The following is a 57671-nucleotide window of genomic DNA, read 5'->3' on the forward strand; positions in this document are numbered from 1 at the left end:
CGAGGAACGAGCGGCGGATGGTAGACGCGGCACCACCACCCACCCCGCCCACCCAACGCAACCACCCGTCGTCGGGCCCAAGGCCCACGGTTCTACCTCGCGCAACCAAGGTTCTACCTCACGTGACCACGGTTCTACCTCGCGGAGCTAGGGCTCTACCTCGGCGAACCACGGCTCTCCCTCGGCGTGAGGTCAGGAGTGCGGGACCGTCGCCGTGATGAGGGTGCCGTCGTCGCGGCGGTTGCCGGAGAGGGCACGCAGGCTCGGGCGCCCGGGCTTCACCGGGCCCTGGCCGTCGAGCGCGACGCGCGTGACCTCGCCCGGGACGACCTTGACGCGCTCGCCGCGCACGGTGACCTGCGCGCCGTCACCGGTCTCGGCGTCGAGCTCGATCGCGTCGGGGAGCACGGTGACGCGCAGGCGCGACCCGTGCCACTGGACGCGGAACGTGAGCGACTCCCAGTCCTGGGGAAGGCGCGGGTCGAAGCTCAGCTCGCCGTCGGAGTCGCGCATGCCGCCGAACCCGCACGCGAGCGCGGACCACGTGCCGCCCGCGGAGGCGACGTGCACGCCGTCGGCCGCGTTGGCGTGGAGGTTGGCGAGGTCGACGAACAGCGACGACACGAAGTACTCGATCGCGAGCTCGTGGTAGCCGACCTCCGCCGCGACGATCGACTGCACGACGCCGGACAACGTCGAGTCGCCCGTGGTCAACGGGTCGTAGTACTCGAAGTCGGCGAGCTTCTCCTCCGCGGTGAAGTGCTGGCCCTGGAGGAACAGCGCGAGCACCACGTCGGCCTGCTTGAGCACCTGGTAGCGGTAGATGACGAGCGGGTGGTAGTGCAGCAGGAGCGGCCGCTTGTTCGCGGGCGTGTGCGCGAGGTCCCAGATCTCGCGCTCGAGGAAGTGCGAGTCCTGCGGGTGGATCCCGATGCTCTCGGCGTACGGGATCGACATGTGGTCGGCCGCACGGACCCACTCCGCGGCCTCGTACGCGCCGAGCCCGAGCCGGTCCACGAGCAGCGCGTAGTCCTCGGGGTGCTCGGCCTTCATGCGCTCGACGACGATCGCCGCCGCGCGGAGGTTGAACCGCGCCATGACGTTGGTGAAGAGGTTGTCGTTGACGACGGTCGTGTACTCGTCGGGGCCGGTCACGCCGTGGATGTGGAAGTTGTCGTCGCCGTTCGCGCGCCAGAACCCGAGGTCCTCCCACATGCGTGCGGTCTCGACCAGGATGTCCACGCCTTCGCGGCGCAGGAAGTCCACGTCGCCCGTCGCGCGCACGTACTGCACGAGCGCGTAGCTGACGTCGGCGTCGATGTGGTACTGCGCGGTGCCCGCCGCGTAGTAGGCGGACGCCTCCTCGCCGTTGATCGTGCGCCAGGGGAAGAGCGCGCCCTTCTGCGAGAGCTCCGCCGCGCGCCGCTTGGCGGCGTCGAGCATCTGGTAGCGGAAGCGCAGCGCGTTGCGGGCGTACCGGGGGCTCGTGTAGGTGAGGAAGGGGAGGACGTAGATCTCCGTGTCCCAGAAGTAGTGCCCGCTGTACCCGGAGCCGGTGAGCCCCTTGGCGGGGACGCCGTTGCCCTCGGCGCGCGCGGTCGCCTGGGCGAGCTGGAACAGGTTCCAGCGCACGGCCTGCTGGACGCCGGGCTGGCCGGGGACCTCGACGTCGGAGCGCGCCCAGAAGTCGTCGAGCCACTCGCGCTGGAGCGCGACCTGGCCCTCGACGCCGGTCTCGCGCGCGCGGTCGAGCGTGCGGCGGCAGCGGTCGACGAGCTCGCGCGACGGCACGCCGCGCGAGGTGTGGTACGCGACGAGCTTGGTGAGCCGGATGGGCCGGCCGGGCTCGGCGTGGACCCGGAACACGTGCTTGGCGAGGTCCTCGTCCACCTGCGTCCGGACGTCCCACTCGTTCTCGGTCTCGAGCAGGTCGTCCGCCGCGACGGCGAGCGTCATGCCCGAGTTCGTGGCGCGGTAGGAGAGCACGAGCCGCTCGTCGTCGCCCCACTGGGACTGCGGCTGGAGCACCCGACCGGAGAACTGGTCGGTCTTGCGCGGGTCGAACCCCTCGCCGAGCGACGCGGAGCGCACGTGGTACTCGTCCTGGCCGTCCTGGCGGTTGAGGATCTGCGACGAGATCGCCACGGGTGCCGCGGCGTCGAGCAGCGTGACCTCGAACGTCATGATCGCCAGGTGGCGCTCGACGAACGACACCATGCGCTCGGAGCGGATCTGCACGCGCTTGCCCGACGGCGTGCGCCACAGCAGCTCGCGGCGCAGGACTCCGTCGCGCAGGTCGAGCGACCGCTCGTAGTCGACGAGGTCCGCGACGGGCAGCAGGAGCGGCTCGTCGTCGACGTACAGCCGGATGACCTTCGCGTCGGGGACGTTGACGATGGTCTGCCCGACGCGCGCGAACCCGTACGCCTCCTCGGCGTGCCGGATCGACCAGGTCTCGTGGAACCCGTTGACGAACGTGCCGTGCGAGTGGGACTCGCGCCCCTCCTCGACGTTGCCGCGCATGCCGAGGTAGCCGTTCGCGACGGCGAAGAGCGTCTCGGTCACGCCGAGGTCCTCGGCGGAGAACTGCGACTCGACGAGCCGCCACGGCTCGGCCGGGAAGCGCAGCCGGTCCACGGTGCTCTGCTCGTCGGCGGTCTTGCGGATCACGCGCTCTCCTCGTCGGGTCGTGCGGTCGTGGTCGACGCCGCGGCGGCGCGCGGGCGGTCGAGGAGCGTCGCGTCCAGCTCGCCCAGGTCGGTGACGACGACGTCCGCCCCGTGGGCGCGCAGCGCGTCGGCTCCCACGCCCCGGTCGACGCCGAGCACGAGCCCGAAGTCCCCGGCGGCGCCGGCCTGGACGCCCGAGAGCGCGTCCTCCACGACGATCGCCTCCGCGGCCGGGACGCCGAGAAGCTCGGCCGCTCGCAGGTAGGTGTCGGGGGCCGGCTTGCCGGCGATGTGCTCGCGCGCCGCGACGTTCCCGTCGACGACGACCTCGAACCGGTCCGCGAGCCCGGCCGCGGCAAGGACCGCGGGCGTGTTGCGCGACGACGACACGACCGCGACCGCGGCCCCCGCCGCCGTCACGGCGTCGAGGAAGCGCACCGAGCCCGGGTAGGGCGCGATGCCCTCCTCGGCGAACATGCGGTTGACGATCTCGTCCTTGCGGTTCCCGAGCGCCGCGACGGTGTCCTCGCCGGGGGCGTCGGACGCGTCCCCGCGGGGCAGCTCGACGCCGCGCGACGCGAGGAACGTCGCGACGCCGTCGTACCGGGGCTTGCCGTCGATCGACGCGAAGTAGTCCGCGGCGGCGTACGGGGCGAGCCCGTGGGCCGCGCAGTAGGGCGCGAACAGGCGTTCCCAGGCGCGCATGTGGATCTCGGCGGTGGGCGTGAGGACGCCGTCGAGGTCGAACAGCACGGCTCGCAGCAAGGGCATGGGGGTCCTTCGCGGTGAGGGGACGGGTCGGCGCCGGGCCACGTCCGTGCCGTCCGGAGAGCCGGGGCGCGGCCGTCCGCACGTCGCCGTCGTGACCGCCGCGCGAGGTCAAGCGTACGCACGACGACCGGTCTGCGGGAAGCACCACCTAGTCGAGCCGAACACCCAACTATCTAACGTTGAGCTTCAGGACCCGGTCTCGAACCTGCCTTGCGGTGCATTCGGACTCAGGCGAATCAAGAAGCATGTCAACGACTGTCAACCCTGCCGACCCCACACATGTCTCCGCACCGATTCTTAACTCATCGATTGACGCCGAATGAACCCGAATTCCTGTAGCCAGTTCCAAGAACATGACCCCGAGAGCATAGAGATCGACCGCTGGTTCCCATCGAACCCCTGCGGGAGCCTGGTACCCATTAGTTCCAGAAACCGTGAGAACTGGAGCGCCGGCACGCGAAGCAATGTTGAAGTCAACCAGCACAGGTCCACGATTTGGCACGATTATCACGTTCTCTGGCTTGATGTCGCGGTGCACATAGCCATGCCTGGCCCGATCCCAACGGACCAGTTCTTCGCTGGTCAGTTCATCTCGAGCCTCAAGGACGCGCACCTCAGAAACGCGCGGATGCATTGAGTCTAGCGCATCGAGCATCAGCGCAAGCCAAGAACGCCAGTCTGCGAAACTAGGGCGAGAAGAAGGTGAGCAGTATCGAGAGGCGTCTACCCCGCCAAGGTACTCTGTCACGAGTGCGGGATGGCCATTTTCGGTACGTATTGCATCCAAGAACCGCACGATATTAGTGTGCTCAATCTCGCGCAAAACGTCCACTTCGCGCTGAAGCATTTCCAAGTTCGCACCACGAAACACCTTAATCGCCACTTCGGAGCCGGCCGACGTCGCGCGATAAACGTCGCCGCTCCCTCCCGATGCAATACACTCCGCGACCGACCATTTCCCTAGGCCGTCGCCTGGACCGTACATCACCTGCCCCCGACTCCGCTCAACCTCGCTCTTCTGGGCGATCATGCGCGAATGCAGTTGGCGCATGGCAAGGCTCTCTCCGTGCTGCGCAAGCAGACCATACGCTCGAAGACGAGCCACCTCGTTCGTCGAGATTTCTGCATACTCCCGGAATTCAAACACCCGGCCGTGGGCCAGAGAATTGAGGATCAAATGCTCGTCCGGGTGCTGCGCTTCCAAGGCGGCGAGCATTTGGTCGAGAAGGGGTGTGGCGCGCTGCGAGAACTGCGGGAGGACCGACGAGATTTGAGTCCTAGATACGTCCGCTAGTGTCTCTCGGGCCGGAGACGTTCGATGAATAGTCGATCCCAGCGCACGAAGAAGTGCAGGATGCCCGCCGCACTCTTCGATGGCGAGGCCGATTGCGTCTTCATGAAACGAGAGCCCGACCTGGCGACCCAGCACCCTTAGGAGATCGGCAGAATCCGCGTCGCTCAACGGCCCGACATACTCGACCTTGACGTAGTTGAACAACGGGTTGTCCTCGTCCAACACGAATCCATTCTCAACACATTCTGGACTTGTTCCGCCCAAAACTATTCGAAAGCGCCCTGGATGTTGCTGATCTAGGCCTCGTAATATTCTAAACACCCGCGTGAACTGCGTCTCCTTCGGTCGCTCGTATAGGCGCTCTATTTCGTCGATTAGAATGCATACTCTACGCTTGGACTTTGTGGCCAAGAGCCGCATGTCGTGGGCAAAATCCTCCCAGACTGAGCTCGGGTCAGCTAGTTCTGAAAAGGTTGCGTGTCGGCCCAGCATGCGAAATCCACCGAGGGCCCTGATTGCCTTATGAGACGCGTATATCGAGGACCCGAGCGACCAAAGGGTATACTCCGGAGCCAGACTGATTGCTGTGGACCACTGTAGATCCAGCCGCGCAACACTGACCTTTGAAGAATTCTGCAACTTATCCGCGAGTCGGTTAAGTAGGCTGGTCTTTCCGACTTTTCGAAGCCCGAAGAGTCCGATCTGGCTCCATCCGTTCTCGACTTCTCCTGCAAGCATGTCCACGAGCTCTCGCCGACCAAAAAAGTCGGCTGATCGAACAGCCGCACCGGCAACGTCGAACACGTCGCGCGCGTACAGGTGCTTTGCGAGAAGCGCCTGTAGCGGTTGTCGGACCAGATCGTCCAGAGAAATGTGAACCAGGGTGTGCTGCGAACCCGATTCCGCTTCAAGCGCGTTTCGCGACTTTGGATCGTATCGTGTCACGAGAATCGCAAAGTGCCGACTCAGGCGCGCACCGTGCTGTTCAATCGTCTTCGAGATTGCCTCGATGTCCCGCGCCTGGAACTGCCCAAACGTCGAGCACCAAAGGAGAACTTCACGGTCAAGGCCGAAGAGTCGTCGTGCCGTGGCCCCAGGCTTTAGGAATAGGCCAAAAGTATCCCCCGCTCGTAGCGACACGGAAGACTCATACGGGTGCGGGTCTAGAACGTACTCGATCGTAAAGTCGGATTTGCGCACTTGCTCTATCAGGAGCCCGCGCTTGCCCTTGCCAGTCATTGGCTCATCAAGAATTGCGAATCGTCGTAGATCCGCATCGCTCATCGGCATGAGCCCATGTTGCCATGTGCGCCTATCCGCGTCTGCAAGACGGGCACGTATTCACCCCCTGTGCTCAGGAGGAGGCAGCCTCGGCCAGCACCTCGGCGACGCGACCCAGGTTCGCGAGCAGCGCGCGGTGCTCGTCGGGGGTGCCCGCGACGCCGCGGCCCGGCCCGCCCGTGGCGCCGCGGGCGGCACCCAGCAGCGTGACGTCGTCGAGCGCGGCGAGCGGGAGCCCGATGCGGCGCCACGGCACGCTCACCGCGTCGGCGAGCTCGCCCAGCGCGGGCCCGGCGCACTGCGACACCTTCGCGGGCGGGAGCGCGGCCCACAGGCCGACGCCTCGCTCGACGGCACGGGCGACGGTCTCCCAGAGCCGCTCGTCCCACGCGCCGAGCGCGAGGCCGACGGCGTCCGCGCCCGCGAGCACGACGGGCGCCACGCCCACCCACGCGGGTCCCACGTGGACGACCGTCGACGCCGACGCGGCGCGCGCGGCGTCGAGCACGGGCCGCAGCCCGTCCACGAGGTCCGGGCCGGGGACCGCGCGCAGGCGCGAGTAGCCCGAGAACGACGGGAGCACGCCCGTCCCGACCTGGGCGAGCAGCGGCTCGTCGACCTGCACGACGACGTCCGCCCCGGGGACCTGCCGGCGCACCTGCGCGACGTGCTCCCCCACCGCCACGGCGAGCGCCTGCACGACCTCGCGCACCGCTCCCGGGTCGGACAGCACGCGGTCGCCGCGCGCGAGGTAGAGGTCGGCGGCGAGCGTCCACGGCCCGGTGACGGTCACGGCGAGCGGCCCCGAGTACCCCGTTCCCGCGATCGCGAGCGCCTCGAGGTCCTCGCGCAGGTACGCGTCGGCCCGGCGCAGGTCCGCACCCCCGTGGTCGGCGAGCTTCCACCCGTGGGGCCCCAGCTCGACGGGGAGGCCGGGCAGCAGCGCGGCGGTCCGCCCGGTCGCGTCCGCGCCGGGGCCCCGCCCCGGGAGCTGGACGAGGAAAGGGACCCCGCGCACGCCCGTGGGGACCTCGGCGAGATCACCGAGCACCGTGAGCTGCGCCTCCAGCACGTCCGCGCCCTCGCCGCCGGGCCACGGGCCGAGCCCGCTCACCGCGGTCACGCCGCACCTCCGCGCGAGCCCTCGACCCGGGCGCCGCCCGACCTCTCGTCACGAACCACGTGCCAACCACCTCTCTCCAGGAGCACACTGGGAAACCGAGCCGTGCCACGACCCCGCCGGGGTCCGGGGGCCGCGCGGCCGCCGAGCACGAGGGTGTGCGGAAGGGCTCCGACATGGGCACGCACGAGAACAAGGCCACGGCGGTCGCCGTGCACACGCGGGCGATCCCCGGCAACCACGGCGACGCGCTCGCGACGCTGCTGGCGCCCGGGTTCCGCAACCACGACACGTCGCCCGGCTGCGAGGGCGGCGCCGACGCCCTCCTCGCGACGATGCACTGGTACGACGAGGCCTTCGAGGACCAGCGCGTCGAGGTCCTGCACGCGGTCGCCGAGGGTGACCTCGTCGCGCTGCACGTCGAGCTCAGCGCGCGGCACACCGGGTTCTTCCGCGGCGTCGCCCCGACGGGCCGCCGCTTCCGGGTGCGCGAGATGCACGTGCTGCGGTTCGCCGAGGGCCAGGAGGCCGAGCACTGGTGCGTGCGCGACGAGTCCGCGCTCGTGCGCGCGCTGGCTCACCCCGCGCCCGTCGGCGTCGGCTGAGCGACCGGTCGCGCCGCGGCGCGGTAGGCCCGGTCCACCGTCGACTGACCGAGCACGCGCGGGCCGGCGTAGACGACGAGCGACTGCCCGGCGGCGACGCCCCGCAGCGGCGTCCCCGTGAGCTCGACCTCCATCGCGTCGCCGACGGCCCGGACCCGGGCCGCGACCGGGGCGCCGTGCGCGCGGACCTGCACCTCGACGTCGGCCTGCTCCCCCGCCGCCGGGCGCGCGTCGTCGAACCAGACCGCCGCGCCGGCCTCGATGCGGTCGACGCTCAGCAGCTCGGCCGGCCCGACGACCACGCGGTTGCTCGCAGGCTGCACGTCGAGCACGTACCGCGGACGACCGTCCGGCGCGGGGCGGTCGATGCCCAGGCCCTTGCGCTGACCGACCGTGTACGCGTACGCACCGTCGTGCTCGCCGAGCACCGTCCCCTCGGCGTCGACGATCTCGCCCGGCCGCGCGCCCAGGCGGTCGCGCAGGAACCCCTGGGTGTCGCCGTCGGCGACGAAGCAGATGTCGTACGAGTCGGGCTTCGCGGACACCGACAGCCCGCGTCGCGCCGCCTCGGCGCGCACCTCGTCCTTGGACGCGAAGTCCCCGAGGGGGAACATCGCGCGCGCGAGGCGCTCGGGACCCATGACCGCGAGGACGTACGACTGGTCCTTCGCGGTGTTCGGGGAGCGGTGCAGCTCGCGCACCGTGCGCACGCCGCCCGGGGCGGACACGTCGCCCTCCTCGCGCGTCACGACGCGCGCGTAGTGGCCGGTCGCGACGGCGTCGAAGCCGAGCGCCGTCGCCTTGTCGAGCAGCGCCTCGAACTTGATGTGCTCGTTGCAGCGCACGCACGGGTTGGGCGTGCGACCCGCCTCGTACTCCGCGAGGAAGTCCGCGACGACCGTGTCCTCGAACCGCTCCGAGAGGTCCCACACGTAGTACGGGATGCCGAGCACGTCGGCCGCGCGCCGCGCGTCCCCCGCGTCCTCGATCGAGCAGCACCCGCGCGAGCCGGTGCGGAACTGGTCGCGGTTGCGCGACAGCGCCATGTGGACGCCCACGACCTCGTGCCCCGCCTCGACCGCGAGCGCCGCGGCGACGGCGGAGTCGACGCCGCCCGACATGGCGGCGAGCACCCTCACGCGGCACCTCCCGCACGGCTGGGGACCGCGGTGCGGGTCGGGCCGGACGCGAGCCCCGCGGCCCGCGCGCGCTCGACGGCGGGGGGCAGGGCGTCGAGGAGGCGCGCCACGTCGTCGGGCGTGGACGTGACGCCGAGCGTGAACCGCAGGGCACCTCGCGCGTCGTGCTCGGGCACGCCCATGGCGAGCAGCACGTGCGACGGCTGCGGCACGCCGGCCTGGCACGCGGAGCCCGTCGAGGCCTGCACGCCGGCGGAGTCGAGCAGGTAGAGGAGCGAGTCACCCTCGGCACCGCGGAACGTGAAGTGCGCGTTGCCGGGCAGGCGGGCGGCGGCACGGTCGCCGGACCCCGGCTCGGGACCGCTGAGCACCGCGTCGGGGACGCGGTCGCGGACGCCCGCGACGAGCGCGTCCCGCAGGCCCCTCAGGTGGGCCGCGCGCTCCTCGCGGTGCGCGACGGCCTCGGCGACCGCGACGCCGAACGCGCGGATCGCGGGCGCGTCGAGCGTGCCGGAGCGCACGCCGCGCTCCTGGCCGCCGCCGTGCAGCACGGGGGTGAGCGGGGCGTCGCGGCGCGCGACGAGCGCGCCGACGCCGACGGGGCCGCCGAGCTTGTGCCCGGACACCGTCATCGCGTCGAGGCCGCTGGCCGCGAAGTCGACGGGGACCTGCCCGACCGCCTGGACCGCGTCGGAGTGCACCGGGATGCCGTGCGGGCGCGCGAGCTGCACGACCTCCTGCACGGGCTGGAGCGTGCCCACCTCGTTGTTCGCCCACATGACCGAGATCAGCGCGATCTCGTCCGCGTGCTCGGCGATCTCCGCGCGCAGCGCCGCGACGTCCACACGGCCGTCGCCGTCGACGGGAAGCAGGACGATCTCCGCGCCCGCGTGCTCCGCCATCCAGAACGCGGGGTCGAGCACCGCGTGGTGCTCGACCGCGGAGACGACGATGCGCCGCCGGCGGGGGTCGGTCGTGCGCCGCCCCCAGAACAGGCCCTTGATCGCGAGGTTGTCCGCCTCGGTGCCCCCTGCGGTGAACACGACCTCGCTCGGGCGTGCGCCGAGCGCCGCGGCGATCGACTCGCGCGCCTCCTCGACCGTGCGGCGGGCGGCGCGGCCCGCGGCGTGCAGCGACGACGGGTTGCCGGTGCGCGACAGCTCGTCGACGAACGCCTCGCGCGCCGCCGCGGACAGCGGCGTGGTCGCGGCGTGGTCGAGGTACGCGGCCGCCGCGGGGACAGGGCCGGATGGGTGGGTCACGGTCACCCAGTCTACGAACCGTCACGGCGTTCGCGGTCCGAGGGGTGGGCGGCGCTGGACATCCCGGCGAGAAGCGCTAGGTTGTGGGAGGTCTGCGCCCGGCCGTCGCCGGGCGCTCGTCCCGGTCGCAGGACCGCCGTCGCGCGCCACACGTCGCCGCGGGACGGAAACGTGCCGAGGACGAGACCGTCCAGCCACCGACAGGGGAAGTGGCATCTCGATGCCCGACGACGCCGCACCGCCCGCCGTCGAGGCCGCCGGGGACGTCCCGGTGGCCTCGGGCGGCGGCCGCCTGCTCTGGGGAGACCTGCCGCTCGCGCTGCGCGACGAGCTGGAGGCCGTCGCCGGCGGGCGGGTCGTGCAGGAGCGCTCGATCTCCGCCGGGTTCAGCCCCGGCCTGGCGTCCGTCCTCACGCTCGACGACGACACCCGCCTCTTCGTCAAGGCGGCCCGGACCGCGGACGAGCCCGTGGCGGCCAACCTCCACCGTGCCGAGGCGAAGATCGCGACCCGGCTGCCCCGCGAGGTGCCGGCCCCCCGCTTCGCGTGGGGCCACGGGGACGGCGACTGGATCGCGCTCGCCTTCGACGTCGTCGACGGGCACGTGCCCACGACGCCCTGGGACCCCGACGAGCTCGACCGGGTCCTGACCACGCTCGTCCGCGTCGCGGCCGTCCCGGGCGCCCGCGCGATGCGCCTGCCGCCGACCGGGCCCGACTTCGCCGGGATGGCGACCGGGTGGCGCGCGCTCCGTGCGGACCCCGACCCGCGCCTGCCCGCGGTCGCGCCCTGGGCGGCCACGCACCTCGACGCGCTCGCGGAGGCCGAGCGCGGGGCGCTCGTGGCGTGCGAGGGCGAGTCGTTCGTGCACGGCGACCTGCGCGCCGACAACGTCCTGCTCACGCCGGAGAAGGTCTACCTCGTCGACTGGCCGCACGCGTCGCGCGGCGCGGCCTGGCTCGACCTCGCGATGTTCCTGCCCAGCGTCGTCATGCAGGGCGTCGTGGACGTCTGCGAGCCGGTCACGGTGAGCGCCGACGCGGCCCGCCGCGCGCGCGGCGGCGCGTGGGCGGCGTCGACCTTCGCCGCGCACCCCCTCGGGCGCGACGTGCACCCTGCGGACCTGCGCTCGGTCGTCGCCGGGATCGCGGGCTACTTCCTGCACTCCGCCCGCAAGCCCGCCGTCCCGACGATCCCCCGCCTGCGCGCGTTCCAGCGCGCCCAGGGCGTCGCGGCCGTTGCCTGGCTGGAGCACCTCGGCCTCTGAGAGTCCCTTCCGCGGACGAGGAAGGGGCCCGGCGCCGTCGCGGCGCCGGACCCCTCCGCGGGTCAGGAGACGTCAGTCGCGCCAGACCTGGACGACGGACGGGCGCGGCCCCGCGAAGGCACCCGTCGGCACCGGGGCTCCCGGCGTCAGGTAGTCGGGGAAGTACGACGCCTGGGCGTCGAACGACCCGTCCTCGCCCGGGTGCTGGACCGCGACGTAGACCATGCGGTCCGTCGAGTCCACGAGGGGCCCGCACGTCTCGGCGCCGCGCGGCACCGAGAGGAACTGCTCGACACGGCCGCGCTCGCGGCCGTCGAGCGTGACCTTGAACAGCCCGTCGCACTTCTGGATCGTGCTCGGCTGGCCGTCGGTCGAGATCCAGAGGTTGCCCTCGGCGTCGAACGCGAGGTTGTCCGGGCAGGAGATCGGGGAGACCTTCTCCTTCGGGTAGCCCGAGAAGTAGGTGGAGGTGTTCGTGGCGGGGTCGCCCGCGACGAGCAGCAGGTTCCAGCGGAACGTCAGCGACGCGGCGTCGTCGCGGTCCTCGACGATCTCCACGACGTGCCCGTCGCGGTTGGTGTTGCGCGGGTTCGGCTCGGTCGCGGCCTCGACCGCCGCGGGCCCGCGCGACGTGTTGTTGGTGCACGCGACGTAGACGCGACCCGTGACCGGGTTGGGCTCGACGTCCTCGGGGCGGTCCATCTTCGTCGCCCCGACCTGGTCCGCGGCGACGCGCGTGTAGACGAGCACCTCCTGAAGGCTCATGCCCGGGACGGCGCTGCGCCCGTCCACGACGAGCGGGACCCACTCACCGCGGCCGTCGAACGCGCCGTCGGACGGCACCGCGCCCGACCCGTCGATCTCGGACGCGGGCGAGTCGCCGCGGAACCGCGCGACGTACAGCGACCCCTCGGTGAGCAGCGTCTTGTTGTGACGGCGCGCCGCCTCGCTGTTCCCCGGGCGCATCGTGCGCGACGAGACGAACTTGTACACGTAGTCGAAGCGCTCGTCGTCACCCATGTACGCGACCGCGTTCCCGCGGCGCGAGAGGATCACGTTGGCGCCCTCGTGCTTGAAGCGACCGAGCGCGGTGTGCTTCACCGGCGGCTCGTCGGGGGCGTACGGGTCGATCTCGACGATCCAGCCGAAGCGGTTGGGCTCGTTCTCGTACCCGGGGTTGCGGGCGTCGAAGCGCGGGTCGTCGAGCTCCCAGCCGTAGCCCGTCGCGGCGTCGCGCAGCCCGTAGCGCGCGTCGTGGCCCGCGCCCGACGTGCGGAAGTAGCCGTTGTAGTTCTCCTCGCCCGACAGCACGGTGCCCCACGGCGTCGTGCCGCCCGCGCAGTTGTTCAGCGTGCCGAGCACGCGCGTGCCCGACGGGTCCGCGACGGTCCGGACGAGGTCCGAGCCGGCCGCGGGTCCGGTGAGGCGGAACTCGGTCGTCATGTGCACGCGGCGGTTGTACCGGCTGTCGGCGACGTAGTCCCAGGGCGTGCCCGTCCGACGGCGGCGCACCTCGACCACGGACATGCCGTGGGCGGCACGCTCGATCGCGCGGCGGGTCGCGGCGTCGTACGAGGCGTCGAACATGATCGCGGGGTTCGTGTACTCGTGGTTGGCGACGAGGAGGCCGCGCGTGCCGCGGCCCGGACCCTTGCCCCGGCCCTGCGCGCCGGCGAGGGCGTGCTGGCGCTCGAACGGCAGGATGTCGAGGTAGTCGTTGTTGTAGCCGAACTGCCGCGCCTGGGCCTCGGGCGTCTGGCGCGCGACGTCGAACGGCTGGGCACCGCGCAAGATCGGGTCGCCCCAGCGGATCACCGGGCGCCACCGGTAGCCCTCGGGCACGACGAACGCGTCGCGTGCGGCGGGCTGGGGCGAGATCGCGCCGAAGGCCAGGCCCTTCTGCGGGCGGCCTCCGCCGTGACCGCCGCCGTGGGCGGGCAGCGCCTGGGCCGCGGCGGGCGGGGCACCGACGGTCTGCGCGCCGAGCACGACGGCCGCGGCGCCGACCGCGAGCCCGCCCAGCAGCGCGCGGCGCGACATCGCGCCCGCGACCACGTCGCGGAACGTCTCGTTGGCGCTCTCGTTGGGGACCGGGTGCGAGCACGCGTCCGCGCACTTCAGCCGGCAGGTGACGGGGCTCCGCTTGCCGCGGGCGTGCGGCGCGACGGAGAGCAGGGGGCGATGCTCGGGGGCAGGCGTGATCGTCATCGGTCGTCTCCACAGGTCGGGGGGCTTCCCCGTCACCGGGGAGTCGGCCCGACGCTAGGAACGGTCGATGACCGGCCGGCCACCACCCGGAGGACACCGGGTGAATTCTCGGCACCGGCTGTCCGCCCCCTGAGCCGTGTCCCGGAGGCGCACGGGACACGGTGGTCCTGGGACGCGCGTCCCGACCTCGTGTGCATGGAGCGCGTCGTCCCGGTCTCCCGCGCCGAGCCGCGGCGGCGGGAGACCGCACCCACCGGGCCTCCGGGGCCCTAGCCCTGGGACGCCCGGTGCTCGCGCAGGACCTCGGCCGCCTGCGGAAGCACGTCCGCGAGGTCGCCGACGACCGCGAAGTCCGAGATCTCGAACAGCGGGCACTCCGGGTCGTTGTTCACCGCGACGATGACCTGCGACGCCTGCATGCCGCCCCGGTGGTGCGGGGCGCCAGAGATGCCCGCGCCGATGTACAGCCGCGGAGCGACGGTCACGCCCGTCTGCCCGACGAACTGGTCGTGCCAGCCCTCGTAGACGGCGTCGCGCGTCGCGCCCACGGCCGCGCCGAGCGCGTCGGCGAGCTCGGTGACGGGACCGAAGTCGCCGTTGGTGCCGCGGCCTCCGGCGACGACGATCGCGGCCTCGCCGAGCGCCGGGCGCCCCGCGCCGGCCGCCTCGTCGACCGTGCGGGACACGACGCGCGCCGCGGTCGCGGCAGGCGAGAGCTCGAGGCGCAGCGCGCCGACCTCGGTCGCCACGGCGGCCTCCGCGGGCTGCGGGACGACGGAGTTCGCCCGCAGGGTGAGCACGGCGGGGTCGGTGACGATCTCGCTGCGCACGTCCCAGGACCCCGCGAACACGCGCTTGTCCGCGACGAGGTGCGTGCCGCCGTCGGTCAGCGCGGACGCGTCGACGACGAGGCCCGCCTCGGTGAGGAACGCGAGGCGCGCGGCGGCCTCCTTGTTCGGGAAGGAGGACGTGAGCAGGACGGCGTCCGCGTCGGACGCGCGCGTCGCGGCGGCGAGGACCTCGGCCACGACGGGCGTCAGGTGCAGCGCGTCACCGGTCACGACCTCGCCGCCCGACGACGGCTCGGCCTGGCGCACGAGCGCGACGCCGTAGGCGCCGAGCTGGGCGAGCACGTCGACGCTCGGCGCCTCCAGGGCGACGGCCTCGACGCGCCCGAGCGCGCGGCCGACGGTGATCAGCTCCAGCACGGGCGAGCGCAGCTCGGTGCCGGCGGAGTCGAGGAGGACGAGGACGGTACGGGTCCCGGGGGTGCTCATGTGCGGACGCCTCTCAGACCAGGTCGTTGCGGATGAGGAACTCGGCCAGGGCGCGCCCGCCCTCGCCCTTGTCGACGACGATCTCGGCGTCGGGACGCGGCGGGCGGGGCAACGCGTCGGTCACGCGGGATCGGGCACCGGCGTCGCCGACGAGCGCCGGGTCGACGCCGAGGTCGGCGAGGCTCCACGCCTCCACCGGCCGCGTGCGCGCCGCCATGATGAGCTTGAAGTTGGGCATGCGCGGGTCGTTCGCGTGGTCCGTCACGGACACCACGGCCGGGAGCGGCGCCTCGAGGACCTCCTCGACGCCGTCGAGCTCGCGCGTCACGCGCGCGGTGCGCGCGCCCGGCTCGCCGTCGACCTCGAGCTTCCCCGCCAGCGTGAGCTGCGGCAGGTCGAGCTCCGCGGACAGGAGCGCGGGGACGACCGAGCCGAGCCCGTCGAGCGCGGCCATGCCCGTGACGACGACGTCCACCGGGGCCTCGTCCGCGAGACGGCGCACCGCGGCGGCGAGCACGCGCGCGGTGCCGAAGTAGTCGGAGCCCGCGACAGCCTCGTCGCTCACGCGCACGCCGCGGTCCGCGCCGAGCTGGTACGAGCGGCGCACCGCGCCGTCGGCGTCTGGCCCGGCCACCGTGAGGACGATCACCTCGCTGGTCTCGCGCTCCGCCTCCGGCAGCGCCTCCTTGAGGCGCAGCGCGGCCTCGACCGCGTTCTCGTCGAGCTCGTTGAGCGTCCCCTCGTCGGCCCGGCGCACGACGCGCCCGCCCTCGAAGCCCCGGTCCGCATGGATGTCCGGGACGTACTTCACGGCGACGACGATCCGCATCGGCTGCTCTCCCTGTGCACTGGGCGGTCGGCCGGAGAGGTTCCCGGCCCGCTCCGGGAAGCCTACCGGCGGGCGGCGGGAGGGGTCGGTGACACCCGCCACAATGGACGGGTGCACGTGCCCCCCGACCCGAGCCCCGTCTCCCCCGCCACCCGCGAGCCCGCGCTCCCGGCCGCGCCGGGACGCGCCGACCGGCACGCCCTCGTGCCGCCGCTCGGCGTGCGCGTCGCGGGCGACGGCGTGGACGTCGCCGTCCTCGCGTCGCACGCGACCGCCGTCGAGCTGTGCCTCGTGGACGTCGTCGACGAGGCGCTGCCCGCCCACGACCCGGCCCGCTACCGCGAGCGCCGCGTCGCGCTCGCCGGGCCGGCGTACGGCGTCTGGCACGCCCACGTCCCCGGAGTCCGACCCGGGCAGCGCTACGGGTTCCGCGTGCACGGCCCGTGGGAACCCGCCGCCGGGCTGCGCCACAACCCCGCGAAGCTGCTCGTCGACCCGTACGCGCGCGGCCTCGTGGGCGAGCTGGTCGACGACCCGGCGATCCACGGCCAGGTCGGGAGCGACCCGTACGGCCCGGCGGACGCGCGCGACTCGCTGCCGTTCGTGCCGCACGCGGTGGTCGTGGCCGAGCCGACGGGGGCCCTCGCGCCCCGGCCGCGCGTCCCGTGGCGCGACACGGTCGTCTACGAGGCGCACGTCCGCGGCCTCACGCAGCGGCTCGAGGCCCTGCCCGAGCACCTGCGCGGCACGTACGCGGGCGTCGCGCACCCGGTGACGATCGAGCACCTGCGGTCGCTCGGCGTGACGACCGTCGAGCTCCTGCCCGTGCACGCGAACGTGCCCGAGCCGCACCTGCTCGCGAGCGGCAGGACGAACTACTGGGGCTATTCGACGCTCGGGTTCTTCGCGCCCCACGCCGCGTACGCGACGCCCGCAGCGCAGGAAGCCGGCCCCGGCGCGGTCCTCGACGAGGTGCGCGGCATGGTCCACCTGCTGCACGAGGCGGGGATCGAGGTGCTGCTCGACGTCGTGCACAACCACACGTGCGAGGGCGGGGCGGACGGCTACCACCTGTCGTGGCGCGGCCTCGACAACGCCGGGTACTACCTGCACGACGGCGGCTCGCCCGCGCGCCTCGCCGACGTCACCGGGACGGGCAACTCGCTGGACTTCCGGCGCCCCGCCGTCGTGCGGGCGGCGCTGGACTCGCTGCGGTACTGGGCGGACGTCGTGGGGGTCGACGGGTTCCGGTTCGACCTCGCGGTCACGCTCGGGCGCGGGAGCGCCGGGTTCGACCCGGACCACCCGTTCCTCGTCGCGCTCCAGACCGACCCGGTGCTGTGCGGGCTCAAGCTCGTCGCGGAGCCGTGGGACGTGGGGCCCGGCGGCTGGCGGACCGGCCAGTTCCCGCCGCCGCTGGCGGAGTGGAACGACCGGTTCCGCGACGCGGCGCGGCAGTTCTGGCTCGCCGACGCGCGCGAGGCGTCGCACGGGCGGCCCGGCCACGGCGTGCGCGACCTCGCGACCCGGCTCGCGGGGTCGGCCGACCTGTTCGGCCACTCCGACCCGCCGCTGCTGCGGGGGCCCGTCGCCTCGGTGAGCTACGTGACCGCGCACGACGGGTTCACGCTCGCCGACCTCGTCGCGTACGACCACAAGCACAACCTCGCGAACGGCGAGGACAACCGCGACGGGACCGACGACAACCGGTCCTGGAACCACGGTCTCGAGGGTCCGGTCGTGGCCCCGGACGCACGGACGGGCGCCGGCGCCGGGCTCGACGCGCTCGGGCTCGGAGTCGAGATCGCGCCCCTGCGCCGTCGGTCGATCCGCAACCTCCTCGCGACGCTCGTCCTCGCCGCCGGCACCCCGATGCTCACCGCGGGCGACGAGATGGGCCGGACGCAGCGCGGCAACAACAACGCCTACGTGCAGGACGACGCGACGTCCTGGGTGTCGTGGGACCTCTCGCCGTGGCGCGAGGACCTGCTCGCGACGGCGCGGTACCTGCTCGCCCTGCGGCGCGAGCACCCCGCGCTGCGCCCCGACGTGTTCTACACCGGCCGCCCGCGGCCCGCCGACGCCCCGACCGCCGGGGCACGAGGCCTGGGGAGCGAGGTGGGCGTGCCCGACCTCGTGTGGTTCGACGCCGACGGCGAGCTCCTCGACCACTCCGCCTGGCACGACCCCGCCGTCCGGACGCTCCAGATGTTGCGCACCGCCCCGGAGCCCGGCGACGCCGACGTGCTCGTCGTCCTCGCCGGCGCGCTCGACCCCGTCGACGTCACCCTCCCGGGCGTGCGCGCGGCCTCGCGCGGCGACGCCGAGCGCTGGGACCTGGCGTGGGACTCGGACTGGGAGCACCCCGAGGACCGGGACCGCGCGAACGGCGACGGCACCGCCCGCGCGGGCGACGTCGTCGGGCTCGAGGCCCTGAGCCTGCGCGTCTACGTCTCCACCCCGCCGAGGTAGAGGCCCGGTCGCACGAGGTAGACGCGTGGTCGCACACGACCACCGGGCCTGCCGGGGGCTGGACACGTGCTCTACTCTTCCCGCATGAGTGACAGCGCGGTCGACTCCTCCGTCAGCTCCTCCACGATCGAGGACCCCGAGGTCGTCGTCGTGGGGGCCGGGCTCGCCGGGCTCGTCGCGGCGACCGAGCTCACCGCGGCCGGGCGACGCGTCGTCCTGCTCGACCAGGAGCCGGCCGCGAGCCTCGGCGGCCAGGCGTGGTGGTCGTTCGGCGGGCTGTTCCTCGTCGGCTCGCCCGAGCAGCGGCGCATGGGCGTCACCGACTCCGCCGAGCTCGCGTTCGACGACTGGCTCGGGTCCGCGCGGTTCGCGCCCGGCGCGGACCGCGGCGAGGGCCCCGACCGCCACGGGTACGCCTGGGCGCACGGCTTCGTCGACTTCGCCGCGGGCGAGATGCGCGGCTGGCTGCACGACAAGGGCGTGCGGTGGTTCCCGCTCGTGCAGTGGGCCGAGCGCGGCGGGTACCCGGTGACGTCGGGCGCCGACGGGACGGCCGCCGGAGGGCACGGCAACTCCGTCCCGCGCTTCCACGTCACGTGGGGCACCGGGCCGGCGATCCTCGAGCCGTTCGTGCGCGCGGCGCTCGACGCGCGCGCCGCCGGGCTGCTCGACCTGCGGTTCCGGCACCGCGTCACGTCGCTCGTCGTGACGGACGGCGCGGTGACGGGCGTGCGCGCCGAGGTCCTCGCGCCGTCGGACGTCGAGCGCGGCGCGCCGTCGTCGCGCGACGTCGTCGGCGAGGTGGAGATCGCGGCGAGCGCCGTCGTCGTGACGTCGGGCGGGATCGGCGCGAACCACGAGCTCGTCCGCTCCCGCTGGCCGCAGGCAGCAGGTCACCTGCCGTCCCGCATGCTCTCCGGTGTCCCCGACTCGACCGACGGGCTCATGATCGGCGTCGCCGCCGACGCGGGCGCCGCGCTCGTGCACGAGGACCGCATGTGGCACTACCCCGAGGGCATCGCGAACCACTCCCCCGTCTGGACCGACCACGGCATCCGCATCTTGCCCGGCCCGAGCTCGCTGTGGCTCGACGCCGACGGCAACCGGCTGCCCGCCCCGCTGTTCCCCGGGTTCGACGCGCTCGGCGCGCTCCAGCACGTCGCCGAGCGCGGCGACGACCACTCCTGGTTCGTGCTCAACAAGGCGATCATGGAGTCCGAGTTCGCGCTGTCGGGGTCGGAGCAGAACCCCGACCTCACCGGCAAGGACGTCCGGCTGCTCGCGCAGCGTGTCCTGCCCGGCGCCGTCGGGCCCGTGGCGCGGTTCGCGGAGCAGTCGCCCGAGTTCGTGTGGGCCGACACGCCCGAAGAGCTCGCGGTCGGGATGAACGCGCTCGTGGACGCGACCCCGGGATCGCGCGGCCACGTCGACGGGGAGGCCCTCGCGCGCATCGTCCACCTGCGCGACGAGCAGGTCCGCACCGGTCTCGGCAAGGACCCGCAGGTGGTCGCCACGGCGATGGCGCGGCGCTACCGCGTCGACCGGCTCATCCGCGTCTCGCCCCCGCGCCCGCTCACCACGCCCAAGGACGGGCCGCTGCTCGCCGTCCGCCTGTCCGTGCTCACGCGCAAGACGCTCGGCGGGCTGTGGACCGACACGTCCGCGCGCGTGCTGCGCCAGGACGGCTCGGTGCTGCCCGGGCTCTGGGCGGCGGGCGAGGCCGCCGGGTTCGGTGGCGGCGGCGTGCACGGCCACCGGGCGCTCGAGGGCACGTTCCTCGGGGGCTGCCTCTACTCCGGCCGTGTCGCGGGTCGTGCCCTCGCCGCCGAGCTCGGCTGACACGCGCGAGGCTGGGGACCGGTCACGGACGGCAGGCCGACGGCGTCCGTCACGCGCGGTGTCGCGGCCGGTAGGGTCACCGAGCATGAGCGTGCACGACGACGCGTCCCCGCCCGGGCGACTCGGCCCCACCCCGGGCACGGGAAGCGCCGGGCACGAGCCTCCCCCGCCACCCGTCGTCGAACGGCTCGGCGCGGAACCGGAGGCTGACGCGCCCGACGTCGCCGCGTGCGAGCGCGTCTTCCGCCGCAACGGGCTCCCGCTGCTGGTCGAGGGGCACTCCGTGGACCGTGACGTGTTCGGGCGGTCGGCGCCGTTCCTGCTCGTCGTGCTGCTCGCCGAGCTGAGCGGCGCGATCCGGTCCGGGTGGCCCGCCTGGGCCAACGCGCTCGCGCTCGTAGGGGGCGCCGCGATCGTCGCGGCCGCGTACGCCGGCCTCAACGTGCTCCGCGGCCGCGCGTGGTCGACCCTCCCCCAGTCGGTCGGCGTGCCCGAGCTCGCGTTCTTCGTCCTCGTGCCCGCGCTGCTGCCCCTCGTGTTCGGCGGGCAGTGGGACGAGGCACTGCTCACGGTGGCGGGCAACCTGGTCCTGCTCGGGGCCGTGCGCGTCGTGGTCGGGTACGGGGTGCTCTCGTCGCTGTGGTGGGGCCTCGCGCGCGTGGTCGACGAGCTCGGCGCGTCGCTCCTGCGCCTCGTGCGGCTGCTACCGCTCCTGCTCGTCTTCTCGCTCGTGCTGTTCTACAACGCCGAGGTGTGGCAGGTCTTCGACCGCACCCACGGCGTCGCGGACATCGTGCTCGGTGCGTTCTTCGCCCTGCTCGTCGTGGTCTTCGTCGGCCTGCGCGTTCCTGGGGAGGCGCGCGAGGCGCTCGCGGAGACCGTCGCCGACATGCCGGAGCACGAGCGCGCCGCCCGCTTCACCCCGCGGCAACGCGCGAACCTCGCCGCGATGATCGCGACGAGCCAGCTGCTCCAGGTGCTCGTCGTGAGCCTCGGGATGGGCTTGTTCTTCATGGCGCTCGGCACGCTCACCGTGACGCCGGAGGTCATGGCGCTCTGGGACGTCGACGGCGGCACGTGGGAGCGTTCGTTCTCGCTCGCGGGCGGGGGTGGCGTCGGCGGCGCGCACCTCGTCGTCACGCAGACCCTCCTGCGCGTCTCGGTCGCGATCGCGACGTTCACCGGTCTGTACTACGCGATCTCCGTCCAGGTCGACGCCGTCTACCGCGAGGAGTTCGTCGACGGGATCCAGACTCAGCTCGCCGACGTCGTCCGCACCCGCTCCCGCTACCTCGCCCTCCTGGACACACCCGCGAGGTAGAGCCCCCGGTCGCGAGGTAGAGGTCGCGGAGCTCTACCTCGCGGCAGGAGCCTCTATCTCGCGGCGCGTCGCGCGAGCGCTGCCCGGATCCGATGGAGGAGAACGTCAGGTTCGGCGAGGTCGTTCCACGTCACCCGCAGCACGAGCCAACCGGCTTCCACCAGCGCGTCGTGGCGAGCCTTCTCCGCGAGCAGGCGGCCTCGCGGGTCGCCGTACTCGCCGCCGGAGTACTTGACGGCTCCGTCGAACTCCACCGCGACACGGTGCGCCATCCATGCGAGGTCCAGCCGATACGTGCCCCGCCAGGTGGTCACGGTGAGGTTCGGCTCAGGGTGCGGGAGGCCGGCGTCGACCACCAACCAGCGGACCAGGCTCTCGCCCGGCGACTCCGAGCGCGCATCTGCCTCGGCGAGCACTCGGCGCGCACGCCGGACGCCCCGCCCGCCGACGGCCGCTCTCAGAACCGCCTCGACCTTCCGGACGTCAGCCCCCGCGCGAAGCCCTGAGTCCGCGACCACGATGCCGGCCGCCGGGCTGAGAGAGCGGGCGCAGTCGACGATCGTGCGCTCCAGAGAGGTGACCGGGAGGCCGTCGAGCTCGCAACGGTCGCGCTCGGGCAGCGCCGTCCAGTGCCTGCGGAGCCCTGGGTCGGTCCGGCGCACCGACGGGTTCCCGAGCTGCGTCACGTGGACCTCGTCCGCGAGGCGCCAGGTCCACAGGCCGTGCAGGACGGCGGCGGTCGAGTGGCTGAACCAATAGTCCGTCGTCAACCGTCCAGCGAGCGCCACGGAACGCGCGACGACGGCCTCGCGCCGACGCTGGGCCAGCGAGGCCGCCGGGTCCGGCGGGGCCGCGTAGACGCCCTGACGCACCCGGACGAGGGTGCCACGACGGACGCCCGCCACGATCTCCACGCGCCGCTCCGCCGAGAACCGGACCACCGACGGCAACGGCGTGCCGGCACGCGCGTCGTCGTCCCGCCCCGGCGGGCGGCGTGCGTTCCGGGGACGGTTCACCGTCCGACGCGTCTGTTCGACCTCGTGCTCGTCCGCGCTCATGCGCACACCCTGGCCGAGCGCGCCGGCGTCAGCCAGAGGAGGGCGAGAGCCTGTGGAAAACCGCCAGCCGCCTGCGTCAGTCCGGTCGCCACCACGCCCCCACGAGGTAGAGCCTCCGGTCGCGAGGTAGAACCCCGTGAGTTCTATCTCGCGACCGGAGGCTCTACCTCGGCGCCGGAGGCGTCAGGCGTTGGCGACGAGGCCGAGCTCGGCGACGCTGGGGAGGCCGGTGTGCGTCGGGACGACGCGGACCGTGTAGCCGAACGGGCCGGACGCGTCGAGCACGACGTCGCCGGCGAACGCGTAGCGGCCCGCCTCGTACGTCTCGGCGAGCGCGAGCGGCTCGGCGGTGAACTCCTCGATGACGTCGGCCTCGCTGACGCGCCCGTGCACGACCTGCACCTGCACGTCCTCGGGGCGCAGGTCGCCGAGCGACACGTAGGCGCGCACGGTGAGCCGGTCGCCCACCTGCGGGACCTCGCCGATGCCGGACGAGTCGACGTGGTCGACGCGCACGCGCGACCACCCGGACCGCACGGACTCCTTCCAGTGCGCGAGCTCGCGCGCCGGGGCGAGGCCGTCGGCGGCCAGCGTCCGCCCGGCCGCGGCGGCGGGCGCGTACAGACGCGTCACGTACTCCCCGACCATGCGCGTCGCCTGGACCTTGGGCCCGAGCGTCGCGAGCGTGTGGCGCACCATCTCGAGCCACCGACCGGGGACGTCGTCCGTGTCGCGGTCGTAGAAGCGGGGCGCGACCTGCTGCTCCACGAGGTCGTAGAGCGCGGCGGCCTCGAGGTCGTCGCGGCGGTCGGCGTCCTCCACGCCGTCGGCGGTGGGGATGGCCCAGCCGTTCTCGCCGTCGAACCACTCGTCCCACCACCCGTCGAGGATGGACAGGTTGAGACCGCCGTTGAGCGCCGACTTCATGCCCGACGTCCCGGACGCCTCCAGCGGGCGCAGCGGGTTGTTGAGCCAGACGTCGCAGCCCGGGTAGAGCGACTGCGCCATGGCGATGTCGTAGTTCGGCAGGAAGACGATGCGGTGGCGCACCTCGGGGTCGTCGGTGAAGCGGACGAGCTGCTGGATGAGCCGCTTGCCCTGGTCGTCCGCGGGGTGCGACTTGCCCGCCACGACGAGCTGCACGGGCCGCTCGGGGTGCAGGAGCAGCGCCTTGAGCCGGTCGGGGTCGCGCAGCATGAGCGTGAGCCGCTTGTACGTGGGCACGCGCCGCGCGAAGCCGATGGTGAGCACGTCGGGCGACAGGACGTCGTCGATCCAGCCGAGCTCGGCGGGCGTCGCGCCGCGCTCGCGCCACGACTTGCGCACGCGGCGGCGCGCCTCGTCCACGAGCCGTCCGCGCATCTCGCGACGGATCGCCCACAGCTCCCCGTCGCTCACGGCGCCCGGGCCGTCCGCGCGCAGCCAGCCCGACGACGCGTCGTCGGCGGTGAGCTCGTCGAGCCCGAGCCGCTCGGCCTCGAGCGCCGCGAACGCCGGGTCGACCCACGTGGGCGAGTGCACGCCGTTCGTCACGGACGTGATGGGGACCTCGCGCGCGTCGAAGCCCGGCCACAGCCCCTCGAACATGCCGCGCGAGACCTCGCCGTGCAGCAGCGAGACGCCGTTCGCGCGGCCGCCCAGGCGCAGGCCCATGACGGCCATGTTGAAGACGGTGGGGTCGCCGCCGTCGTAGTCCTCGGCGCCGAGCGCGAGGACCCGCTCCACGGGCAGCCCGTCGACGGCCATGTCGCCGCCGAAGTACTGCGTGACGAGGTCGCGCCCGAACCGGTCGATGCCGGCCGGGACGGGCGTGTGCGTCGTGAAGACGGTCGCGGCGCGCACGGCCTCGAGCGCCTCGTCGAACGTGAGGCCCTGCTCGACGAGCTCGCGGATGCGCTCGACGCCGAGGAACCCGGCGTGACCCTCGTTCGTGTGGTAGACCTCCGGCGCCGGGGCCCCGGTGAGGCGCGACCACAGGCGCAGCGCACGCACGCCGCCCACGCCGAGCAGGAGCTCCTGCTGGAGGCGGTGCTCGCCGCCGCCGCCGTAGAGGCGGTCGGTGACCTTGCGCGCGGCCTCGTCGTTGCCGGGCACGTTCGAGTCGAGCAGCAGCAGGGGCACGCGTCCGACGGCCGCGACCCACACGTGCGCGTGCAGCGTGCGCCCGCCGGGGAGGGCGAGAGTCACGCGCGCGGGCGTGCCGTCGTCGTCGCGCAGCAGGGTCAGCGGGAGGCCGTCCGGGTCGAGCAGCGGGTAGGTCTCGACCTGCCAGCCGTCGCGCGTGAGGGACTGCTTGAAGTACCCGGCGCCGTACAGGAGCCCGACGCCGACGATCGGCACGCCGAGGTCGCTCGCGCTCTTGAGGTGGTCGCCCGCGAGGATCCCGAGACCGCCCGAGTACTGCGGCAGCACCGACGTGATGCCGAACTCGGGCGAGAAGTAGGCGATCGCGGCCGGGAGCGAGCCACCGTCGCCGCCCGACGTCTCCGCCGACGCCGCCCGCTGCTGGTACCACAGCGCGTCGTCGAGGTAGTGGCGCAGGTCGGCCGCCGCCGCGCGCACGCGCTCGACGAACGCGCCGTCGGCCGCGAGCTCCGCGAGGCGCTCCGGGCCGAGCGCGCCCAGCAGCGCGACGGGGTCGCCGTGCGCCGACGCCCACGCCTCGGGGTCGATCCCGGCGAACAGGTCGCGGGTCGGGGCGTGCCAGGACCAGCGCAGGTTGTGGGCCAGCTCGTCCAGGTCGCGCAGCTCGGCGGGCAGCAGGGTGCGGACGGTGAACCGTCGGATCGCTCTCACGGGGACGAGACTACGGGGGCTGAGGCCGCTGCACACCCTCGCGCCGTCACCCGCACGTAACGCTTGCATGAACTTTCACCCGGGTGCCGCGTCGCCTGTGCGCACGGACGTGCGACGCGCCGACCCCGCTCCCAGGTGCCTGGCCCCCGCGGGCCTCGATACGTTGTGCGTGTGACGTCGACCTCCCCGGCCCCCGCGCCGCACCGCGCCCCCGCGACCACCCCCCGTCCTGCCCCGTCCGCCGCGATCGGCCGCATCCCCGTGCTGGACGTGGCCCCGGTCGTCGAGGGCGGCCGATGGCCCGCGAAGGCCGTCGTCGGCGAGATGGTGCCGGTCGAGGCGACCGTCTTCCGTGAGGGGCACGACGCCGTCGCCGCGACGGCCGTCCTCGTCGCCCCCGACGGGACCGAGCGCACCGCGCCGATGGTCGACGTCGCACCCGGCCTCGACCGGTTCCGCGCCACGCTGCACCCCGACACGGTCGGCGACTGGTCGCTGCGCGTCGAGGCGTGGAGCGACCCGTACGGCACGTGGGCGCACGACGCGACGGTCAAGATCGCGGCGGGCGTCGACGTCGACCTCATGCTCGCCGAGGGCGTGCGCCTCTTCGAGCGCGTCGTGGCCGACGCCGTCCCTCTCCCCGGCGCGGACGGCACCCCGGGCGTGCGCTCGCCCGAGGACGCGCGCACGCTCGCCGACGCGGCCGCCGCGCTCGCCGACGCGAGCCGCCCCGCCCAGGCCCGCCTCGCCGCCGCGACGTCGCCCGAGGTGCGCGACGTCCTGGACCGTGCGCCCCTGCGCGACCACGTCACGGCGTCGGCCACGTACGACCTGCGCGTCGAGCGCCCTCTCGCGCTCGCGGGCGCGTGGTACGAGATGTTCCCGCGCTCGGAGGGCGCGCGCCGGCTGAAGGACGGGCGCTGGCGCTCCGGGACGTTCACGGCCGCGGCCCGCCGCCTGCCCGCGATCGCCGCGATGGGCTTCGACGTCGTCTACCTCACGCCCGTCCACCCCATCGGCACGACCCACCGCAAGGGCCGCAACAACTCGCTCACCGCCCTGCCGGGCGACCCGGGCAGCCCGTACGCCATCGGCTCCAAGGACGGCGGCCACGACGCGATCCACCCCGAGCTCGGCAGCGACCGCACGTTCCGGGCTTTCGTCAAGGAGGCGCGGCGCAACGGGCTCGAGGTCGCGATCGACCTCGCGCTCCAGTGCTCGCCCGACCACCCCTGGGTCGCCGAGCACCCCGAGTGGTTCACGACCCGCGTCGACGGCTCGATCGCGTACGCCGAGAACCCGCCCAAGAAGTACCAGGACATCTACCCGCTGAACTTCGACAACGACCCCGAGGGCATCTACGCCGAGGTCCTGCGCGTCGTCCGGGTGTGGATCGACCGCGGTGTCACGGCGTTCCGCGTCGACAACCCGCACACCAAGCCGCTCGACTTCTGGGAGTGGCTGCTCACCGAGGTGCGCGCGACGAACCCCGAGGTCGTGTTCCTCTCGGAGGCGTTCACCAAGCCCGCGATGATGCACACGCTCGCGCGCATCGGGTTCCACCAGTCGTACACGTACTTCACGTGGCGCAACACGCGCGACGAGCTCGCCGAGTACCTCGAGGAGGTCTCGGGCGAGGCGGGCGCGTACATGCGGCCGAGCTTCTGGCCGACGACGCACGACATCCTCCCGCCCTACCTCCAGCACGGCGGGGTGGCCGGGTTCGCGGTGCGCGCGGTGCTCGCCGCGACGGGGTCGCCCACGTGGGGGATCTACTCCGGGTACGAGCTCGTCGAGAACGTGCCCCGACCGGGCGTCGAGGAGCAGATCGACAACGAGAAGTACGAGTACAAGCCGCGCGACTGGGCGCTCGCGGAGGAGATCGGGATCTCGACGCTGCTCACGCGGCTCAACGAGGTCCGGCGCGACCACCCCGCGCTGCGCCAGCTCCGCAACCTCACCGTCCACCCGACGACGAACGACCAGGTCCTCGCCTTCTCGCGGCACCTGCCCGCCGGGCACTCCCCGACGGGCGAGGCGGACACCGTGGTCGTCGTCGTGAACCTCGACCCCCACTCCCCGCAGGAGTCGAACGTGCACCTCGACCTCGCGGCCCTCGGGCTGCCACCGCTCGCGGACGGCCAGGACCCGTGGGCGCCGTCCTTCGTCGCGCACGACGAGCTGTCCGGCGAGAGCTACGGCTGGGGCCAGGACGTCTACGTGCGGCTCGAGCCGATGCGCCAGGTCGCGCACGTCGTGCACGTGAGGCCTGCATGACGTTCCCTCGCGATGCTGCACCGGTCCCCGTGCGCGGTCCCGCCGCCGGCCCCGCCCCCGTGCCGCCCATCACCGCGCCGGTCCCCGTCGCGGCGCTCCCGCCGCGCCGCCAGCCGACCGCGCCCGTCGATGCGCGCCCCGGCCTGTCCGACGACCCGGACTGGTACCGCACGGCCGTCTTCTACGAGGTGATCGTCCGCGCGTTCTCCGACTCGGACGGCAGCGGGACGGGCGACCTGCGCGGCCTCATCGACCGCCTCGACTACCTCCAGTGGCTCGGGATCGACGCGCTGTGGCTGCCGCCGTTCTACCCGTCGCCCCTGCGCGACGGCGGCTACGACGTGTCCGACTACACCGCGATCGCGCCGCAGTACGGCTCGACGTCCGACTTCGCCGAGCTCGTCAGCGAGGCGCACGCGCGCGGCATGCGCGTCGTCATCGACCTCGTCATGAACCACACGAGCGACCAGCACCCGTGGTTCCAGGCGTCGCGCGCCGACCCCGAGGGCCCGTACGGCGACTTCTACGTGTGGAGCGACGACGACACGCGCTACCAGGACGCGCGCATCATCTTCGTCGACACCGAGACGTCCAACTGGACGTTCGACCCCGTGCGCCGCCAGTTCTTCTGGCACCGGTTCTTCTCCCACCAGCCCGACCTCAACTTCGAGAACCCGCGCGTCGCCGACGCGATGCTCGACGTCGCGCGGTTCTGGCTCCAGATGGGCGTCGACGGGTTCCGGCTCGACGCGGTGCCCTACCTCTACGAGGCCGAGGGCACCAACTGCGAGAACCTGCCGCAGACGCACGAGTTCCTGCGGCGCGTCCGGCGCATGGTTGACGCCGAGTTCCCGGGGCGCATCCTGCTCGCCGAGGCGAACCAGTGGCCGCGCGAGGTCGTCGACTACTTCGGCACCGCGGACGAGCCCGAGTGCCACATGTGCTTCCACTTCCCCGTGATGCCCCGCATCTACTACGCGATCCGGGACCAGCGCGCCAACCAGGTCCTCGAGATCCTCGCCGACACGCCCGACATCCCGGCCGGCGCCCAGTGGAGCACGTTCTTGCGCAACCATGACGAGCTCACGCTCGAGATGGTCTCCACCGAGGAGCGCGCGTCCATGTACGGGTGGTACGCGCCCGACCCGCGCATGCGCGCGAACGTCGGCATCCGGCGCCGGCTCGCTCCCCTGCTCGACAACTCGCGCAAGGAGGTCGAGCTCGCGCACGCGCTCCTGCTCTCCCTGCCGGGCAGCCCGTGCCTGTACTACGGCGACGAGATCGGGATGGGCGACAACATCTGGCTGCCCGACCGCGACTCGGTGCGCACCCCCATGCAGTGGACGCCCGACCGCAACGCCGGGTTCTCGACCGCCGACCCCGGCAAGGTGTACCTGCCGCTCGTGCAGTCGCTCGTGCACCACTACGGCTACGTCAACGTCGAGGCGCAGCTCGAGCAGTCGACGTCGCTGCTGCACTGGGTGCACGGCATGCTCAAGGTCCGGCGCCGCCACAGGGCGTTCGGCACGGGCGACTTCGTGCCGCTCGAGTGCGACAACGAGTCGATCCTCGCGTTCCTGCGCCGCACGCCGACCGAGACGATCCTGTGCGTCGCGAACCTCTCCGCGACCGCGCGCTCGGCGTCGGTGCACGTGCCCGGGCACGCCGGGGCGACGCTCACGGACGTCTTCGGCGGCGCGCACTTCCCTGCCGTCGACGACGACGAGCGCGTCGTCATGACCTGGGGCTCGCGCGACTTCTACTGGCTCGTGGTGAGTGACCCCGCCTGACCCGCGCGTCTCATCCTCGTTCCAGGAACATCTCCGTCCTCGTGACCACGGCCGCGCGCTCGCCGCACGCGTCGCACGTGAACCAGTGCACGACGGAGACGCAGTGGCTCAGTCGCACCGGCTCCTCCGTGAGCGAGACGGCCCGGTGCGGACAGTCCATCGGTACCCCTCCTCGTCGCTCGTGAGCGTGTCCGGACAGTGTGCGCGCGACCACCCACAGCGCCTCGACCGGCGGGCGCGACGCTCGCGTGATGGCATGAGGGCGACCCGACGGAGGAGGCACGCGTGACGGTACGGCGGACGGACCCGCCCTCGGCGGAGCTCATGGCGCTCCTGGACGACTGGCTCCCCGCGCGACGGTGGTACCCCGTGAAGGGGGTCGCCGTGCGCCACGTGCCGTGGCTGTCCTTCGCTCTCGACGTCCCGGCGTCCACCGCGACGCCCGGCCCGCCCGACGACGCGTGGCCGGGGACGCGCGTCGAGCTCCACCTCCTGCGGCTCGACGGCGACGGCGTGGACCTCGTCGTGCAGGTGCCCCTCGTGCTCGAGCCGGTGACTCCGTCGGCTCGCGCGACGCCAGGCGGCACGACGCCGATCGGGACGCTCGCCCCGGGCGGCGCCGACGACGCCGGGTGGGTCGTGCACGACGGCGCTGCGCACCCCGCATGCTGGGCTGCCCTCCTCGCCGTGGCGGAGTGGGAGGACCACGGCACGGCACCGGACGGTACGGATGCCGGCGGTGGACGCCCCGACACCGACCTCGCGGGCGGACGCGCGCTGAGCGTCGAGCAGTCGAACAGCTCGGTGCTGCTGCCGCGGGTCGCCGGCGGGAGCATGCTCAAGGTGCTGCGCGCCATCGCGATCGGGCCCAACCCCGACGTGACCATCCCCCGCGCACTGGCGGCCCAGGGCTGGGCCGGGGTGCCCCGGCCGCTCGCGTGGCTCGAGGTGCGGTGGGACGCGGCCGACGACCCGGGCGCCGTCGACCCGGGTGCGGACCCTCGGCCGGGCGAGGCGACCGCGGGGGGCGGGGCGCCGCCGTCGGGCATGGACCTAGGGCCGGAAGCGCCCCGCTCCGCGCACCTGGCGATCCTCAGCGAGTTCGTCGAGGGCGCGCGCGACGGGTTCGACCTCGCCTGCTCCTACGCGGGGCAGGACGCCTCGTTCGCCGACCTCGCGGCCGACCTGGGACGCGTGCTCGCCGACCTGCACTCCGCGCTCCGCCGCGCGTTCGGCGTCGGCTCACCCGTCGACGCGCGCTGGCTCGTCGCGGACCTGCGCCGGCGCGCGGACGAGGCCATCGCGTCGTCGAGCGCGCTCGGGCGGCGCGCGGACGACGTCGCCGCCTTCTGGGACCGCACGTCGGCGCGCCTCGCGAACGTCACGCGCGTCCCCGACGCGCTCCCCCGGCTCCAGACCGTCCACGGCGACCTGCACCTCGGCCAGGTGCTGCACGCGCGCCGGTTCGGCTGGAAGGTGCTCGACTTCGAGGGCGAGCCCCTGCGGCCCGTCGCGGAGCGCACGCGCCCGGACCTCGCGCTGCGCGACGTCGCCGGGATCGTGCGCTCGTTCGACTACGCCGCCGCCGTCGGGCGCGCGCGCGACGCCGCGTGGGCGGTCCAGGCACGCACGGCGTTCCTGGACGCGTACGACCGGGCCGACACGGCCGGCGTCGACCGCGCGACGTCCGAGGCGCTCGTCCGGGCGCTCACGCTCGACAAGGCGCTCTACGAGGTCGTGTACGAGTCGCGCAACCGCCCGGACTGGGAGCCCATCCCCCTCGCCGCCGTGGACCGCCTGCTCGCGGGGAACGCCTGACTCGTCCGCGAGGAGGGCACGACGCCGCGAGGTCGACGGCAGGTACGGCGAGGTGGAGGCGCGGCCGTGACCACGCCTCCACCTCGCCGACCCGGGTCCTAGCTCGCCGAGCAGTCGACGACCGGTGCCAGCACCGGAGCCTCACCACGGCCGGAGAAGCCGTAGGTGATGGTCCCGCCGGCCGGCACGCGCGCGTTCCACGACTCGGCGATGACCGTCGCTGTCCCATCGTCCACGGAGAGCGCCCCGTGCCAGGTCTGCACGAGCTCGCTGCCCGCGGGCACGCGCCACGAGGTGGACCACGTCGAGACGGGCTCGCCATCGAACTCCACCCGCACCTGACCCTGGTAGCCACCCGGCCACCGGTACTGAATCTCCAGCTCGGCCGAGCATCCGTCCGTGCGGCTCGCGAAGACCGATGCCTCGTGCGACGTCTCGGCGATGCCGTCCGGACCGGAGATCAGGCGCTCGCCCCAGGGGGACGGAGAGGCCGGCTCGAAGCCCTGGACGAGGTCCAGGTCCTCCACGCCACCGCTGTTGCCGCTCCACGACCAGCCGAACCAGCCGAGGCCGAGGCGCCGCGTCTCGGCGAGGATCGTGTCCTCGTCGACGTCGTTGCCGTAGTGCGCCGGGCCGAACTCGCCGACGATCAGCGGCAGGCCGGCGTCGACGAAGTGCTCCAGGTAGTCCGTGACCACCGCCCCGTCGCCGTACACCTCGTACATGTGGACGGAGAACACGACGTTCGCGTCGGGGTCGGCGCCGAACACCTGCTGCGCCTGGGAGTACATCGTCCGTGACCAGTCCTGGCCCCAGTTCGGGGCGTCGACGACGATCGTGTGCTCGTACCCGATGTCGCGCAGGCGCTGGATCGCGGCCGACGTCTGCGCCGCCCACTCGTCCGCGACCGGACCGTTGCCGATCGGCTCGTTGCCGATGTTGACGAGGACCTTGTCCTCCGTCCCGGCGAGCGTCGGGTAGAGGTCCTCCCAGTAGTCGACGGCGCGGTCGAGCGACACCGCGGCGGGCGCGTACTCGTCGCCGTACCCCGTCGTGTCGTGCACCTCCAGCGCGCAGACGAGCCGGTTCACGTCGCACTCGCGGACGACCCGCGCGACGTCCTGCGGGTCGTTGCGCGTCCACTGGTCGCCGCTGGACAGGACGACGCGCACCGCGTTGGCGCCCGTGCCCTTGATGTCCTCGAACGACTGGAGCTCGTGGGTGTACCAGGTGTGGGCGTGGTTGACCCCACGGAGGACGAGGTCGCTCCCGTCCGCCTCGACGAGCCGGCCGTCGACGACGTGCAGGCCGTCCGTGGTCGCCTCGTCCGCCGCCGCCGAAGAGGCGAGCGCGAGCGCCGCCGACCCGGCGAGGCCGAGCGCGGCGACGCACGCCGCGACGGACGTCGCACGGGTGCGCACCCTTCGTGTGCTGTTCTCGATCATCGAGCTCCTTCGTCCTGCGCTCGCTCGCGAGCGCGCTCACCATCCCTCGTCGGATGGATTGTTCTGTGAACCGCTTCATGCGCGTGATCGCGCTGCGGAGGTCGGCTCAACGGTCGGGAGAGGAGCCGCGCACGACGCACGAGGCGCTGTTCTCCCAGCCCCAGCCGTCCCCGTCCGGGTCCGACGACGCGCTCGCGCAGTAGGGGTACCCGTTCGGCGCCGTGCTCCCACCCCCGGAGCCGCCGTCGGAACCCGTGTCCGCGGACGAGCCGCGCACGACGCACGAGGCGCTGTTCTCCCAGCCCCAGCCGTCCCCGTCCGGGTCCGACGACGCGCTCGCGCAGTAGGGATACCCGTTCGGCGCCGTGCCCGTGCCACCGTCACCGCCGTCGTCGCCACCGCCGTCGCCCCCGTACACGGAGGCCACGGGCGCGTTGCGGGCCTTGAGCCCGTCGGTGCCGTCGACGAAGCGCTGGCCCCACGGCGTGAGCGAGCTCGCGGAGAACCCGTTCACCATGTCCAGGTACTCGACGCCGCTCCCGTTGCCGGACCACGACCAGCCGAGCATCCCGATCCCCTGGGACCGCGTGTAGCTCATGATCGTGCCCTCGTCCGGATTCCCGTCCGAGTGGTTGTCACCGAACTCGCCGACCATGATCGGCAGCCCTCGGCTCGTGAAGGAGTCGAGGTACGCGCGCACCTCCGCCCCCGTGTCGAAAACGCCGTACATGTGGACGGAGAAGACCACGTTCCCATCCGCGGCCGCGACCGTCGGGGCGTTGTCGCGCATGGTGAAGGACCAGTCCTGCCCCCAGTTCGGGGCGTCCACGACGAGCGTGTGGTCGAGGCCCGCGCCGCGCAGGGTCTGGATCGCCGCGATCGTGTCGTTCGTCCAGCCCTGGTAGCCGGAGTTGCCGAAGGGCTCGTTCCCGATGTTGATCATCACGTAGCGCTCCTGGCCGCGCAGCACCGAGGCGATGCTCGTCCAGTACTGAGCCGCGCTCGCGAGCGACCGGGCGCTGCCGTCCTCGCCGTACCCGGTCGTGTCGTGGTTCTCGAGGATGCACACGAGCTGGTTCTGCTTGCACCGTTCGACGACGGCGCTCACGTCGGACGCCGAGCTCGTCCCGTACCGGCCGCCCGACAGCACGACGCGCACGGTGTTCGCGCCGGCGGCGCGGATGTCGGCGAAGGACTGCGTCTGCGACGGGTACCAGGCGTGCGCGTGGTTGACGCCGACCGGCACGAACCGGTTGCCGTTCGCGTCGTAGATCTTCCCGCCCTGGACGGAGAACCCGTCGCCCGCGGCGCTCGCACCCTGCGCGAGCGCCGGCACGGCGAGCAGGGCGAGCACCGCGCTCAGGGCGATGGCGAAAAGTCGTCTCATCGATCTTCCTCCCGATCCGGGCGTCGTCGCCCGGTCTGCTCGGTGGACGTCGTCGTCGGGCTCGTCCGCGAGCCCTCATCCGGCCCGTCGTGGCCCGATGACACCGTCGGCGCTTAAGCGCTTCATATCGAAGGTAGTCCATCCCCGAAGAGAATTCCAGGGGTGTCTTTCGTCCGCTTCGGCGCCCCTCCACGACGCGCTGCCACAGCCCGCAGGCAGGGCGGGAGCGGGGCGGGGCGTCGGAAGGACGCCGCGCCCCGCTGTCCTGCCGGAGTCGGGGAGCTCAGTCGCGCGAGCGGGCCCGCAGCTCCTCGTAGGCGCGCCGGACGACGTCCGCGCCCGGCTTGCCGTACACGCAGTAGTCGTCGTTCGCTGCCGCCTCGGCCTCGGTGTAGAGCGGCGACGGCCAGTCCCACAGGAAGTAGCCGGCGACCCAGGGCCGACGGGCGCACGCGTCGAACATCTCCGTGAGCCAGGCCGCCTGGGCCTCACCCGACGGCGGCCCGGCGAGCGTCCAGTCGTTCGGTCTCTCCGGTGAGCCCTCGCGGCTCGGGCAGCCCGCCTCAAGGAAGACGAAAGGCTTGTCCTCGCGCGCGACGACGGCCTCGATCCGGTCGAGGTGGCGTTCCCACGTCCCAGCCGGGTAGTAGCCCGAGCTGCCGATGACGTCGACCGCGTCCCACCAGGTGACGCGGTCCTCCTGGTACTTGTCGCAGTTGTACGTCACCAAGCCGTCGTAGACCTCGCGCACGGCCGCGACGAGGGCGCGCCACTGCGCGTCGCGCCCGTCGGCCCGCACCATCTCGCACCCGACGCAGAACATCTCCGCGCCCTCCTCGGCGGCGATGCGCGCGTGGTGCACGACGAACTCCGTGTACGACGCGAACCATTCGTCCCACGACGGCTCGCCCGGCACGTCCTCGTCGAAGAAGCCGATGAAGGCGCGCCAGGTCCCGTCGGCGGAGTCGACGACCGGCTTGAGGCACACCTTCCAGCCGCGCGCCTTGGCACCGCGGATCGCGGCGCGCACCTCGTCGTCGGTCACCGTCGGCTCGTCGCCGTAGCGGACCGTCGTCGACTGGGGCGTGTCCTGCTTCGCCGAGAACGTCACGGCGACCCAGTCCACGCCGAGTCCGCGCAGCTCGTCCATGGAGCGCTCGGCCCCCGGACCGGTCCAGGTCCCCCGCACGCCCGTCCACCCCCAGGTCATGCCCGTCACGGGCGCCCCGGCGAACAGCACGGGCCGTACCGGTCCCTCGGCGGCGCGGAGCTCGGACCGGGTCGGCGGGTTCGCCCCCGCACGGGACACCGTGACCGACGCGGCGACCGCCGCGGACCGTGCCGCGGTCCGCACCGCTGCGTCCGACAGTCGGCGCAGGACGTCCGCGCCTCCCGGGCCGCGCACCCCGCGCGCCGCGAGCGCGTCGAGCAGCGCCCCCGTGAACGTGTCGCCCGCGCCGACGGTGTCGACGACGTCGACCGCCCGGCCCGGCACGTCGAGGAGACGCCCGTCGTGCCGGACGAGGGTTGCGCCGTCGCCGCCGCGCGTCACGACGACGAGGGCCGCGCCCCACGCCGACCAGCGGCGCGCGACGTCGAGCGGGTCGGTCCCCGGGGCGAACCACGCGAGGTCCTCGTCGCTCACCTTGACGACGTCGGCGAGCGCGACGAGCTCCTCGACGCGGGCCCGGACCGCCGCGGGGTCGTCGACGAGAGCGGGGCGCACGTTGGGGTCGTACGAGACGACGGCGGCGGAGCGCGCCCGGCGGACGACGTCCCGGACCACGTGCGCGCCCGGAGACAGCACCGCCGCGACGGACCCGACGTGGACGACCTCCGCGTCGCCGAGCTCCACCTGCCCGAGCTCCCACGCGAGGTCGAAGGTGTACGTCGCCTGCCCCTGGGCGTCCAGGGACACCGTCGCGGCCGACGTCCGGCCCGTCGAGGGCACGTGCGCGTCCACCACCACGCCGCTCGCCGCGAGCCAGTCGCGGACCAGGGCGCCGCGCCCGTCCGGTGCGAGCGCCGTGGCGAGGGACACCTCGCGGCCGAGCCGACCGAGCGTGAGCGCGACGTTCGCGGGGCTCCCTCCGGGCAGGTCACGGGTGGTTCCCGGACCGTCGGGGACGACGTCGACGAGAGCCTCGCCGACCACGAGGAAGCGCGTCACGAGGCCACCCGCCCGTCGTGGACGGCGCGCGCGATCGACGGGCCGAGCGGGAGCCGCGGCAGGAGGGTCGCCTGGACCGCGTGGTAGAGATCGGGCTTGCCAGGCCACGTGGTCCCCGCAGGGCGGTTCGACGGGTCGAGCTCGTGGTGCCAGGATCCCCCTTCGTGGTCGACCACGAAGGTCACCGCGTAGTCCCACCAGGTCGCGTACAGGTCGGCGTAGCGGGCGTCGCCTGTCCGCCGGTGCAGGGCGTCCGCGGCGGCGATCGCCTCGGCGACGACCCAGTGCATGCGCTCGCGCACGACGGGCGCACCGGACCAGTCGGTCGTGTAGACGAACCCGTCCGCGCCGTCCACGGCCCAGCCGTCGGCCACGGCGCGGTCGAACAGCGCGGTCGCCGTCGGGCGCAGGTCGGACGGCGCGAGCGTGCCCAGCGCGCCCTCGAGGTGCAGGAGGAGCCGAGACCACTCGAGCCCGTGCCCGACGGTCGCCCCGTAGGGCTTGAACGGGTCCGCGGGCCGGTCCGCGTTGAGCTCCAGGTCCGGCGTCCACGCGGCGTCGAAGTGCTCGGGCAGCCTGCCGTCGTACTCCCCGGCGAGCCGCACGACGAGCCGGGACACGCGCGCGGCGCGGTCGCGCCACGCGACGTCGCCGGTGGCGTCGGCGACGGCGAGCATCGCCTCGACCGCGTGCATGTTCGCGTTGAGGCCCCGGTACGGGTCGAGGACGGTGAACGACGCGTCCCACGTGTCGACCACGAGGCCGGTCGTGTCGTTCCCGAAGCGTTCGAGGAACACGGTGCACGCGTCGCCGAGCAGGGCCCGCGCGCCGGGCAGGCCGGCCAGGGTCGCGCTCGACGCCGCGAGCAGGACGAACGCGTGGTCGTACGCGGACTTGCCCGCGGCGAGGTCGGGTGCACCCTGCGCGTCGAGGGCGTGGAACCACCCGCCGTGCTCGGCGTCGTGCAGCGGGCCGAGCAGGCCGTCGAGGGCCCCGCGTGCGATCGGCTCGCAGCCGGGCACGCCCAGCATCGCGCCGAGCGCGTACACGTGGACGGTCCGGCACGTGATCCACGTCTGGACGCCCGCCCCCGGGTCAGGGGCCCCGGTCTCGTCGAGGTAGGCCGCCCCTCCCCCCGGCGCGACGACGCGACGCCCGAACCCGAGCAGCGACCGCGTGTGCGCATCGAGCCAGGCGACGTGCGTGTCGCGCTCGGTCCAGGCGAGCTCGGCGCTCACTCCGCCACGTGGACGGGGGTCGATCGCCGGCGCCGTCATGCGAGTGCCGCCGTCCGGCGCACGACCAGCTGGTTGACGCTGCGCAGGACCTGCGGGTCCGCGAGCGCCGAGCGGTCCAGCGGGACCGGCGCCGTGACGTGGAACGTGACGCTCTCCCCCGCAAGGAGGTCCACGAGCAGGTCGTCCACGACGGCGTCGGGGTGGACCTTGTCGACGAGCAGAGACAGGCCTCGCACGAGGGTGTCCGTCGTGACGCGGACGCGCGCGCCGTCGCCGGTCGAGGTGACCTCGACGTGCAGCGCCGGGCTGCGCAGGGCGCTGTCGCGGGGTTCGGCGTAGAACCACGTTGCGCTCTCGTGGCCGAGCGAGACGACGAGGAGCTCGTCGGCGGTGTCCCCCGGCACGGCGACGTCGGCCGACAGCGGGACCGTGGCCGTCGCGCGCGGCCCGACGTCGACGGGGATCTTCGTCGCCTCGACCTCGACGCCGTCGTAGCGGGTCCGACGCACGACGAGGTCGCCGCGCCAGCGCTCGGCGGAGTCGTTGACGACCGCGACGACGAGCTGCCCGTCCGCGCCGCGCGGCTGGACGGTGAGCAGGCGGTCGGCGTAGGCGTGGCGTAGCGCGTGCAGGAGCGGCTTCACCCGCCCGTCGCCGTCGACCGCCGCCCACGACGTCACGGGCCAGCAGTCGTTGAGCTGCCACATCACCGCGCCCGCGCAGCGGGGGCTCCACGAGCGGTAGTGCTCGATCGCCGTGCGCACCGCGGTCGCCTGGTTCCAGGACATGGCCCAGTGCCAGTCCTCCATCGCGTCGGGAAGCGGGACGTGCGCGACGAGACCGTCCGTGAGCTTGTCGTTGCCCTGCATCGCCTTCTGGTGCACGAGCATCCCGGGCGACTCGGGGGTCAGGGGGTCGTCGCTGATCGCGCGCGTGAGGGTCGACCAGGTCGGCGGTCCCTGCCACCCGAACTCGGCCATGAAGCGCGGCACGACGTCGCGGTAGCGCGGCCAGTCCTGGCGGTTCCACAGCTCCCACTCGTGCATGGAGCCGTGCCGCGGGTCGTTCGGGTGCACGTCGAGGCTGCCCGACCACGGGCTCGACGGCGTGTAGGAGCAGTCCGGGTCGAGCTCGGCGACGACGCGCGGGAAAAGGTCGGTGTAGTACCCGAGCCCCCAGGTGCGGCCGTCGAGGCGCTGCTGCCAGCTCCAGTCGTGGAAGCCCCAGATGTTCTCGTTGCTGCCGTTCCAGAGCACGAGCGACGCGTGGTGCCCGAGGCGCCCGACGTTGTCGCGCACCTCCGCCTCGACCTCGGAGCGCAGCGGGTCCTCCTCCGCGTAGGCCGCGCACGCGAAGAGGAAGTCCTGCCACGTGAGGACTCCGCGCTCGTCGCACAGGTCGTAGAAGTCGTCCGCCTCGTAGATGCCCCCGCCCCACACGCGCAAGAGGTTCAGGTTCGCCGCGACCGCCTGGTCGATGCGCGCGGCGTAGCGCTCACGTGTCACCCGGTGCGGGAAGGCGTCGTCGGGGATCCAGTTGGCGCCCCGGACCCACACGGGCTCACCGTTGACCACGAACCGGAACGACGTGCCGTCGGCGTCGGGCTCCAGCTCCAGCGTCGCCGTGCGGAAGCCGACGCGGCGCGCGGACGCGTCCAGCGTCGCGCCTCCGGCCAGCAGCTCGACCGCGACGTCGTAGAGCGGCTGGTCCCCGTGCGTCCGGGGCCACCAGAGGTCGACCTGCGGCACGACGACGTCGACCTCCGCTCGCTCACCGCCCACGGGGACCTGGACCCGGACGCCCGCGACCGACGCGGCCAGCGTCAGCCCCGCGTCCTCCGAACCGGACCGCTCGACCTCCGCCACCACGCGCACCCGGCCCCCGGCGGTCCCGGCGCCGTCCGTCGTTGCGGGCTCGGCGACGGAGGCGTGCACGCGCACCTGCGCGAGCCGCGCGACGGACCACGACTCGAGGCGGACGGGACGCCAGATCCCGGACGTCGCGGTGTCGGGGCCCCAGTCCCAGCCGAAGCTGCACGCCATCTTGCGCATCGCGTTGAACGGGTGCTGGTTGACCTGGGGGCGGTAGCCGAGGAGCAGGCTCTGCCGGTCCGCGTACGGGACGGGGGCGGAGAACTGGACCACCAGCATGTTCTCCCCCTCGACGAGCAGCGGACCGACGTCGAACCGGTACGTGCGGTGCATGTTCGCGGTGGCACCGACGACCGTCCCGTTGAGCCGGACCTCGGCGACGGTGTCGAGGCCGTCGAAGACGAGGTCGTACCTCTCGTGCCCGTCCGGAGCCCATGCGAACCGGGTCGTGTAGGCCCAGTCGGTGCGGCCGACCCACGCGAGCAGCCGCTCGTGGTCGTCGAGGTACGGGTCGACGATCAGCCCGGCCGCGAGCAGGTCGGTGTGCACGCTCCCGGGGACCGTCGCCGGGACGTCGGCCACGACCGTCCCCGCGGGGACGGGTCCCGCGACGGCGCTCACCGTCCAGCCGTCGTGCAGCTCGCGGCGGGTCGTCGCGGGGACGGGGTACTCGGTGAAGGTCACTTGGTGGCTCCTGCGGTCAGGCCGTTGTAGATGTGTCGCTGGAGGAGGAGGAAGGCGATCAGGGTCGGGACGATCACGAGGATCGTCCCGGCCGCGATGACCTCCCACTCCGACCCCGTCGGTCCCTTGAACCGGAAGAGGGTCGTCGAGATCACGCCGAGCTTGCTCGACGGCATGTAGAGGAAGGGGATGTAGAACTCGTTGTAGATCGCGATGCCCTTGATGATGACGACGGTCGCGATCGCCGGCTTGAGCAACGGGAAGACGATCCGCGCGTAGATCGTCAGGCGGTTCGCCCCGTCCAGCATCGCAGCCTCGTCGAGGGAGCGCGGGATGGAGCGCATGAACTGCAGGAAGATGTAGATCGCGATGATGTCCGTGCCCATGAAGAGCACGATCGCCGCCCAGCGCGTGTTGAACAGGCCCAGGCCGTTGATGATCTGGAAGGTCGCGACCTGCGTGGTCACCGCAGGCACGAGCGTCGCGAGCAGGAAGGCACCCATGACGACCTTCTTGCCGCGGAAGTCGAACCGGTCGACGGCGTACGCCGTCATGGTCCCGATGAGGATCGTCCCGGCCAGCGCGACGACCAGGATGATCGTCGTGTTCAGGAAGCCGGCGAGCATGTCGCTGTCGGTGAAGGCCCGTGCGAAGTTCGCGAGGTTGAACCAGTTCTCTGGCAGGTCCAGCGGACCGGTCGTCACGTACTCCTCGCGGGTCTTGAAGGCCGCGAAGAAGATCGTGAGGATCGGGACGACGGCGGCCGCGCACGCGACGACGAGGCTGATGTACTTCAGCGTCGTGCCGACAGGGCCGGCGACCGGGGCGATCGCCCGGGAGATCCGCGCGGTAGCCCTGCGTGCCTTGTCCGTGGTGGTGATCCGGGTCGGCGCGGGTGCCGTGGGGGCGCTCATACCAGGTCTCCCTTCTCGTCCGGGAAGAACTTGCGTTGGATCGCGCTGATCACCAGGACGATGAGCAGCAGGACGACGGCCATGGCGGACGCGAGGCCGACCTTGGAGTACCGGAACGCCGTGTCCACGGTCTGGATGACGAACGTCTCCGAGCCGTTCGCACCCTTCGTCATGATGAAGGGGATCTCGAAGACGGAGAGCGCGCCCGAGACCGCGAGGATCAGGGAAAGACCGACGATCTGCTTGATGCCCGGGAAGATGATGTAGCGGAACTTCTGCCACGAGCTGGCACCGTCGAGGTCCGCGGCTTCGTAGACGTCGCCGGGGATCGCCTGGATCGCACCGAGGAAGAGGACGAAGTTGAGACCCAGGTAGCGCCACACCGAGGTGCCTGCGAGGGAGTAGTTGACGATCGACGGGTCCCCGAGCCAGTGCGGCGTCTCCTGGATGCCCACGATCCCGAGCAGGGCGTCCAGGGTGCCGTCGGGCCGGAAGAAGTAGAGGAAGACGAGGCCGATCGCCACGCCGTTCAGCAGGTACGGGAAGAAGATGACGCCCTTGAAGAAGTTCCGGAAGCGCGTGCTGAAGCTGAGGATCGTCGCGAAGTAGAGCGCCAGCGCGAGCTGGACGATCGCGCCGACCAGGTAGTACAGGCTGACGAAGAAGACGCGGAACAGCTCGGGGCGCGTGAAGATGTCGACGTAGTTCTGGAACCCGACGCCCTCCTTCACCGCGTCGAGCCCGTCCCAGGACGTGAAGCTGTACCAGACCATGTTCGCCACCGGCAGGTAGGTGAACAGGAGCAGCAGCCCGAGGGGGACCACGAGGAACAGCCACGGGGTCGACGACCCGGACCATCGTCGAGGTGGACCGCCGGCGGCGTGCGGTCGGCGCGGCTCGGTCGGAGTCGCCACGGTCGGACTGGTCACAGCCATGTGATGCTCATTTCGGTCGGGACGGGCGCGAGGCCCCCGGCGGGGCGGGCCGAGGGCCTCGCGCGTACCTGGGCTCCGGCGTCAGCCGACGACGCTCGCGCGCGCGGCCGCCCAGCGGGAGTTGAGGTCGCCGAAGAAGGACTCCTTGTCGCCGTCCGCGGCGCCGCGGGCGACGTCGACCAGCTGCTTGCGGTACTTGTCACCCCAGAGGTCGATCTCCGCCTCGTTGCTGATGTCGTTGTCCCACGTCTCCTCACCGGCCGGTGCCGGGGAGAGCTCGACCTGGTTGACGCCCAGGGCGTCGAACGTGGCCAGGCTGTCCGGCGCCGCCGCACCGACGACCGGCGAGATGCCGCCCTGCTCCGCGGCGAACGTCGACTCGTTCAGGAACCAGTCGACCCACGCCCGCGCGGCGTCCTTGTTCTCGGAGTGCTTGGAGATCGCCAGCTTGTAGTCACCCGAGACGGTCGAGGAGAACGTCCCCTCGGTCTGCCACGGCATCGGCCAGAAGTCGATGTCGTCCGCCGAACCGCCGGCCGCCTCGGCCGCGTCCCGCATCTGGGGCACGGCCCACGAGCCGAGCACCATCGCGCCGACCTTGCCGGTGCCGAGGAGGGTCTTGGACTCCTCCCAGTTGGTCGTCGTGGGGTCCTCCTCCGTGACGCCCGCGGCGACGACGTCGTACAGCAGGCCGTCGATCGCGTACTGCTCGTTGCCCTCGGCCCACGGGTCGTCCTGCGAGGTCCGGACGCTCACGGCGTCGGTCCCCGCGAGCGTCCCCTGGTTGTTCTGCCACTGGGTGAGCGGCCAGCCGTCGGTGTAGTTGGTGTAGTACGGGACGGCATCGGTCTTCTCGCCGATCTGCTGCAACGCCTCGACGAACGCCTCGGGCGTCGTGGGCGGCTCGGTGATCCCGGCCGCCTCCCAGACCTTCGTGTTCACGACGTAGCCCATCGCGGTGCCGAACGTCGCGATGCCGTAGACGTCGCCGTCGTAGGCCTGCTCGTTGATGAAGCGGTACTCCTGCGCGAGCTCGTCGACAGTGCCGAGGGGCTCGAAGAACTGCGGGAGCTGGTCCTTGCTCACCGAGTTGGGGACGAGGAGCACGTCACCGTAGTCCTGCGTGTTGAGCCGGATCGAGACGTCGCCCTCGTAGTCGGTGATCGCCTCGAACTCGACCGTCACGCCCGGGTTCTCCGCCTCGAACAGGTCGGCGTAGTCCTGGAGCGTGGTGTCCACGATGTCCGTGCGGTTGGTGAGGACCGTGATGGTGCCCGAGAGCTCGCCGTCCTCCCCACCACCCTCGCCCGAGCCGCTCGAGCACGCACCGAGCGCCAGCGTCAGCGCTGTCACGGCCAGCACTGCGGCAGTCTGCTTCCTTGCCATGTCGTTCCACTCCTTGGTCGTCGTTGACGTCGCGTGCGACTTGGCCCCGTGTTCCCGGCCGATCACTGGCGACAACGACTAGTGAAGCGCTTAAGTTTTCGTAAGTCCAACCTCGTTCCGTAACGAACTGATATCGGCGCGGGCGGCCCCGCACGCCGCGCTGAAGCGCGTCAGGCGGACCGGCGCCCTGTCGTCCCGCGGGGGCGCAGCGTCGGGGTGGAGTCGAGGAAGCTTCCCCCGACCTTCCCCTCGATCCGGTCGAAGAGACGCCGGGCGACGTGCGCGCCGTAGCGCGTGACGTCGTGGCTCAGGGCGGACAGCCTCGGGAACGTCGCCTCGCACAGCGGGGAGTCGTCCCACGCGATCATCGACACGTCCTGCGGCACGCGGACGCCGATCTCGCTCGCGACCCCCAGCCCCGCTACGGCCATGACGTCGTTGTCGTAGATGATCGCGGTCGGCGCGTCCGCCCCCGTGAGCAGGGTGCGGGTCGCCACCGCCCCCTGGACCGCCGAGTAGTCGGTGCGGACCACCACACCCTGGGCGCCCCAGGCCGCGATCTCGTCGCGGAAGGCCTCGTCGCGGATCCCCGTGTGGCCGAACCCCTCCACACCGGCGACCCGTGCGATCCGGCGGTGCCCGACGGCGTGCAGGTACCGCACCGACTCACGGACCGCCGCCGCGTCGTCGGTCCACACGTTGGTCAGCCCGCCCGCGAGCGCCGGGTCCCCCACCACGACAGCGGGCAGCGCCTCCGGCTCCGAGAACATCGCGATGCGCGGGTCGTCGACGCTCGGGTCGACGAGGATCACGCCGTCGACCCGTCGGGCCGCACGCCAGGCGCGGTACGCCCGCAGCTCCGTCTCCCGGTCCGGCACGACCTGCAGCAGGAGCGCGTAGGAGCGCTGCGACAGCTCCGACTCGATGCCGGCGAGGAACTGCATGTAGAACGACTCGACGCCGAGCATCCCCGGGTCACGCGCAAGCACGAGGCCGACCGTCTCCGTCCGCGCCCCCGAGAGGGACCGCGCAGCCGAGCTGGGTGCCCACCCGAGGTCCGACGCGATAGCAAGGATTCGCGCACGGGTCGCCTCGGACACCCCAGGCCGGTTGTTCAGGGCGTACGAGACCGCGCCGGTCGAGACCCCGGCCTCGCGCGCGATGTCCGCGATGGTGATCCTCGCCACGACACTCCTTCCTCCAGGTCGCGAGCCTACTGCGACCATCCGGCGAGCCCGTCGCGTCTCGGTACCGCAGACGTGGAAAGGTTGGCCCATGACCGGGTCCGCCGCATCCCCCGCCCCGCCGCCCGTCGTCGTGCCTGCGGACGCGCTCGCCGCCGCGGCGGCCGGACGCACGTTCGACCCGCACGCCGTGCTCGGCCCGCACCTGGCACCCGACGCCGGCGACGCGCGCGCCGTCGTCCGGGTCCTGCGGCCGCTCGCCGACGAGGTCGTCGTCGTCACGACCGACGGCGAGCACGCTGCCGCGCACGAGCAGGACGGGGTGTGGGCCGCCGTCGTCCCGGTGCACCAGGACGCCGACGGCACCCGGCACGCCCCCGACTACCGTGTCAGGGCGCGCTACGGCCACGAGGCCACGACCGCCGACGACCCCTACCGCTTCCTGCCCACCCTCGGCGAGGTGGACCTCCACCTCGTCCGGGAGGGCCGGCACGAGGAGCTGTGGCGCGCACTCGGCGCGAACGTGCGCACCTACCCCAGCGCGCTCGGTGACACCTCGGGCACCGCCTTCGCGGTCTGGGCGCCCAACGCGCGAGCGGTCCGCGTCATCGGCGACTTCAACGGCTGGGGCGCGACGCACCCGATGCGCTCGCTCGGCGACAGCGGCGTCTGGGAGCTGTTCGTCCCCGGCGTCGGCGCGGGCGCGCGCTACAAGTACGAGATCCTCGGCCCCGACGGCTCGTGGCGGCAGAAGGCCGACCCGCTCGCCAAGGCGGCGGAGGTGCCGCCCGCGACGGCGAGCATCGTCGTCGAGTCGCAGTTCACGTGGACCGACGACGCGTGGCTCGCCGCGCGCGCCGCCCACGACCCGCACACGCAGCCCCTCAGCGTCTACGAGGTGCACCTCGGGTCGTGGCGCCAGGGGCTGTCCTACCGCGACCTGGCCGAGCAGCTCACCGAGTACGTCGTCGAGCAGGGCTTCACGCACGTCGAGCTCCTGCCCGTCGCCGAGCACCCGTTCGGCGGGTCGTGGGGCTACCAGGTCACCGGCTACTACGCGCCCACCTCACGGTTCGGCCACCCCGACGACTTCCGGTACCTCGTCGACCGCCTGCACGCGGCCGGCATCGGCGTCGTCGTCGACTGGGTCCCCGCGCACTTCCCGCGCGACGAGTGGGCCCTCGCCCGGTTCGACGGCACGCCCTGCTACGAGCACGCCGACCCGTTGCGCGGGGAGCAGCCCGACTGGGGCACGTTCGTCTTCGACTTCGGGCGCAACGAGGTCCGCAACTTCCTCGTCGCCAACGCGACGTACTGGCTCGAGGAGTTCCACGTCGACGCCCTGCGTGTCGACGCCGTCGCGTCGATGCTCTACCTCGACTACTCGCGCGGCCCCGGCCAGTGGCACCCCAACGTGCACGGCGGGCGCGAGAACCTCGAGGCCATCGCGTTCCTCCAGGAGGCCAACGCCACGGCGTACCGGCGCACGCCCGGGGTCATGATGATCGCCGAGGAGTCGACGGCGTGGCCGGGCGTCACCCGGCCCACCTCCGCGGGCGGCCTCGGGTTCGGGCTCAAGTGGAACATGGGCTGGATGAACGACTCCCTGCGCTACGTCGCGGAGGAGCCCATCAACCGGCGCTACCACCACCACGAGATCACCTTCTCGATGGTCTACGCCTACTCCGAGCAGTTCGTGCTGCCCATCAGCCACGACGAGGTCGTGCACGGCAAGGGCTCGCTCTACGGCAAGATGCCCGGCGACGACTGGCAGAAGCGCGCCGGCGTCCGCGCGTTCCTCGCCTACCAGTGGTCCCACCCCGGCAAGCAGCTCCTCTTCATGGGCAGCGAGATCGGCCAGCACTCCGAGTGGAACGAGGGCCGCTCGCTCGACTGGGACGGCCTCGCCGCCGACCCCGGGCGGCAGGGCGTCCAGCGCGCCGTGCGCGACCTCAACGCGCTCTACCGCGCGACCCCCGCGCTCTGGGAGCTCGACCACGACCCCGCCGGCTTCGAGTGGCTCGACGCCGACGACGCCGACCACAACGTCCTCGCCTACGTGCGTCGCGGGCGCGACGGCAGCGAGGTCGCCGTCGTCGTGAACTTCGCCGGCACGCCGCACGAGGGCTATCGCGTCGCGCTGCCGTCGGGCGGCGCGTGGCGCGAGGTGCTCAACACCGACGCCGAGGTGTACGGCGGGTCCGGGGTCGGCAACCTCGGCGAGGTGGAGGCGGAGCCCGTCCCCTGGAAGGGGCGCGCGCACTCCGCGACCCTGCGGCTGCCCCCGCTCGGCGCGCTGTACCTGATCTCGTCGCCGAGGTAGAGGTCTGGTCTGCTGACGCAGAGGTCTGGTCTGCTGACGCAGAGGTCTGGTCACCCTGGGTAGTGGGTGGGGTGGTGGCGCCGGGTCTCCCATCCGCCGCTCGTTCCTCGCGGCTCCCGCCAGGCCCGCCACGACCCGGCGCCACCACCCCACCCACCCGGCTCGTCTCGCCTTCTGCGCTGCCTCCTCAGCGCGACGACGGCCGGTCACCGTGGGTGACCGGCCGCTGATCGTCCGCGTCCGCCTGGAGGTGCAGGTGCAGGTGCGTCAGTAGAGGCTGATCGCGAGGCGCTGGCGGGCCTTGCCGACGCGGGGGTCGGTGGGGCCGACGACCTCGAAGTAGTCGAGGAGGCGCACGCGGAGCTTCTCCTTGGCGTCGGCGTCGGCTCCGGGCAGCATCTCCAGCAGCCGGCCGAGCGCGTCGTCGACGTGGCCGCCGAGGATGTCGAGGTCGGCGATGGCGAGCTGGGCGTCGACGTCCTGCGGTGCGTCGGCGGCCGCGGCGCGGACCGTCGCGAGGTCGGCGTCGCGCGTGCGCTGGAGGAGTCGGACCTGGGCGAGACCGGCGACCGCGAGCGCGTCGCGCGGGTCCTGCTTGATCGCCTTCTCGTAGGCCGCGACGGCGGCGTCGAGGTCGTCTCGCTCGATCGCGTCGTACGCCTCCTGGTGCAGCGGCGGGAGCTCGGGCTCGGGCTCGGGAGCCGGCTCGGCGGGCACCGGCTCGCCGTCGGCGCCCTGGGACGGTGCCCGGCCGGTGACGCCGTTCGCCTCGGCGGCCTGGAGCACCTGCTCGATCACCGAGCGCACCTGCTCGGCGGGCGCGGCGCCCTGGAACAGCGGGACCGGCTGGCCCTGGAGCACGGCGACGACGGTCGGGACGCCCTGCACCTGGAACGCCGCCGTGATCTGCGGGTACGCCTGGGCGTCGACGCGGGCCAGGAGGAAGCGGCCGGCGTACTCGTCGGCGAGCGCGCCGAGGTCGGTGCCGAGCTGCGCGTTCGCCTGGTCGGTCGGGATCCAGAGCAGGACCACGACCGGGTACTGCGTCGAGTCCTGGACGAGCTGGCCGAACGTCTCGTCCGTGACGTCGACGACGTAGCCACCGGCCGCGGGCGCGCCGCCCTCCTCCCCCGGCGGCGGGGACTGCGGCCGGGTCAGCGCGGACAGGTCGACCGCTCCGCGCACGTCGAACGCGGGCTGGGTGGGTTCGCTCATGATCGCAATCCTAGGGAGGGTCAGCTGTTGGCGACGGACGTCGCGACGTGCTCGTTGCCCACGACGCGGATCTTCTCCTCCGACCCGGCCGGCGGGACGTAGAGCGCGACGACGTCCACGTAGCCCACCTTGAGGACGTTCGTCGGGGCCGTGTCGCCGTAGAGCGCCTTGATCGTCTCCGTGTCGGGCGGGACCTGCGCGCCCTCCTCGGCCGTCATCGTCTCCTGCGACGTCATGGCGCCCACGACGAGCGCGCCGCCGTCCGCGGTGCGGACCGAGCGGACCTGCTCGTCGGCGTTGGGGGTGAACGTCAGCGCGTACTTCCCGGCGGCGGGCTCGAGAGCCGTGGTCCAGGCCTGGGCGCGCTGCGCGAGCAGCGTGCGGAAGGAGTCGTCCTCGAACGCCTCGACGTAGCCCGAGCCCGTCCCCAGGTTGAGCACGTCGGCGTACTGCGCGACGGCGTCGGTGGGCGTGACGAGGAGGCTCGAGTCGTCGGGCGCGACGGCCTCGCTCCCGATGCTCGGGTCGGCGAAGCTCGGCATGGTCACACCGGGCAGGAGCCGGACCCATGCCCACAGCTGGTACGGATCTCGCGCGCCGGCCTGCTCGAGCACGGACAGGCGCGGGGTCTGGAGGCTCTCGGGCTGGACGCTCACGGCGTACGAGGTGCGGGGCCAGGTCTGCGTCGTCGGGATGACGACCTGCTGGGCCTCGGTCGGCAGCTCGGTCACGAGATCCGCCTTGCCGCGCGCGGCCGCGACGGCGAGCTGGCTCGTGCGGATGGTGAGCGCCGGGCCGACAACGCGACCCTCGAGCTGCTTCGGGTCGTTCGCCTCGCTCGCCGCGGCGAGAGCCGACGCGACCGCATCCAGCACGACGGTCTCCTGCGCCTCGGAGAGGACGGGAGGAGGCGGGTCCTGGGTCGGGTCGGGCTGAGCCGTCGGCAGCGGGGAGGAGCAGGCGGCGAGCAGGAGCGCGCCGACCAGACCGCCGGCCACCCCGGCGAGGTGACGGCGCGCGCCGCGGGGGCGTGCCGTGTCGCGGGTGGTGCTGATCATCGGGTGCTGTCCTTCGTCTCGTCCGTGTCGCGCTGCGGTTCGGCGGTCGCTCCCGTCCCCGCGCCGCCGGGGCTGAAGCCCCACGCCCGGCGCCAGGCGTCGGCCCGCGTCGACGCGCTGTCCTGGGTGGTGGGGTGCCCGTCGGTCGCGTCGACGGCCGGTTGCGCCGCGGTCTTGGGCCGCCGCTCGCCCCGCGCGACGATCGGGATCTGGCCGGTGAGCCACGCGCGCCGCGGCTTCTGGGCGCGCGCCTGCTGCTGGGCGAGCCGCTCGGCCTCCTCGCGCTCGCGGAGCTCGCGTCGCGTGAGCATCCGCACCTGCGCTGTGTCGGTCGGCGCCTCGCCACCGTTCTCACCAGCGTCGTGCTCGCCCGCCGGCGTCTGCGGCGAGGACCCCGGCGCGACCGCCGGGGTGGCCGACGTGGCGGCGCCGCGTCCGGCCGGCCCGCGGCGCTTGGGCCGCAGGCTCGCGGCGCCGATGCCGAGGCCCAGGAGGATGAGGACCGCACCGCCGATCACGCCGGGCCACAGGAACGGGGTCTCGACCTGGCGCGGCCAGGAGAGCTCGAGCGTCGGGGCGACGGCACCCTCCCCGACGCCGGCCACGAGAAGCTGCCAGCGGCCGGGCTGGTCGGACCAGCGCAGGCTCGCCGAGCCCGCGCCCGTCGACTCCTCGAACCACATGTCCGACCCGGCGGGGTCGACGCCGACGACGGCGGTCTCGCCCTCGGCAGGGGTCTCGCCCTCGGCGGCCTCACCGTCAGCAGGCATCTCGCCGTCGGCGGGAGCATCCTCGGCCGGGGTCTCCTCCTCGGCGGGAGCCTCGCCGTCCGCAGGGGTCTCGCCCTCCGCGGGCGTCTCCTCCGCGGCGGCCGGCTCGACCGCGCGCGTCGCGAGAGCGTCCCAGTCGCTGAGCCCGGTGACCACGCCGTGAGCGTCCTCACCGACCCAGCCGGTCACGTCGACCTCGCGCCCGATCGCCAGGGTGACCTGCTGCTCGCCCGGTGCCGTGGCACGGATCGTCACGTCCTCGGCGACGAGGTCCAGGACCCCGGGCTCGGTGACGAGCACGGTCCCGTCCCCCGTGTAGGCCGTGGTCGCCACGACGGTGTCGCTGTCCCGCCACACCGTGGCGGACGCGACGCCGAGGCCGACGGCGACGAGCCCTCCCACGAGCAGGAGGGCGGCGATGATTCGTTGGAGCACCGAGCTTCCCTTCGTCGATCGACGTTCCAGAATAGGTGCGAAACCCCTCGTAGATCGACTGCGGGGAATCGTGCACGGATCCTCACGATCCGTTCACGAGCCCCTCTCCCCACGGTCCCACGCTCGTCAGCCGGCCTTCAGGAAGGGCGGGCGCGGCACCGTCGGACGGCGCACCGCCCGCCCGGTGCCGTCCGTCCCGCAGCACTGCGACCATCGTCTCACCTGCTCCAATCCGGGTATTCAGGACAGCCCGATCCCCGTATCCTGGTCGGAGCACGGCGGGGCCGTGGCACGACCGCCGCGCCCGCCCTCCTCGCGAGGGACCGCCGCCCGGCGGCGGACGCCGCGACGAACCAGCACCGGAGGTCATCGACGTGTCCGACGAGCGCACGCTCTTCCCCATCACGATGCGCGGGTACGACCGCGTCCAGGTCGAGGCCCAGCTCGCGAAGCTGGAGAAGGCCGTGGAGGACGCGCGTTCGCGCGTCGAGGCCGCGGACGCCCGCGCCATGCAGCTCACGAGCGAGCTCTCCGACGCGCAGCGGCAGCTCCGCGAGGCGGACCGCCCCTCGTACGCCGGCCTCGGCTCCCGCATCGAGCAGCTCATGCGCTCGGCGGAGGAGCAGTCCACGGACATCCTCTCCCAGGCCAACGCCCAGGCCGCCGACATCATGGCGCGCGCCAAGCTCTCGGCCGGGCAGGTGCGCTCCCGCGCCGAGAACGAGGTCGCCGAGCTCCTCAACAGCGCGCGGCTCGAGTCCGAGGAGGTCCGCGCCACGAGCGCGTCGGAGGCCGAGGGCACGCTGCTCAGCGCCCAGCGCCGGGCCGAGGAGTTCGTCGGCTCCGCCGAGCGCGAGGCCGCACGCATCCAGAGCGCGATCGCCACCGAGGAGAGCGAGCGCCGCGCGTCGCTCGAGCGCGAGCTCGGGACGCTGAAGGCGACGGCGGAGCGCGAGACGACGGAGCTGCGCGTCACCACCGAGCGCGAGGCCGCCGAGCTGCGTGCCCGTGTCGCGGCGGAGACCGCCGCCCAGCGCGAGTCCGCCGAGCGCGAGTCCGCCGAGCTCCTGGAGAACGCGCGCCGTGAGGCGCAGCGCCAGGTCGACGAGGCCCAGCGCAAGGCGACCGAGGCCGCCAACGCGGTCACGTCGGAGATGGAGGAGCTGCGCGACAAGGCCCGCACCGCGCTCGCCGACGCCGAGCTCGAGGTCGTGCGTCGCCGCGAGGAGGCGGAGCGCGAGAACGCGGAGCGGCACGCCTCCGCCAAGGCCGAGACGGAGAAGCTCGTCTCCACGGCCGAGGAGCACGCGGCGGAGGCCGAGAAGCGTGTCGCGCTCGCGCTGGAGCAGGCCGAGAAGGTGCGCCGGGAGTCCGACTCGTACGTCAAGGACCTCATGTCGACGGCCCGTCGCAACGCCGACCAGATCGTCGCCGAGGCGCGGTCGTTCGCGGACCAGACGGTGAGCGACGCGAAGGCGGAGGCCGAGCAGCAGCGCAACGTGGCCCAGCGCCAGCTCGAGGACCTCACGCGCCAGCACGACTCGATCAACACCTACCTCGACGAGCTGCGGGGGCTCCTCGGCGGCGAGGCCGAGGCCGCGAAGGCTGCTCCGGCCAAGAAGGCTGCGGTGCCCGCGGGCACGCCCGCGCAGCAGGCGCGTGCGGCGACGCTCATGACGGCGGAGTTCCCGGTCGTCGCCGAGGAGCCGGCCCCGCAGAGCGGGTCGGGCGCCTCGACGAAGCGTGGCTCCGCCGGTCAGGCGGACGCCGAGGCCGAGGCCGCGACCGACGCCCCCGCGCCGGCCTGACCGGTGTCCTCCGCGGACCCCTCGGGCCGCACCGGGTCCGCTGCCGACGACTGGCGTCGGCAGCGAACCGAGGCCGCGGCGCACCAGCAGCGCGAGCTCGACCGCCAGCGCGCGCGGGAGAGCGCAGCAGCACGTGCGCTCCTCGCCGAGTTCGTGGTGCGCGCGCGTGAGCGCGGCCTCGCGCCCGAGCCGCTGCGTGCCCGGTCGTTCGACGGCAGCGCCACCTACCGGACCTCGCTCAACGGCTGGTACCTGCGCCGCAACCACAGCGTCGCCGTCGGCGAGGACGGGGAGTTCTACGTCCTCGGGGTGCCCGGCTCCGTGCTGGGGCGGCTGCGCGGGGTGGACGTCGAGCCGTCGGACCCGCCGCTCGTGCTGGGCAAGGGCGGCCGGGACGGCGAGTCGATCGACCTCGCGGACGCGCTCGCGCTGGTGCTCGACGGGCGCTGACCGACGCCGGCGGTGGCACGTCGCGGACGGCCCGCCGCCCGATCAGGCCGCGGCGCGGGCCAGGAGGTCGGCCAGGGCGTCCGCGACGGCCGCCGGGTCCTCGACCGCGCTCATGTGCCCGGCGCCGGGCACGAGGACCAGCTGTGCGGCGGGCGCGGCGTCGGCCATGTGCTCCGCCTCGGCCGCGGGCGTGAGCGCGTCCTCCTCCCCCACGACGACGGCCACCGGGCCGGCGAACCCCTCGAGCACGTGGGTGCGGTCCGGCCGGGCCGCCATCGCGCGCTGCGACCACGCGACGCCGTCGGGCCGCTGGCCGCGGATCCACTCCTCGAGCCTCGCGGTGAGGTGCTTGCGCGCGGCCTTGCTCGTCTCGCCGAGCATCACGCCCGGCATGCCGAGGACGGCGTCGACGGTCTGGGACCGCGCGGCGTCGTCCGCGATGCGCAGCCTGTTGGCGGCGGCCTCGTCGGTGTCGGCGGTCGACTTGGTGTCCACGAGCCCGAGGCCGGCGACCAGGCCGGGGTGCCGCTCCGCGAGAGCGAGGGCGACGTAGCCGCCCATCGACAGCCCCGCGACGACCGCGCGCGTGATCCCCGCCGCGGTGAGCGCGGCGGCGGTGGCGTCGGCGGAGGCGTCGATCGACGCCGGGGCGCTCGTCAGCGGGCTCGCGCCGAGCCCCGGGAGGTCGACGGCGACGACGGTGGGCTCGCCTGGCAGCGCGGCCGCGACGTCGGCCCACATGCGGTGGTCCAGGGGGAAGCCGTGCAGCAGCACGAGCGGGGTCCCGTACCCCTCGCGCAGCGTGAAGGTCTCGAGCGGGGCCGTCGTCACGTCGTCCTCCTCAGGTCGTGCTTCCGTGGTCGTCAGGTCTCGCTCCACCGTGCCACGCCTGCGGTCGTCCCGCCGGGGGTGTCAGTCGTCGACGCCGTCCGACCGGCTCGCGTCGTAGCTCGCCTGGTCGGAGTCGGCGGTGTCGCGCTCGGCCGTCACGGCCCCGGTCCCGTCACCGGACCACTCGGTCGGCAGCGGCAGCGGGAACCCGGGGCGGACGTGGCCCACGATCTCGTCGAGCACGCGCCGCACGGACGGCTCCCCCACCCACAGGTGCTTGGCGCCGTCGACGCCGATCACCTCGGCGTTGCGCACGCGCGCGAAGCGTCGTCGCGCCTCGTCGGGGCGCAGGTAGTCGTCGAGCTCGGGGACGAGCACCACGAGCGGCTTGCCGAACGCGTCCCACCGGTCGAGGTCCTCGTCCGTCGCGCGGTGCAGCGGCGGCGACAGCAGGATCGCGCCCTCCACGGCCGGGTCGGTCCCGTGCTTGAGCGCGAGCTCGGTCCCGAACGACCACCCGACGAGCCAGCGGTGCGGCAGGTCGCGGAACTCCGCGAGCTCGATCGCCGCGGCGACGTCGTAGCGCTCGGCCTCGCCGCCGTCGAACGTCCCCTCGCTCGTCCCGCGCGGCGACGACGTCCCGCGCGTGTTGAACCGCAGCACCGCGAGGTCCGCCAGGGCGGGCAGGCGCCACGCCGCCTTCCGGTACACGTGCGAGTCCATGTAGCCGCCGTGCGTCGGCAGCGGGTGGAGGGTCACGAGCGTCGCGGCCGGGTCGCGGTCCGCGGGGAGCGCGAGCTCGCCGACGAGCGTCAGCCCGTCCGCCGTGTGCAGCTCGACGTCCTCGCGCCGCGCGGGCAGGACCGTCAGGGACCGGATGGGGGTCGGACCGGCCGGTGCGTCGGCTCCGGCGGGCGCGGGATCGGGTGCGGTGCTCATCAGGGTCGAGCCTAGTTCGTCTACCGCGGACCTACCTCTACCGGGGGCGACGGCGCCCGCGCGCCTGCCAGCACGACGTGTGCCAGTGCCGGCGGTGGTCGAGCGCCGTCTCGGCGCCGAAGAACGAGTCCTCCTGCCAGGCCACGACGTGCCCCGTCCCGGGCGGGATCTCCTGGTTGCACCCGGGGCACAGGTACGACTTGGACCCGCCGCGCACGGTCCGGACCTGCCACTCGCCGTCGGCCCCGGACTCGCGGCGCGCGCCGCCGAGGGCGCGGTCCAGGTCGAGGGGTGCGGGCTCCGCTCCCCAGGGTCGCTTGCGGGACGGTCGACGGGACGGCATGCGCCCATTCTCCCCCGGGCGCCGCGCTCAGGGTCGGCAGACGGGCGGGACGACGGACGGGTGCAGCGGCCAGGCCGGCAGCTCCCAGCGGGGGTCCAGGCAGGACCGCTAGAGTGTCCGCGCCGGTGCTGCACCCGGCACGCGGACGCGAGGCGGCCCCGACCCGGGACGCCGACGACCGCCGTCGTGCGGGTGCGGCCCAGACCCGACGGCCCCGCGCCGTCCCACCGACCCGAAGGACCCCCCTCGTGAAGCACCGCACCCTGCGCGGCGTCGCCGCGCTCACCCTGGGCGCCGCCCTCGTCCTCTCCGGCTGCTCGTCGGAGGGCGGGTCCGGCGACGAGACGTCGCCGAGCCCGTCCGCGACCGACGGCGCGGACGCCGCGACGTCGGCGCCCGAGGACGTCGCGGCGCTCGAGGCCGTGACGGTCACCGGCGACCCGGGCGCCGAGCCCACCGTGGAGTTCGAGACGCCGTTCGAGGTGTCGGGCGCGGCCGCGATCTCGCTGAACGACGGTGACGGCGACGAGATCGCCAAGGGCCAGGAGGTCACGCTGCACCAGGCGGCGTACTCCGGCGCGGACGGCTCCAAGGTGGGGTCGACCTGGGTGGACGACTCGGCCCAGTCGGTCCCGCTCGACGACAGCGTGTACCCGCAGCTCATCGAGGTCCTCGTGGGCAAGAAGGTCGGGACCCGCTTCCTGTTCGCCGCGCCGGGCCAGGACGGCACGGCGATCCTCACCGTCGGCGAGGTCACGGCCGTCAAGGACGCCCCGGTCGCTCCCGACCCCGCGGACGTCCCGGACCGCGCCGAGGGCGAGGCCGTGACGCCCGCCGAGGGCCTGCCCGTCGTCACGCTCGACGACACGGGCAAGCCGTCGATCGAGATCCCCGAGGGCTACACCGCGCCGACCGAGCTGGTCGTCCAGCCGCTCATCAAGGGCACCGGCCCCGAGGTCACCGAGGACCAGACCGTCATCGCGCACTACACCGGCTGGAAGCTCGACGGTGAGCAGTTCGACTCGTCGTGGGACCGCGGTGAGCCCTCGACCTTCCCGCTGAGCGGCGTCGTCGCCGGCTGGACCCAGGGCCTGTCCGGCCAGACCGTCGGGAGCCAGGTGCTGCTCGTCATCCCGCCGTCGCTCGGCTACGGGGCGAGCGAGGGCCACGAGCTCCAGAACGAGACGCTCGTCTTCGTCGTGGACATCCTCGCGGCGTACTGACCCGAGTCTGCTCGACGAGGGCCGCACCCCGCTCGGGGTGCGGCCCTCGTCGCGTCGGTACGGGTCACAGGTCCGGACTGCGGGTTCCCGGGCCGTGGGTCCCGGGCCGTGGGTCCCGGGCCGTCGGGACCAGGACCGGCGGAGCGCGCGCGTCGCGCGACGTACGCTCGATCCATGACGGACGCCTCCACGACCCCGACCCCCACCGTGCCCGACGACGCCTCGTCGGAAAACCCGGCCGTCCCGCCCGAGCGCGAGGTGCTCACGTGGGAGACGTTCGGCGTCGCCGCGCGCGAGCTCGCCGAGCAGGTCGTCGCGAGCGGGTTCCGCCCGGAGGTCGTCGTCGCCGTCGCGCGCGGCGGGCTGCTCCCCGGCGGCGCGGTCGCGTACGCGCTCGGGACCAAGGGCGTCGGGACACTCAACGTCGAGTTCTACACCGACATCGGTCAGACCCTCACCGACCCGCGCGTGCTCCCGCCGCTCATGGACACCTCCGACCTTCCGGGCGCGCACGTGCTCGTGGTCGACGACGTCGCGGACTCGGGCCGCACGCTCGCCCTGGTCATGGAGATGCTGAGCACCCACGGCGCCGAGGCGCGGTCGGCGGTGCTCTACACCAAGCCGCGCACGATCATCCAGCCGGACTACTCGTGGAAGGACACCGACCTCTGGATCACGTTCCCGTGGTCGGCCGACCCGCCCGTCGAGGGCGCGCAGTCCCGGCCGAACGACTGACCCGGCCGAACGACTGACCCGGCTCGACGACGACGAAGCGGCCGTCCCCGTGGGGGACGGCCGCTTCGTCGTGGTTCAGGATCGCGCGGGGGTCAGAAGTCCCAGTCGTCGTCCTCGGTGTTCACGGCCTTGCCGATGACGTACGACGAGCCTGAACCCGAGAAGAAGTCGTGGTTCTCGTCGGCGTTGGGCGACAGGGCCGAGAGGATCGCCGGGTTGACGTCGGTCTCGTCCTTGGGGAAGAGCGCCTCGTAGCCGAGATTCATCAGCGCCTTGTTGGCGTTGTACCGCAGGAACTTCTTGACGTCCTCGGTGAGCCCGACGCCGTCGTAGAGGTCCTCCGTGTACTGCACCTCGTTGTCGTACAGCTCGAAGAGCAGCTCGAACGTGTACGCCTTGAGCTCGTCGCGCTCCTGGGGGGAGAGCTTCTCGAGGCCCTTCTGGAACTTGTAGCCGATGTAGTACCCGTGCACGGCCTCGTCGCGGATGATGAGGCGGATGAGGTCGGCCGTGTTCGTCAGCTTGGCGCGGGACGACCAGTACATCGGCAGGTAGAAGCCGGAGTAGAAGAGGAAGGACTCGAGCAGCGTGCTCGCGACCTTGCGCTTGAGCGGCGAGTCGCCCTTGTAGTACTCCATGACGATCTCGGCCTTGCGCTGGAGGTTCGGGTTCTCCTCCGACCAGCGGAACGCGTCGTCGATCTCGCGCGTCGAGCACAGCGTCGAGAAGATCGACGAGTAGCTCTTGGCGTGCACCGACTCCATGAACGCGATGTTGGTGTACACCGCCTCCTCGTGCGGCGTGATCGCGTCCGGGATGAGCGACACCGCGCCGACCGTGCCCTGGATCGTGTCGAGCAGCGTGAGGCCCGTGAACACGCGCATCGTGAGCTGCTGCTCCTCCGCGGTGAGCGTGTGCCACGACTGGATGTCGTTCGACACCGGCACCTTCTCGGGCAGCCAGAAGTTCCCGACGAGGCGGTCCCACACCTCGAGGTCCTTCTCGTCCTCGAGACGGTTCCAGTTGATCGCGCTGACGCGATCGATGAGCTTGAGCTTCCCCGTGGGCGACATCTGCCTTCTTCTCTCCTGCTGACCCCGGACCGACCGGGACGACTTCGTGGGACCGGACCCTGCGCCGTCGGCCACGCCTCCCGAGGACGTGGCCGACGGCGTCGGGCATCGAGGCAACCGATAGTTGCCTCAGGCGACTACAGCATGCAGCTGACGCAGCC

General features: G+C 73.0%; 42 protein-coding genes (1 of these 42 running past the window's edge). 13 read left to right on the forward strand and 29 right to left on the reverse strand.

What is annotated here, in order from left to right; genetic code table 11:
* Nucleotides 1–192: 192 nt before the first annotated feature.
* The 4 genes from ACFVN3_RS14115 to ACFVN3_RS14130 all read right to left on the reverse strand — a co-directional run bounded on the left by ACFVN3_RS14115 (nt 193) and on the right by ACFVN3_RS14130 (nt 7138).
* Nucleotides 193–2670: a glycoside hydrolase family 65 protein gene (locus tag ACFVN3_RS14115; protein WP_378233520.1), complete on the reverse strand. Its 2478-nt coding sequence runs from the start codon at nt 2668–2670 to the stop codon at nt 193–195.
* Nucleotides 2667–3440, reverse strand: a complete 774-nt coding sequence (locus tag ACFVN3_RS14120; protein WP_378233522.1) for an HAD family hydrolase — start codon at nt 3438–3440, stop codon at nt 2667–2669. Before ACFVN3_RS14120 ends, ACFVN3_RS14115 begins: the two co-directional genes overlap by 4 nt.
* A gap of 169 nt (nt 3441–3609) precedes the next feature.
* Entirely contained in the window at nt 3610–6024 is a 2415-nt protein-coding gene (locus ACFVN3_RS14125) for a phosphotransferase (RefSeq protein ID WP_378233523.1), read from the reverse strand.
* Between the two features lie 64 nt (nt 6025–6088).
* The gene (locus tag ACFVN3_RS14130; protein ID WP_378233524.1) at nt 6089–7138 is read right to left on the reverse strand and encodes a hypothetical protein; all 1050 of its coding nucleotides are present in this window, start codon (nt 7136–7138) and stop codon (nt 6089–6091) included.
* A gap of 173 nt (nt 7139–7311) precedes the next feature.
* Here ACFVN3_RS14130 and ACFVN3_RS14135 point away from each other — a divergent pair, with 173 nt between their 5' ends.
* The gene (locus ACFVN3_RS14135; protein ID WP_378217038.1) at nt 7312–7740 is read left to right on the forward strand and encodes an ester cyclase; all 429 of its coding nucleotides are present in this window, start codon (nt 7312–7314) and stop codon (nt 7738–7740) included.
* Here the strand turns inward: ACFVN3_RS14135 and mnmA are convergent.
* A complete protein-coding gene (gene mnmA / locus ACFVN3_RS14140) occupies nt 7713–8879 on the reverse strand; it encodes a tRNA 2-thiouridine(34) synthase MnmA (protein ID WP_378233525.1) in 1167 nt (388 codons plus the stop codon). The genes ACFVN3_RS14135 and mnmA overlap by 28 nt on opposite strands.
* Nucleotides 8876–10147: a cysteine desulfurase family protein gene (locus ACFVN3_RS14145; protein ID WP_378233526.1), complete on the reverse strand. Its 1272-nt coding sequence runs from the start codon at nt 10145–10147 to the stop codon at nt 8876–8878. Before ACFVN3_RS14145 ends, mnmA begins: the two co-directional genes overlap by 4 nt.
* A gap of 214 nt (nt 10148–10361) precedes the next feature.
* Between ACFVN3_RS14145 and ACFVN3_RS14150 the strand changes: the two genes are divergently transcribed.
* Complete coding sequence (locus ACFVN3_RS14150) at nt 10362–11408, forward strand: aminoglycoside phosphotransferase family protein (RefSeq protein ID WP_378233528.1); 1047 nt, start codon at nt 10362–10364, stop codon at nt 11406–11408.
* A gap of 72 nt (nt 11409–11480) precedes the next feature.
* Here the strand turns inward: ACFVN3_RS14150 and ACFVN3_RS14155 are convergent, their stop codons facing one another.
* From ACFVN3_RS14155 to ACFVN3_RS14165, 3 genes are all read right to left on the reverse strand, one after another.
* Nucleotides 11481–13616, reverse strand: coding sequence for a PhoX family protein (locus tag ACFVN3_RS14155; RefSeq protein WP_378233529.1), 2136 nt, complete (start codon nt 13614–13616; stop codon nt 11481–11483).
* Nucleotides 13617–13885: 269 nt separating this feature from the next.
* On the reverse strand, nt 13886–14893 hold the full coding sequence (locus tag ACFVN3_RS14160) for an electron transfer flavoprotein subunit alpha/FixB family protein (RefSeq protein ID WP_378233530.1): 1008 nt from the start codon (nt 14891–14893) through the stop codon (nt 13886–13888).
* A gap of 13 nt (nt 14894–14906) precedes the next feature.
* A complete protein-coding gene (locus ACFVN3_RS14165) occupies nt 14907–15722 on the reverse strand; it encodes an electron transfer flavoprotein subunit beta/FixA family protein (protein WP_378233531.1) in 816 nt (271 codons plus the stop codon).
* Nucleotides 15723–15833: 111 nt separating this feature from the next.
* On the opposite strand from ACFVN3_RS14165, the gene glgX reads away from it, so the two are divergent.
* The 3 genes from glgX (at nt 15834) to ACFVN3_RS14180 (ending at nt 21354) form a co-directional block, all read left to right on the forward strand.
* A complete protein-coding gene (glgX, locus tag ACFVN3_RS14170; RefSeq protein WP_378233532.1) occupies nt 15834–18194 on the forward strand; it encodes a glycogen debranching protein GlgX in 2361 nt (786 codons plus the stop codon).
* A gap of 84 nt (nt 18195–18278) precedes the next feature.
* Entirely contained in the window at nt 18279–20033 is a 1755-nt protein-coding gene (locus ACFVN3_RS14175; protein WP_378233533.1) for an FAD-binding dehydrogenase, read from the forward strand.
* Between the two features lie 85 nt (nt 20034–20118).
* The gene (locus tag ACFVN3_RS14180; protein ID WP_378233536.1) at nt 20119–21354 is read left to right on the forward strand and encodes a hypothetical protein; all 1236 of its coding nucleotides are present in this window, start codon (nt 20119–20121) and stop codon (nt 21352–21354) included.
* 53 nt (nt 21355–21407) lie between these two features.
* Here the strand turns inward: ACFVN3_RS14180 and ACFVN3_RS14185 are convergent, their stop codons facing one another.
* Nucleotides 21408–22412, reverse strand: coding sequence for a hypothetical protein (locus ACFVN3_RS14185; RefSeq protein WP_378233537.1), 1005 nt, complete (start codon nt 22410–22412; stop codon nt 21408–21410).
* Between the two features lie 183 nt (nt 22413–22595).
* Nucleotides 22596–25208, reverse strand: a complete 2613-nt coding sequence (gene glgP, locus ACFVN3_RS14190) for an alpha-glucan family phosphorylase (protein WP_378233538.1) — start codon at nt 25206–25208, stop codon at nt 22596–22598.
* Nucleotides 25209–25373: 165 nt separating this feature from the next.
* On the opposite strand from glgP, the gene ACFVN3_RS14195 reads away from it, so the two are divergent.
* Nucleotides 25374–27485: a maltotransferase domain-containing protein gene (locus ACFVN3_RS14195; RefSeq protein WP_378233539.1), complete on the forward strand. Its 2112-nt coding sequence runs from the start codon at nt 25374–25376 to the stop codon at nt 27483–27485.
* Complete coding sequence (gene treS, locus ACFVN3_RS14200; protein WP_378233540.1) at nt 27482–29275, forward strand: maltose alpha-D-glucosyltransferase; 1794 nt, start codon at nt 27482–27484, stop codon at nt 29273–29275. The genes ACFVN3_RS14195 and treS overlap by 4 nt, the downstream gene beginning before the upstream one ends.
* A gap of 10 nt (nt 29276–29285) precedes the next feature.
* Here the strand turns inward: treS and ACFVN3_RS14205 are convergent, their stop codons facing one another.
* Complete coding sequence (locus ACFVN3_RS14205; protein ID WP_378233541.1) at nt 29286–29435, reverse strand: hypothetical protein; 150 nt, start codon at nt 29433–29435, stop codon at nt 29286–29288.
* 125 nt (nt 29436–29560) lie between these two features.
* Between ACFVN3_RS14205 and ACFVN3_RS14210 the strand changes: the two genes are divergently transcribed.
* A complete protein-coding gene (locus ACFVN3_RS14210; RefSeq protein WP_378233542.1) occupies nt 29561–31093 on the forward strand; it encodes an aminoglycoside phosphotransferase in 1533 nt (510 codons plus the stop codon).
* A 98-nt stretch (nt 31094–31191) separates the two neighbouring features.
* Here the strand turns inward: ACFVN3_RS14210 and ACFVN3_RS14215 are convergent, their stop codons facing one another.
* From ACFVN3_RS14215 to ACFVN3_RS14255, 9 genes are all read right to left on the reverse strand, one after another.
* Nucleotides 31192–32538, reverse strand: coding sequence for a cellulase family glycosylhydrolase (locus ACFVN3_RS14215; protein ID WP_378233543.1), 1347 nt, complete (start codon nt 32536–32538; stop codon nt 31192–31194).
* 106 nt (nt 32539–32644) lie between these two features.
* The gene (locus ACFVN3_RS14220) at nt 32645–33925 is read right to left on the reverse strand and encodes a cellulase family glycosylhydrolase (protein ID WP_378233544.1); all 1281 of its coding nucleotides are present in this window, start codon (nt 33923–33925) and stop codon (nt 32645–32647) included.
* Nucleotides 33926–34208: 283 nt separating this feature from the next.
* Complete coding sequence (locus ACFVN3_RS14225) at nt 34209–36095, reverse strand: PfkB family carbohydrate kinase (protein ID WP_378233545.1); 1887 nt, start codon at nt 36093–36095, stop codon at nt 34209–34211.
* Nucleotides 36092–37333 (reverse strand): AGE family epimerase/isomerase, encoded by a 1242-nt coding sequence (locus tag ACFVN3_RS14230; protein WP_378233546.1) that lies wholly within the window; start codon nt 37331–37333, stop codon nt 36092–36094. The genes ACFVN3_RS14225 and ACFVN3_RS14230 overlap by 4 nt, the downstream gene beginning before the upstream one ends.
* A 35-nt stretch (nt 37334–37368) precedes the next feature.
* On the reverse strand, nt 37369–39888 hold the full coding sequence (locus tag ACFVN3_RS14235) for a glycoside hydrolase family 2 protein (RefSeq protein ID WP_378233547.1): 2520 nt from the start codon (nt 39886–39888) through the stop codon (nt 37369–37371).
* The gene (locus ACFVN3_RS14240) at nt 39885–40802 is read right to left on the reverse strand and encodes a carbohydrate ABC transporter permease (protein ID WP_378233548.1); all 918 of its coding nucleotides are present in this window, start codon (nt 40800–40802) and stop codon (nt 39885–39887) included. The genes ACFVN3_RS14235 and ACFVN3_RS14240 overlap by 4 nt, the downstream gene beginning before the upstream one ends.
* Nucleotides 40799–41737, reverse strand: coding sequence for a carbohydrate ABC transporter permease (locus ACFVN3_RS14245; protein WP_378233549.1), 939 nt, complete (start codon nt 41735–41737; stop codon nt 40799–40801). The genes ACFVN3_RS14240 and ACFVN3_RS14245 overlap by 4 nt, the downstream gene beginning before the upstream one ends.
* Nucleotides 41738–41818: 81 nt before the next feature.
* The gene (locus ACFVN3_RS14250) at nt 41819–43099 is read right to left on the reverse strand and encodes an extracellular solute-binding protein (protein WP_378233550.1); all 1281 of its coding nucleotides are present in this window, start codon (nt 43097–43099) and stop codon (nt 41819–41821) included.
* Between the two features lie 194 nt (nt 43100–43293).
* Nucleotides 43294–44310 (reverse strand): LacI family DNA-binding transcriptional regulator, encoded by a 1017-nt coding sequence (locus tag ACFVN3_RS14255; protein ID WP_378233551.1) that lies wholly within the window; start codon nt 44308–44310, stop codon nt 43294–43296.
* Between the two features lie 88 nt (nt 44311–44398).
* Here ACFVN3_RS14255 and glgB point away from each other — a divergent pair, with 88 nt between their 5' ends.
* Nucleotides 44399–46630 carry a 1,4-alpha-glucan branching protein GlgB gene (glgB, locus tag ACFVN3_RS14260; protein ID WP_378233554.1) on the forward strand — a complete coding sequence of 744 codons (2232 nt, stop codon included), beginning with the start codon at nt 44399–44401 and terminating at the stop codon, nt 46628–46630.
* Between the two features lie 267 nt (nt 46631–46897).
* On the opposite strand, the gene ACFVN3_RS14265 is transcribed toward glgB, so the two are convergent.
* From ACFVN3_RS14265 to ACFVN3_RS14275, 3 genes are read right to left on the reverse strand one after another with little or no spacing between them, the layout of a single operon-like run.
* Complete coding sequence (locus tag ACFVN3_RS14265; RefSeq protein WP_378233555.1) at nt 46898–47845, reverse strand: co-chaperone YbbN; 948 nt, start codon at nt 47843–47845, stop codon at nt 46898–46900.
* A 20-nt stretch (nt 47846–47865) separates the two neighbouring features.
* A complete protein-coding gene (locus ACFVN3_RS14270; protein WP_378233557.1) occupies nt 47866–48903 on the reverse strand; it encodes a hypothetical protein in 1038 nt (345 codons plus the stop codon).
* Nucleotides 48900–50108, reverse strand: a complete 1209-nt coding sequence (locus ACFVN3_RS14275) for a hypothetical protein (protein WP_378233559.1) — start codon at nt 50106–50108, stop codon at nt 48900–48902. The genes ACFVN3_RS14270 and ACFVN3_RS14275 overlap by 4 nt, the downstream gene beginning before the upstream one ends.
* A 374-nt stretch (nt 50109–50482) precedes the next feature.
* Between ACFVN3_RS14275 and ACFVN3_RS14280 the strand changes: the two genes are divergently transcribed.
* Nucleotides 50483–51916 (forward strand): hypothetical protein, encoded by a 1434-nt coding sequence (locus ACFVN3_RS14280; protein ID WP_378233561.1) that lies wholly within the window; start codon nt 50483–50485, stop codon nt 51914–51916.
* Between the two features lie 3 nt (nt 51917–51919).
* Entirely contained in the window at nt 51920–52366 is a 447-nt protein-coding gene (locus tag ACFVN3_RS14285) for a hypothetical protein (protein WP_378233562.1), read from the forward strand.
* Between the two features lie 42 nt (nt 52367–52408).
* On the opposite strand, the gene ACFVN3_RS14290 is transcribed toward ACFVN3_RS14285, so the two are convergent.
* From ACFVN3_RS14290 to ACFVN3_RS14300, 3 genes are all read right to left on the reverse strand, one after another.
* On the reverse strand, nt 52409–53197 hold the full coding sequence (locus tag ACFVN3_RS14290) for an alpha/beta fold hydrolase (RefSeq protein ID WP_378233563.1): 789 nt from the start codon (nt 53195–53197) through the stop codon (nt 52409–52411).
* A gap of 81 nt (nt 53198–53278) precedes the next feature.
* Entirely contained in the window at nt 53279–54136 is an 858-nt protein-coding gene (locus ACFVN3_RS14295; protein ID WP_378233564.1) for an alpha/beta hydrolase, read from the reverse strand.
* Between the two features lie 37 nt (nt 54137–54173).
* Nucleotides 54174–54479, reverse strand: coding sequence for a hypothetical protein (locus ACFVN3_RS14300; RefSeq protein ID WP_378233565.1), 306 nt, complete (start codon nt 54477–54479; stop codon nt 54174–54176).
* 248 nt (nt 54480–54727) lie between these two features.
* Between ACFVN3_RS14300 and ACFVN3_RS14305 the strand changes: the two genes are divergently transcribed.
* Both ACFVN3_RS14305 and ACFVN3_RS14310 read left to right on the forward strand, forming a co-directional pair.
* The gene (locus ACFVN3_RS14305; protein WP_378233566.1) at nt 54728–55702 is read left to right on the forward strand and encodes an FKBP-type peptidyl-prolyl cis-trans isomerase; all 975 of its coding nucleotides are present in this window, start codon (nt 54728–54730) and stop codon (nt 55700–55702) included.
* A 174-nt stretch (nt 55703–55876) separates the two neighbouring features.
* The gene (locus ACFVN3_RS14310) at nt 55877–56437 is read left to right on the forward strand and encodes a phosphoribosyltransferase (protein ID WP_378233567.1); all 561 of its coding nucleotides are present in this window, start codon (nt 55877–55879) and stop codon (nt 56435–56437) included.
* Nucleotides 56438–56529: 92 nt separating this feature from the next.
* Here ACFVN3_RS14310 and nrdF read toward each other — a convergent pair whose 3' ends face one another.
* Both nrdF and nrdE read right to left on the reverse strand, forming a co-directional pair.
* Entirely contained in the window at nt 56530–57510 is a 981-nt protein-coding gene (gene nrdF, locus ACFVN3_RS14315; RefSeq protein ID WP_378233568.1) for a class 1b ribonucleoside-diphosphate reductase subunit beta, read from the reverse strand.
* Between the two features lie 137 nt (nt 57511–57647).
* Nucleotides 57648–57671 carry the 3' portion of a class 1b ribonucleoside-diphosphate reductase subunit alpha gene (gene nrdE, locus ACFVN3_RS14320; RefSeq protein ID WP_378233569.1) on the reverse strand. Its footprint extends 2136 nt past the window's final position, so the window shows 24 of its 2160 coding nt (coding positions 2137–2160); the start codon falls outside the window, past its right edge; it ends in the stop codon at nt 57648–57650.

Origin of the sequence: Cellulosimicrobium sp. NPDC057862, from assembly GCF_042797035.1 — a bacterium.
GTDB lineage: Bacteria > Actinomycetota > Actinomycetes > Actinomycetales > Cellulomonadaceae > Cellulosimicrobium.

What these genes read in the sequence shown, in the direction of transcription:
- ACFVN3_RS14155 (WP_378233529.1), bottom strand. Translation starts at nt 13,616, where the DNA reads ATGACGATCACGCCTGCCCCCGAGCATCGCCCCCTGCTCTCCGTCGCG.
- ACFVN3_RS14165 (WP_378233531.1), bottom strand. Translation starts at nt 15,722, where the DNA reads ATGCGGATCGTCGTCGCCGTGAAGTACGTCCCGGACATCCATGCGGAC.
- ACFVN3_RS14220 (WP_378233544.1), bottom strand. Translation starts at nt 33,925, where the DNA reads ATGAGACGACTTTTCGCCATCGCCCTGAGCGCGGTGCTCGCCCTGCTC.
- ACFVN3_RS14295 (WP_378233564.1), bottom strand. Translation starts at nt 54,136, where the DNA reads ATGAGCACCGCACCCGATCCCGCGCCCGCCGGAGCCGACGCACCGGCC.
- ACFVN3_RS14300 (WP_378233565.1), bottom strand. Translation starts at nt 54,479, where the DNA reads ATGCCGTCCCGTCGACCGTCCCGCAAGCGACCCTGGGGAGCGGAGCCC.
- ACFVN3_RS14125 (WP_378233523.1), bottom strand. Translation starts at nt 6,024, where the DNA reads ATGCCGATGAGCGATGCGGATCTACGACGATTCGCAATTCTTGATGAG.
- nrdF (WP_378233568.1), bottom strand. Translation starts at nt 57,510, where the DNA reads ATGTCGCCCACGGGGAAGCTCAAGCTCATCGATCGCGTCAGCGCGATC.
- ACFVN3_RS14240 (WP_378233548.1), bottom strand. Translation starts at nt 40,802, where the DNA reads ATGAGCGCCCCCACGGCACCCGCGCCGACCCGGATCACCACCACGGAC.
- ACFVN3_RS14175 (WP_378233533.1), top strand. Translation starts at nt 18,279, where the DNA reads ATGAGTGACAGCGCGGTCGACTCCTCCGTCAGCTCCTCCACGATCGAG.
- ACFVN3_RS14245 (WP_378233549.1), bottom strand. Translation starts at nt 41,737, where the DNA reads ATGGCTGTGACCAGTCCGACCGTGGCGACTCCGACCGAGCCGCGCCGA.
- ACFVN3_RS14135 (WP_378217038.1), top strand. Translation starts at nt 7,312, where the DNA reads ATGGGCACGCACGAGAACAAGGCCACGGCGGTCGCCGTGCACACGCGG.
- ACFVN3_RS14180 (WP_378233536.1), top strand. Translation starts at nt 20,119, where the DNA reads ATGAGCGTGCACGACGACGCGTCCCCGCCCGGGCGACTCGGCCCCACC.
- ACFVN3_RS14185 (WP_378233537.1), bottom strand. Translation starts at nt 22,412, where the DNA reads ATGAGCGCGGACGAGCACGAGGTCGAACAGACGCGTCGGACGGTGAAC.
- ACFVN3_RS14215 (WP_378233543.1), bottom strand. Translation starts at nt 32,538, where the DNA reads ATGATCGAGAACAGCACACGAAGGGTGCGCACCCGTGCGACGTCCGTC.
- ACFVN3_RS14265 (WP_378233555.1), bottom strand. Translation starts at nt 47,845, where the DNA reads ATGAGCGAACCCACCCAGCCCGCGTTCGACGTGCGCGGAGCGGTCGAC.
- ACFVN3_RS14120 (WP_378233522.1), bottom strand. Translation starts at nt 3,440, where the DNA reads ATGCCCTTGCTGCGAGCCGTGCTGTTCGACCTCGACGGCGTCCTCACG.
- treS (WP_378233540.1), top strand. Translation starts at nt 27,482, where the DNA reads ATGACGTTCCCTCGCGATGCTGCACCGGTCCCCGTGCGCGGTCCCGCC.
- ACFVN3_RS14150 (WP_378233528.1), top strand. Translation starts at nt 10,362, where the DNA reads ATGCCCGACGACGCCGCACCGCCCGCCGTCGAGGCCGCCGGGGACGTC.
- glgB (WP_378233554.1), top strand. Translation starts at nt 44,399, where the DNA reads ATGACCGGGTCCGCCGCATCCCCCGCCCCGCCGCCCGTCGTCGTGCCT.
- ACFVN3_RS14160 (WP_378233530.1), bottom strand. Translation starts at nt 14,893, where the DNA reads ATGAGCACCCCCGGGACCCGTACCGTCCTCGTCCTCCTCGACTCCGCC.
- ACFVN3_RS14270 (WP_378233557.1), bottom strand. Translation starts at nt 48,903, where the DNA reads ATGATCAGCACCACCCGCGACACGGCACGCCCCCGCGGCGCGCGCCGT.
- ACFVN3_RS14310 (WP_378233567.1), top strand. Translation starts at nt 55,877, where the DNA reads ATGACGGACGCCTCCACGACCCCGACCCCCACCGTGCCCGACGACGCC.
- ACFVN3_RS14205 (WP_378233541.1), bottom strand. Translation starts at nt 29,435, where the DNA reads ATGGACTGTCCGCACCGGGCCGTCTCGCTCACGGAGGAGCCGGTGCGA.